This window comes from Leifsonia sp. PARNA 1/14, assembly GCF_055720965.1.
The window spans coordinates 301602-355437 of sequence record NZ_JBVQSP010000003.1 but is presented as its reverse complement, the minus strand read 5'-3'; the positions used below and the strand labels follow the sequence as shown (position 1 = coordinate 355437).

Sequence of the window (53836 nt, the reverse complement as noted above, 5' to 3'; positions counted from 1 at the left end):
ATGAGAACTCCGGAAGTGTTACGGGCCAGCACATCCGCCTTGTGGTCGCCGCTGAAGTCGTGTGCTCGCACCGGCGGAACATAATCCGCCCCTGCGACCGTCTGCGTATATTCCTGGGAGACGGAGGTTCCCTCTTGGTCGACGCAGGTGATCGTGTACGTGAACGTGCCGCGCACGGTCGGCACTCCCGAGAGGACTCCCGTGGTCGAGTTCAGCTGGAGCCCGGTCGGCAGCGTGCCCGAAGTGACCTTATACGTGGGCGAGAAGGTCGAATTCGCGGTCACCACGGTTGAGAACTGCTTCTCGGGAACGAGCGGCGAGGCCGGCGGATCGGAGACGAACGCCATCGGCGCATAAAGCCGAACCTTGTAGGTACCGTTGGAGGTGTCGGTGACGACCATGCCTCCGGTCGTGGGGTCGATAGCCGCCGCCCACGGATCAGTAGACGCAAAAAAGAACTGCGTCTCCGTGGGGTCGATGCCCTTCGCCATTATGACGCGGCCCAGGTCACCTGGCACGAAATAGGCGACGTCGTCTGTCGTCGGGTTTACCGCGATCAGATCGACACCGTTGTTCTCGGTGCCGGTGCCTGGAGTGATGGAGCTGGTCGTGTTGGTCGCCCCATCGAGAATCGTCACTTGCTCAAGGCCGGTCGGGATGTAGACGCGATTGGTCACCGGGTTCACAGCCACCTTCCGGTACCACTGAACAGGAACCCGCGCCGTGACGGTCCGCGACGCCGGATCCAAGGCGTCGACACGCAACGGCGAGTAGGTGGGCGAGCCCGTTTCGACGTAGACCATCCCTGTGGTCTCGTTGACGGCGACATACTCGGGTCCAGTATCGGTCGGTATCGAGCCCGTGATCGTGCCGCTCGACCCGTCGACGACGTCGACGGCCGACCCGTTGAAGTCTGTCAGGTAGATGACGTTGCGCTGGGTGTCGACCGCTAAGCCGCCAGGCTTGAAGGTGAGTTGCACAACTCGTGCGACGGAACCACTCACGTCATCGATGACGGACAGCGTGTTGTTCGTGGAGTCGCTGGCGTAGATCAGATGGCGGGTCGAATCCACCGCGATCTGAGTCACACCGTGGCTGACGGCGATCGAACCGACGATCGCTCGCTTCACCTCGTCGATGACGGTCAGCGTCACAGGATCAGATATGTGCACTGCCGGCCCGGTGAGGATGTAGGCGAGATGGCGCCCGGAGTCGATCGCCATATCGGTAGGAGCACCCGCGACTGGTAGATCAGCTACCGGGGTCAGGGAAGTCGGCGCCGTGACTGCCGCGGCGGAGCCTGTCGGATTGGGCATCGATACGAGCGTGAGTGCGAGTGTGATAGCGATCGCCCCAGCGACCGACTTGCCGTGTTTCAACTGTCTCCCTTGCGCGGCAACTCGTCGGATCCAGCTGCGCCGAATCGAATGTTAACACGGGGCAACTATTCGCTCGCCCCCCGGATCGGGGCACGTTCCCGTCCCGCGGGCTGCGACACCTCTCGTGACGGCAAGGGCATGCGGGCTGCCACACTGTCGGCCGGGTCGATCCAGCTACCCCTCGACAACGGTGTCGCCGTGCCGGTGGGCGACCATCCATCGGCCGTTCTCGCGCCGGTACACCTGCGTCGCCCGCAACGTGTAGGTGCGCGGTTCTCCGTCGATGGAGGTGGAGGTGTGCTCCAGTGCCGCGGTGTAGGCCAGGTCGCCGACGACATCGAACGCGATCAGGTCGACGGTCGACGACGTGCAGTCCGAGAAGCTGGAGGCGAGTGCCGCGAAGAGCTCGTCGATCTCGTGCTGACCCGTCGCGTTGCGCCAGGCGCCGAGGACGCTGACCGGCTCGTTCCGCGACCACAGGGCGCGTCGAGGACCCGGATCGCCATTGTGCAGCGCGAGCTCCGCCTCGAACAGCGGACCCCGGAACCACTCCAGAAAGTCGTCACGGGCTGTCATGCCCCCAGGCTCCTCCGCTCAGCCGCATGACGGCAAGGGCATGCGTGCTGCCACTCTCTACGGGCCGACCCGGCAGCCTGGGTGACGGAGGTGCGCGCCGCAGGGTTCGACGATCGAGGAGTCTTCCAGTGGTGAGGCGCGGCATTCTTCGCCGCTGCCCCTAAACTGCATGCATGAAGCGGGCCACCATCTACGACGTGGCACGGCGCGCCGGGGTCTCGCACCAGACGGTGACCCGTTACCTCAACGGGTTCGAGGGGATCCGGCCGGCCACGCGCGAGAAGGTGCAGGCCGCGCTGACGGAGCTGGACTACCGGCCGAACGGAGCGGCCCGCTGGCTGCGGACGCGGCAGTCCAACCGGATCGGCATCCTCGCGCACCGGATGGAGCTCTCGGGTCCTGGCCGGATCATCGCCGGTGCGACGACGGCCGCGCGGCGCCGCGGGTTCGTGCTCGACATCGCGTCGATGGACGGTGAGGACTCCGCTTCGGTCGACGAGGCGCTCGACGTCATCATGGAGCACCAGATCGCGGGGGTCTTCGCCACAGCGCAGACCGAGGTCGTGCGGGAGGCGGTGGCGAGCAGGGGGCTCGACGTGCCGGTGGCGATGGACTCGGGCGAGGGGCTCGCCTCGTTCGGCGCCAATCCGCGCGCGCATCCCGGCCGCCTCGCCGCCGGTCACCTCGCCGACCTCGGGCATCGCCGCGTCGCCCTCGTGAACGGTCCACGGGTGTGGATCGCCTCCGGGGAGCGCCGGAGCGGATTCCTCGAAGTCGCCGCCGAGCGCGGCCTGGAGGTGGTGTGGGAGGCCGAGGGCGACTGGTCGGCCGAGTCCGGCTACCGGGCGTCGGCGCAGCTGCCCGACGGGGTGACGGCCGTCGCGGTGACGAACGACAGCATGGCGATCGGCCTGATCTACGGGCTCGCCGAGCGCGGCATCCGCGTCCCGGAGGACGTCAGCGTGATCGGCATGGACGACGCTCCCGAGGCGCGGTTCCACCTGCCCCCGCTGTCGACCGTCCGGCTCGACTTCGAGGGGGAGGGCGCGTACCTGATGAACATGCTCATCGCCAAGATCGAGGGCGACGACCTCTCGACGGTTCCCGGCTACCGCCTCCCGGAGCTGGTGGCGCGCGGATCGACCGCCGCGGTCCGCCCGGCGGGGACTCTCAGGTAACCATCCGGTCACGGGGTCTTGTGACGGCGCGCGAGGCTGTGTAATCTAACGATCACCCCAAATGTTGTCGACAACATTTTCTTGTCACGCGACGAGATGTTGTCGACAACAGAGTGATGACGCGGAAGGTCGACGATGACGCTGAACCCCCAGTTCCCCGGTGTGCTCTTCGGAGCCGCCTATTACGCGGAGTACCAGGAGGAGGGGACGCTCGACCGCGATCTCGACCTGATGGTGGAGGCCGGCTTCACTGTCATCCGGGTGGGCGAGTCGGTGTGGTCGACGTGGGAGCCGCGCAACGGCGAGTTCGACCTCGACTGGCTGCAGCCGGTGCTCGACGGGGCGCACGCCCGGGGCATCGCGGTCATCCTGGGCACGCCGACGTACGCGATCCCGCCGTGGCTGCAGACCCTGCACCCGGAGATCGCCTCGGTGGACGGGCAGGGGCACGCGCTCGGCTGGGGCGCCCGGCAGGAGATGGACCAGTCGGTGCCGGTCTACCGCTGGTACGCCGAGCGCATCATCCGCAAGGTCGTCGCCCGGTACGCCGACCACCCGGCCGTGATCGGGTACCAAGTGGACAACGAGCCGGGCAACAACCTCCCGCACAACGAGAGCACCTTCCAGGCGTTCGTCTCGTGGCTGCGCGCCCGCTATGGCACGGTCGAGCGGCTGAACGCGGAGTGGGGCCTGGTCTACTGGTCGCACCGGATCGCCGAGTGGTCCGAGCTGTGGCGCCCGGGTGGCAACCTCATGCCGCAGTACCAGCTCGAGTGGCGGCGCTTCCAGGGTGAGCAGGCCACCGATCTGATCGCGTGGCAGGCCGAGATCGTCCGCGAGTACGCCCGCGACGACCAGTTCGTCACGACGTGCATCTCGTACTCGCGTCCGCAGATCTCGGACGACGAGCTGGCGGCCTCCCTCGACATCACGGCGGGCAACCCGTACTACCTGATGCAGGACGGACTCTCCGGCGACGTCGACCTGCCGCGGCGGGCCGACTGGTGGCACACCGGGCCGTGGGCGTTGTTCCAGTGGGGCGACCACGCCTTCTCGTCGCGGCAGGAGCGATTCCTCGTCACCGAGACCAACGCCCAGTCCATCGGCGGCCCGTGGCAGAACCAGCCGCCGTACCCGGGGCAGATCAAGCAGGCCGCGTTCGCCCTCGTGGCCCGCGGCTCCCGGATGGTCGAGTACTGGCACTGGCACACCCTCCACTTCGGCGTCGAGACGTACTGGGGCGGCGTGCTGCCGCACAGCCAGGTGCCCGGCCGCATCTATCGCGAGGTGGCCGCGCTCGGCGCGAGCCTGAAGCTCATCGGCGGCGCCCTCGACGGCTTCGAGCCGGACGCCGACGTGCTGATGCTCTACTCCACGGACACCAAGTGGTCGTTCGAGACCTACCCGCCGCTGGCGGCGGAGGACGGCGGGCCGGACGCCCGGTCGTACGCCCGGATCATCGACGCGTTCTACCGCGGCCTCAGCGAGGCGGGCGCACAGGTGCGCGTGCAGCACACCCGGCAGTTCGTGGAGCAGGCCGCCGCCGACCTCGTCGCGGCGTATCCGGTGCTGATCGCCGCGGGCGAGTACGTCGCCGACGATGCGGCGCTCGACGGTCTGCGCGCCTACGCCGAGGCCGGGGGCCACCTCGTGCTCGGCATCCGGACCGGCTACGGCGACGAGCTCGCCCGTGCTCGCCGCGGCGTGGCTCCCGACCGCCTGCACGATGCCGCCGGCGTCTGGTACGACGAGTACAGCAACCTCGCCGAACCGTTGGCGGTGACCTCCGAAGGGTTCGAACTCGAACCCGGCTCGGAGGCGACCGCCTGGGTGGACGTGCTCAACCTCGACGGCGCCGAGACGCTCGTCCGGTACGCGCCGACCGAGCTCGGGGCGGAGGCGTCCATCACGACCACGTCGTTCGGCGCCGGCCGTGTGACCTACGTGGGCACGGTGCCGAACGAACCGTTCGCCCGCAGCATCGCGCGGTGGCTCGTCCCGGAGACCGCGGCCGCCGCCTGGCGCGCGCAGAAGCCCGTCACCGTCAGCACGGGCCGCACCGACACGGGCTCCCTCGCGTTCGTGCACAACTGGTCGGCGGCCGAGCACGTCGTGACCGTGCCCGTCGACAGCGTCCATGTCGAGACCGGCGAGCGGTACGCCGCCGGCACCCCATACACCCTCGGAGCGCGCGACGTCGCCGTGTTCGAGGCCGCCGACTCACAGGCTTGAGACGGAACACCAAGAGAAAGAGAACGCTCATGAGGAAGAAAGCACCGAGGACAGCAGTGGCGCTGGGCACCGGCCTCCTGGCTGTCGCGCTCGCGCTCACCGGCTGCACGGGAGGCGGTGGCGGCTCGACCGACAACACCAAGGCCGTGTCGCAGTCCGAGATCGACAAGGCGATGAAGACGCCGACGAACCTCACCTTCTGGACCTGGGTCCCCGACATCAAGAACGAAGTGGCGCTCTTCGAGAAGAAGTACCCGGCTATCAAGGTCGACGTCGAGAACGTGGGCCAAGGCGCCGCGCACTACCAGAAGCTGCGCACCGCGCTGAAGGCGGGCAAGGGCGCCCCGGACGTGGCGCAGATGGAGTTCCAGTACATCTCGTCGTTCACCGTCACCGACAGCCTCCTGAACCTCGCCCCCTACGGAGCGTCGTCACTCGGCGACCAGTACGTGCCGTGGGTGTGGAACCAGGTGAAGCAGGGCGACGCGGTCTACGCCGTCCCGCAGGACTCCGGGCCGATGGGCAATCTCTATCGCGAAGACATCCTCGCGAAGGCCGGTATCACCACCGCGCCGAAGACCTGGGACGAGTACGCGGCCGACGCCGCGACGGTCAAGGAGAAGACCGGCGTCTACATGTCCAACCTCGCCTCCGGTCAGGCCGGCCAGATGCTCGGACTGCTGTGGCAGGCCGGCGTCAAGCCGTTCGGCTACGACGGGAAGAAGGGCGTGAAGGTCGACGTGAACAGCGCGGAGGCCAAGAAGGTCGCCGCCTACTGGCAGGACCTCGTGCAGAAGGGATACGTCTCGACCGACCCCGACTTCACCGACAGCTGGTACCAGGGCCTGGCCAACGGCAAGTACGCCGGCTGGCTCACCGCGGCCTGGGGGCCGGTCTTCCTGCAGGGCACCGCGGCCAAGACCTCGGGACTCTGGAGGGCGGCCGAGCTTCCCCAGACGCCGGGCGTCAAGGCCGCGTCGGGCAACTGGGGCGGGTCCTCCGACGTGGTGCTGAAGTCGACGAAGAACTCGATCGCCGCGTACGAGCTGGCCAAGTTCATCAACAACGACCCGGAGTCGACGCTGATGCTCGCGAACAAGCAGTTCCTGTTCCCGACGTCGAACGCGACGTTGAAGGATCCGCAGTTCGTCGACCAGCAGTCCGCGTTCTACGGCGGTCAGAAGGTCAACGAGCTGTTCGCGAACATCTCGACCACGGTCGACACCAAGTTCGACTGGCTGCCCTACATGGACTACGCCTATTCGAGCTACACCGAGACGGTGGGCAAGGCCCTGTCGTCCAAGGGCGACTTGTCTGCAGGCCTCGACGCCTGGCAGAAGGCGCTCGTGAGCTACGGGACGCAACAGGGCTTCTCGGTCAACAAGTGACATCCGCGGCCGGCGGCGGGACCGACCCCCGCCGCCGGCCCCGGCGCATCGGCACGAACGAAGGAGTTCATCATGACCCAGTCCGTCGCACCCGACCGGGTGCGCACGCGGGAGCACGCGGGGAGGGCGCGCCCGCGGCGCAGCGCCAACCAGCGCCGGCTCAACCGCGCCGCGTATCTGTTCGTGGCTCCCTTCATGGTCGTGTTCGTCGTGATGCTGCTCCTGCCGCTGTTCTACTCGGGCTATCTCAGCCTCTTCACGACGCAGCTGATCGGCGGCCAGAGTTTCGCGTGGTTCGCCAACTACATCCGGGCGTTCACCGATCCCGACTTCCTCGCCGGACTCGGGCGCATGGCCCTCTTCCTCGTGATCCAGGTGCCGATCATGCTGGCGCTCTCGCTGTTCTTCGCGCTCGCGCTCGACAGCGGACGAGTCCGGGGGTCCGTGGCTCTTCGGCTGCTGATCTTCCTGCCGTTCGCGGTCCCGGGTGTCGTGGCCACGCTGATGTGGGGATACCTCTACGGCAACGACTTCGGCCCCATCGCTCAGGTCTTCCGCGCGATCGGACTGGGAGCGCCCGACCTCCTGAGCGCGCAGAACATGCTCGGCTCGATGATGAACATCGTCACGTGGGGGTTCGTCGGCTACAACATGATCATCATGTACGCCGCTCTGCGGTCGATCCCCGCCGAACTGTTCGAGGCCGCCGAGATCGACGGCGCAAGCCAGTGGCGGGTCGCCTGGAGCATCAAGATCCCCGCCATCCGCCCGGCGATCATACTCACCGTCATCTTCTCGATCATCGGCACGTTCCAGCTCTTCAACGAGCCGAGCCTGCTGCACGCGATCGCGCCCAACGTCATCGATAACGGCTACACGCCGAACTACTACGCCTACAACCTCGCCTTCACCAACCAGGACGTCAATTACGCGGCCGCCATCGCCTTCCTGCTCGGGCTCGTGATCGCCGTCGTGTCCTACGTGGTGCAGCTCTCCACCCAGCGCAAGGAGGCCCGCAATGACTGAGACGGCGACCCGACGGGCACCGGCATCCACCTCGGACGCGGCCTCCCGGCGCTCGGCCGCTCGGCGCACCAGGGGCTATAGCCGCGAGCGACGGCGCAGCACCCTGCTGACGGTGCTGCTCTGGATCTGCGCGCTCTACTTCGTGCTGCCGATCGTCTGGCTGTTCATCGCCTCCACGAAGAACAACGGCGACCTCTTCAGCACCTTCGGCTTCGCGTTCGGGCACTCGTTCGACCTGTTCGCGAACATCGCGGCCGTGTTCACCGCGCAGAACGGCATCTACGTGCACTGGGCGATCAACACGCTCGTGTACGCGGTGGTGAGCGCCGTCGGTGCGTCGCTGCTGGCGACGATGGCCGGCTACGCGTTCGCCAAGTACCGGTTCCCGGGAGCGATCGTGATGTTCAGCGTCGTACTGGGTGCGATCATGATCCCGCTGACCGCTCTGGCGCTGCCGACTTACCTGATGTTCAGCCAGCTCGACATCACGAACACCCCGGCAGCTGTCATCGTGCCGTCGCTGGTCAGCCCCTTCGGGGTCTTTCTGATGCGCGTGTACGCGGCGGACGCCATCCCCGACTCGATGATCGAGGCCGGCCGGGTGGATGGCGCGGGCGAGTTCCGGATCTTCTGGCAGGTGGGCCTGCGCCTCCTCTCGCCCGGGATCGTCACCGTCTTCCTGTTCGCCCTGGTCGGGACGTGGAACAACTACTTCCTGCCGCTGATCATGCTGAACAGCTCGGAGCTCTACCCGCTCACGGTCGGGCTCGCGCAGCAGCAGGCGACCAGCGCTGCGGGAGGCGGGTCCCAGGCGCTGTTCTCCGTCGTGATCACCGGCTCGCTCGTGTCGATCATCCCGCTCGTCATCGCCTTCCTCTTCCTGCAGCGGTACTGGACGACCGGACTCGCGAGCGGGAGCGTGAAGGAGTGATCGTCGGGCGTTTGATTCGGCTTGTGCTTAATTAAGCGATCGCTGTAGTATGGTCTCATGACCGCAGCCCCCACGACCGCCTTCGCCGCGCTGGCCGACCCGACCCGCTCGGAGATCGTCGACCTCCTGGCGCGGCGGGGCGAGCTTGCCGCCGGCGACATCTCCGCCGGGTTCGCGAGCAGCGCCTCCGCCATCTCGCAGCACCTCAAAGTGCTGCGGGAGGCGGGGCTCGTCACCGTCGAGAAGCGGGCGCAGCAGCGGGTCTACCGGCTGGACGCCGGTGCGATCGGCGAGGTCGAGAGCTGGCTCTCCGACCGTGCGGGGTTGTGGAACGCGCGACTCGACAGCATGGCCGCGTACCTCGAGAAGACCAGAACAGAGGAGACGAAATGAGCGACGACACGACGGAGATCGTGGTGAACCGCATCCTGAACGCACCGGTCGAGACGGTGTGGCGACTGTGGACCGATCCCGAGCTGGTCACCGAGTGGTGGGGTCCGGAGGACTACACATCGCCCTCCGCGTCGATCGACCTGCGCGAGGGCGGCTCGTACGTCTTCAGCATGCAGGCCCCCGACTACCAGGGCGGCGCCGAGAGCTTCACCGGCGGCGTGTACACGAAGATCGTCCCCTTCGAGCGCCTCGACTTCACGCAGAGCATCACGGACGCGGACGGCGAGCCGTTGCCGGCCGACCAGCTCCCGGAGGGGTTCACGCAGGGCATCCGGACGTCGGTCGAGTTCGCCGCCGTCGGCGGCCTCACCGAGCTGACCATCACCGAGCGGGGCTGGAGCCGCAGCCTGATGTCCGTCTTCGCCTACGCGGGTATGCACCAGTCGCTCGACAAGCTCACGACGGACGTCCTCCGTCGCCTGAGCGCGCTCGCCGGCTGAGGAGGACGCTCATGGACATGAGGCTGGAACTCGTGCCGATCCCCGTCTCGGACGTGGACCGCGCCAAGGCCTTCTACGCCGACACGATCGGCTTCGCGCTCGACCACGACGTCGAACCCGGCAACGGGATGCGGATCGTCCAGCTCACGCCGCCAGGCTCGGCATGCTCCATCGCGTTCGGCACGGGAATGGGGACCGGTACCCCCGAGGAGGGCGCCGTGAAGGGTCTGCACCTGGTCGTCGACGACATCGATGCCGTGCGCGACGAACTCCTGTCGCGAGGTGCCGAGGTGGGCGGGATCCGCGATATGGGCGGTGTGCGGTTCGCGTACTTCAGCGACCCGGACGGGAACACCTGGGAGCTGCAGGATCTGAGCGCGATGCGCCCGCCGGGGATGTGACTCCGGCGACGATACGATCGGACCATGCCCGCAGCCCCGATCTCCGTCCAGTTGTGGAGCGTCCGCGAAGAAATCGAGCAGCTCGGCTGGGATGCCGTGATCGACACTCTGGCCGAGACCGGGTTCACCGCCGTCGAGCCCTTCGCGATCGCCGACACCCTGCCCCTCCTCGCCCCTGCGCTGGCGCGCACAGGGATCCGCACGCCGACCGTCCACGGCGATCTCACCGGCTCCCAGCTGCCGCGAACGCTGGAGGCCGCTGCGACCGCGGAGGCCACGCTCGTCATGCATCCCTCGTTCGAGGCGGCGCGCTGGCACGAGCCAGACGGGGTCGCGCGCATCGCGGATGATCTCGCAGCGGCGGAGGCCGCGGCGTCGGAGTACGGGATGCGGGTCGCGTTCCACAATCACGACGACGACCTCCGCGTGCGATCGAACGGCCGTCCGGCCCTCCTCGACCTCATGGACCGCGTGGGGCCGGGCGCGGGCGTCGAGTTCGACCCGTACTGGGCGACGATCGCCGGCGTCGACGTCATGGCGACGATCCGCGACCTGGGAGACAAGATCTTCGCGATCCACCTCAAGGATGGCCCGCTCGACGGCACGAACGAAGACCAGGTCGCGGTGGGCGACGGGGAGCTCGACTGGCCGGGCCTGCTGCGTGCCGTGCCCGCACAGGTTCCGCGCGTGATCGGGCTCGACATGTTCGCCGGACCCACTCTCGACGCCGTCATCCGCAGCTACCGGCGGCTCGTCGCGCTGACCGCTGAGCACGATGCCGAGACCGCGAACGAGAGCGAGGCCGGCCGATGACCGACCAGCCCTCGTTCCGCGTCCTGGCGCCGGGCCAGCGGGCACGGATCCGTGTCTGGGACCGCGACGAACGCTCTCTGCGCACGGTGCACGAGTCGACGGACCGTCTCTACGAGGCGCCGAACTGGACTCCCGACGGCCGGCTCGTGGTCAACGGCGACGGCAGGCTCTGGACGCTGCCGGTCGACGGAACGGGATCACCGAAGCCGGTGGAGGCCGCCGGCCTCCCCGAGGTGAACAACGACCACGTGCTCTCCCCGGGCGGCGACGAGATCTACGCGTCGGCGAACGACTGGCACATCTGGCGCGTCCCGTCGGCGGGCGGCGTCGCCGAGCGGATCACCCCGGACGACGGCGCCATGCACTTCCTGCACGGCGTCCGGCCGGACGGAGCGCGGCTCGCCTATGTGCAGTTGCGGCCCGAGGGCGACAACTGGTGGGCGTCGGCCACCATCCGCACCATCGCCGTCGACGGGACGGACGATCGCGCCGTGACGACCCACCCGGGACCGGCCGACGGCTCCGAGTGGACCCCGGACGGCGGATGGATCCTCTTCAACACCGAGCAGTTCTCACCTGGCCACGCGCAACTCGCCCGCATCAGGGAGGACGGGTCCGGGCTCGAGCAGTTCACGTTCGACGAGCGGGTCAACTGGTTCCCGCACCCCGCGCCGACCGGCGAGTACATCGTCTACCTCAGCTATCCGACGGGGACCACCGGACATCCGGCCGACCTCCCGGTCGAGCTGCGACTGGTGACGGGCGACGACTGGCAGGCCGCGGAGACGATCGTGGAGCTCTTCGGCGGCCAGGGCACCATCAACGTCCCGAGCTGGTCGCCGGACGGCACCGCGTTCGCGTTCGTCGACTACCCGGTAGGTGACTGAACGACTTCGCCGTCCGCGCCTCCCGCTCGCGCAGCGAACCCGTCCCGCACCGCGGCGACGAGGTGGCGCACCGCCGAGGAGGGGCGGCGGCTCCCGTCCTCCGCGGCCGTCGCCACGAGGATCGAGCGGACGAACGACGGGTCGTGGATCGGCCGCAACACGATGCCGGGGTGCGCGGCGGCCGTCGCGAGGCTCGGGATGACGCCGACCACCATCCGGGCGGCGGTCATGCCGAGCAGGACCTGGAAGTCGTCGGTCCGGATCGCGACGTCCAGCACGTGCCCCTCCGCCGCGAACGCGTCGGCGACGATGCGGTCCATGGCGTCCTCCGCGGAGGTGGCGAAGACCCAGCGCTCGCCACGGAGCGACAGCATGTCAGCCAGATCGATGGAGGGGCGCGACGCGAGCGGGTGGCCGGCGGGCAGAGCGAGCATCAGCGGATCGCGGTACACCTCCATCGTCTGCACGTTCGGGCGGAACGGCAGGTCGTAGCCCGGCACGGTGTAGACGAGCGCGGCGTCGAACGCACCGCGGTTGATCCCGTCGACGAGCGCGGGGACCTCCTCGAACGTCGTGTCGATCTCGATGCCGAGGTCGCCGACGCGGGCCGCGACGAAGGGGAGGATGCTCGCGGCTGCCGTCGCGAACGTCCCGAACCGCAGGCGCACCCGTCCCAGCTGGCCGAACTCGCGAGCGTCGCCGATCGCCCGCTCGCTGAGCGTGAGGATCTCCTGCGCCCGCTCGAGCAGGAGCATCCCGACCGGAGTCAGTCGGCTGCCGCGGGGTGAGCGCACGAGCACCGGCGAGCCGACCAGTCGCTCCAGGTTCTTCAGGTGGTAGTCGACGGTCGGCTGGCCCCAGCCCAGGCGGCGCGCGGCCGCCGTGACCGAGCCCTCGGCATGCACCGCTCGGAGCGCCTCGAACTGTCGCAGATCCGCCATCGGATCCCCTGTCTGGATATGGGTGTGGCCACTCGCGAGGGGTGACGAGTGACATACAGTCTATGTGGGTAGGGCGAACTTCGGGGGATTCTCGCCGAGGGACGCCGCCTCCACGATGGAGGAATGGCCCCCACCCGCTCCTCCGCCATCGACGGCTCGCGCCCTGTGCCCACTGCCGACCTCCGTCACTGGGAGACGCCGTACGCGGACGCGCTGGAGCGTCATGCGGCGCGCGGTCCGCTCCCGCTGATGGTTCCGGGGCACGGCGGCGACGAGCTCGGGCTGAGCGCGCGGCTCGCCGACTTCCTCGGGCAGCGGGCGCTGGAGCTCGACGTGCCGATGCTGCTCGACGACATCGACGTGGGCCAGGACTCGCCGCTGAGCCGCTCCCTCGACCTCGCGGCGGACGCGTGGGGCGCGCGCCGCACCTGGTTCCTGACCGGAGGCGCATCGCAGGCCAACCGGATCGCCGCGCTGGCCGTGCGGGGGCTCGGCGAGAACATCCTGTCGCAGCGGAGCGCGCATTCCAGCTTCAGCGACGGCGTGCTCTCGGCGGGGCTGGCGCCGTCGTTCGTGCTGCCCTCCCTCGACACCGCCAACGGCGTCGCGCACGGCGTCTCGCCGGCCTCCCTCGACGAGGCGCTGACCGCTGCCGAGCGCGCCGGGCGCCCCGCGGACTCCGTCTATGTCGTGTCGCCCAGCTATTTCGGCTCCGTCGCGGACGTCGCCGGCCTCGCGCGGGTCGCGCACGCGCACGGCGCGCCGCTCATCGTCGACGGCGCCTGGGGGCCGCACTTCGGCTTCCACCCGAGCCTCCCGGAGTCGCCCGCCCGGCTCGGGGCGGACCTGGTGGTCTCGAGCACCCACAAGCTGGGCGGCTCCCTCACCCAGTCCGCCATGCTGCACCTCGGCCACGGTCCGTTCGCCGACGCACTCGAGCCGCTCGTCGAGCGGGCCGTCTCGATCACCGCGTCGACCTCCACGTCGGCGTTGCTGCAGGCCTCGCTCGACATCGCTCGTCACTCGCTCGCCACGGGGGAGGAACTGATCGGCCGGTCCATCGTGGTCGCCGACGCGTTCCGGGAGGCGCTGCGGGGCGACCCGCGCTTCGGCGTGCTCAGCGACGGCTTCGGCGCGTTCGACGACATCGTCGCCGTCGACCCGCTGCGCGTCGCGATCGACGTCTCGGGCACCGGGGTCAGCGGGCACTGGCTGCGTCAGCGTCTCATCGACGCCGACGGGATCTTCTTCGAGATGTCGACGGCGACCACCTTGGTCGCGCTCATCGGCGCCGGCAAGACGCCGGATCTCGACCGGGCGCACCGGGCGCTCGCCGCGGCGGCGGACTCGGTGGAGGCACACGCCGAGCGATCGACCGGAGGCGCCGAGGAGTTCCCCGCGCTGCCCGCGTCCGGCGCGCTGCGGACGCTGCCGCGCGACGCGTTCTTCGCCGACACCGACCTCGTGCCCGCGGCGGAGGCCGTCGGACGCGTCTCGGCCGACACGCTCGCCGCCTACCCGCCCGGGATCCCGAATCTCATCCCCGGCGAGGAGATCACGGCCGAGACCGTGGCCTTCCTGCAGGCGGTCGCCGCCTCCCCGTCCGGCTATGTGCGCGGCGCCGTCGACCCGGAGGTCCAGCGCTTCCGGGTGACCGCCCGCGACTGAGCTCGCACTCGAACCACATCGGATCTCGCAGAACCCCCACCATTCAAAGGAGACTGGTATATGCCCACAATCGCTCAGCAGCTGCTGCGCAGAAAGCCCACGACGCCTCCCGGCGCCGGGGAAGCGCACCTGAAACGCAGCATCGGCCTCTTCTCGCTGACCATGATCGGCGTCGGCGGGACGCTCGGCACGGGAATCTTCTTCATCCTGTCCCAGGCGGTTCCGGTCGCCGGCCCCGCGGTGATCTGGTCGTTCGTCATCGGCGGCGTCGTCGCCGGCCTCACCGCGCTCTGTTACGCCGAGATGGCGGGCGCGGTCCCGGCCTCCGGCTCGACCTACTCCTACGCGTACGCGACACTCGGCGAAGGCACCGCGATGGCGGTCGGAGCCTGTCTGCTGCTGGAGTACGGCGTCTCGACAGCGGCTGTCGCCGTCGGCTGGTCGCAGTACGTCAACCAGCTGCTGCAGAACCTGTTCGGCTGGCAGCTCCCGGTGCAGCTCTCCCAGGCCCCGGAGCAGGGCGGCATCGTCAACATCCCCGCCGTGATCGTCATCGTGCTCTGCTCGCTGCTGCTGCTGCGCGGAGCGCGCGAGTCCACGACGATCAACAGCATCATGGTGGTCATCAAGATCGCGGTCGTCGTGTTCTTCTGCGCCGTCGCGTTCACGGGGTGGAACGCCGACCACTTCCACAACTTCGCACCGGCCGGATTCGCGGGCATCGTCGGAGGCGCCGGAATCATCTTCTTCTCGTTCGTCGGCCTCGACGCGGTGTCGACGGCCGGTGAGGAGGCGAAGAACCCGAAGCGCAACCTGCCGCTCGCGATCATCTTCGCGCTGGTGATCATCATTTTGCTGTACGTCGCCACGAGTCTCGCGGCCCTCGGCGCTCAGGCTCCGGAGAAGTTCGCGAACCAGGACGCGGGACTCGCCGCGATCCTGCAGAACATCATCGGCTCCTCCTGGCCAGGTACCATCGTGGCGATCGGCGCGATCATCTCGATCTTCTCGGTCACCCTCGTCGTGCTCTACGGGCAGACGCGCATCCTGTTCGCGATGTCGCGCGACGGGATGATCCCGCCGGTGTTCGCGAAGGTCAACCCGCGGTCGATGACCCCGGTGCGCAACACCGTCATCGTCATGATCGCCACCAGCATCCTCGCGGCGGTCGTCCCGATCGACTTCCTCGCCGAGATGACGAGCATCGGCACGCTGGTCGCCTTCCTCGTCGTGTCGCTCGGCGTCATCATCCTGCGCGTGCGGGAGCCGGAGCTGGAGCGCGGCTTCCGCCTCCCGCTCGGCTGGACCATCCCGATCCTGTCGATCGCGGGTTGCATCGCGATCATCACGCAGCTGCGCCTCATCACGATCATCGTGTTCCTGATCTGGACGGCCGTCTTCCTCGTCTTCTACTGGTTCTACGGCCGCAAGCACTCCACGCTGCAGACCGGCGCTCCGGTCGCCGACCCCGAGATCCCCTACACGAGCAACTTCGCGCAGCCGAGCAAGAGCGAGATCCGTGCGGCCGCCGAGCGCAGGAAGGCGAACCGCAAATGAGCATCGTCGTCGGAGTGGATCCCGCGCACCGGTCCGCATCCGCGCTGAACCTGGCGGCGATGCTCGCCCGGTCGGCCGGCACCGGGCTCATCGTGGCCGCCGTCGTCCCACCTGCCTGGCCGTCGACCGCGGGAGGCGCGGACGCGGAGTGGCGCGGCTACACCCGCGAGAACGCGGACAGCGCCCTCGACCACGCCGCCGCTGTGCTGGGCGGCTCGGTCGCGGCGGAGTATCTCCTGCACGAGGCGCCGTCGGCCCGGCGCGGCCTCGTGGAGCTCGCCGAGCAGCGCGAGGCGTCGCTGATCGTCGTCGGCTCGGCCGGGCACGGCGAGCCGGGGAGGATCGCGCTCGGGTCGGCGAGCGACACCCTGCTGCACGCGTCGCCGGTCCCCGTGGCGATCGCGCCCCGCGGCTACCGCACCGAGGAGGACGCGCGCGTCAGCCGGGTGACCGCCGCCTACCGGGGAACGGGCGCGTCCGCCGACCTCGTGTTCGGCGCCGCAGGAGTCGCCGCGTCGGTCGACGCGGACCTCCGGGTCGCCTCCTTCGCCGTCGTGCCACGCGACTCCGGCACGTCGGGCGCCGGGCTCGACGCCGAGGTGGCCATCGCGGACACCTGGGCGGCGGACATCGAGAAGCACGCGGCGTCGGTGGTCCGTCAGGTGTCCGAGCTGCCCGACGCTCCGGAGGTCGACGACGTCGCCGTGGGGAGGGGCGAGACCTGGGAGTCGGCCATGGCCGACATCGGCTGGGAGTCCGGCGAGGTGCTCGTCGTCGGCTCGAGCACGCTCGGCCCGATCGCCCGCGTGTTCCTCGGCTCCCACGCCGCGAAGATCCTCCGCCACTCGCCGGTGCCGGTCGTCGTCGTCCCGCACGGACTCGCCGGCCGCGAACGGGACTGAGCCTCCTCCGCACCGCACCATCAGAACCAGACCGAAAGACTCAGCGATGACCCATCCCCTCCTCGACCTCTTCCCGGCCGGAGCCGCCGTCGACCCCGACGGCACGCTCGTGGTCGGCGGCTGCCGCGTCGACGATCTCGCGCGCGAGTTCGGGACTCCGGCGATCGTCGTCGACGAGGCCTCCCTCCGGGCCAGAGCGCGCGAGTACCGCACCGCGCTCACTTCGCGCCGACCGAACGCGCGCGTCGTCTTCGCGTCGAAGGCGTTTCCGGCGACCGCCGTGCAGCGGGTCATGGTGGAGGAGGGGCTCGGCCTGGACGTCGCGGGCGGCGGCGAGATCCTCAGTGCCCTGCGGGCGGGAGTGGATCCGGCGCTCATCGTCATGCACGGCAACGCCAAGACGACGGAGGAGCTGCGGATCGCGGTGGAGGCCGGGGTCGGGTTGGTCGTCGTGGACAACGCGGACGACGTCGATCGACTCGAGCAGCTGGTCGCGCCGGGGAGCGCGCAGGGCGTCCTCGTGCGCGTCGTCCCCGACGTCGTATCGTCCACCCACCCCGCCGTTCAGACGGGCCAGGTGGGCTCCAAGTTCGGGTTGACCGCCGCGGCCGCGCGCGTCCTCATCGCCCGGATCGAGGCGAGCCCGCTGCTCGAGTTGCGCGGGGTGCACGCCCACGTCGGCTCGCAGATCATGGATCCGGCGGAGCTCGCCGCGGCCGTCGCGCCGCTCGCGGCCCTCGGCACCTTCCCGGTCTACGACCTGGGTGGCGGGCTCGGCGCCCGCTATACGACGGAGGACCGGCCGGCGTCGGTCGACGAGTACGTCGAAGCGCTGCTCGCGGCGGCCGACGAGCACCTCCCGGGCGACGCCGAGATCATCATCGAGCCCGGCCGCAGCATGGTTAACGCGTCGGCCTTCACCCTCTACACCGTCACCACGGTCAAGCGCGACGCACGCAATTTCGTCGCGGTCGACGGCGGTATGGGCGACAACCTGGAGGTCGCGCTCTTCCAGCAGCGCTTCGAGGCGGTGCTCGCCGGCCGCCTGCACGACGAGGACGCCGAGGAGGTCGTGGTGGTCGGCCGGCACTGCGAGTCGGGGGACGTGCTCATCGACCCGCTGCGGTTGCCGGTGGCGCGGGTCGGCGACCTCCTCGCGGTGCCCGCAACGGGCGCGTACACGCACACGATGGCGAACAATTACAACGGCTACCGGCGGCCGCCGGTGGTGTTCGTGCGCGACGGGGAGGCACGAGCCGTCATCCGGCGGGAGACCTGGGAGGATCTCTTCGACCGCGATCTGTGAGCGGCGGCTACTCCGCGCGTTCGAGCTGCTGCACGTCCCAGTACACGCACGCGACGAGCGAGTGCGCCGGGCAGGTGGCCGCGCCCGAGTCGTCCCGGGTGGCGATGCGGTCGAACTCGCCGCGCGCCTTGCTCAGGAGGGCAGCGAACTCCGTCTCGGTCACGACGCACTGATCGACGGTCAGCCACTCTCGCAGCAGCGCCTCCACGTCTTGGTGGTACAAGCGGGAGTCGGACCACACGCGTTGCACGATGCCCGCGATCTGGTCCTCCCGAGGAGCGGGCTCGGCGCCGTCCATGACGGGGAAGTGCGGCGGGGTCCTCGGCTTCTTCGGATTCATGGTCCTGTCACTTCCCGGGGAGCTCGCGGTCGACGAGGTCAGCGTAGTCCGGGTTGCGCTGGATGAAGGTGCGCACGATCGGACACAGGACGGTCACCGTCTTGTGCTGACGGCGCACGTCGTCGAGGACCCGCCTGATCAGTTCGGAGGCGACGCCCTGGTTGCGGTACTCGGGCAGCACGGCTGTCGACAGCAGCACCAGGCGCGTCGCGCTCGCCACGGTGTAGGGCATGCCGGCGATCGCGGTGTCGCCGACGATGGCGGTGTATGCGGCCGCCTTCTCGTCGTTCACGACGGCGAAGTCGAAGTCGGGGGTATGGGTGTCGTCCTTCACCTCGTCGATGAGCACGATCTGGTCCTGGGTGAGGGTGCCGACGCCATCCGGATAGCCGGCCTCGTCGGGGTATTCGAATGCCATTCGGATGTTCCTTACTCTCCGTCGCTCAGCCGAGCCGTGGGCTCGACGGGCGGATCTCGATGACGGTCTTCCCCTTGCGCCGTTCGGCGGGGTTCAGGGCGTCGAGGGCGTCGTCGAGGCCCGTGACGTCGCCGATGTTGGTGCGCAGCCGGCCGTCGCGCACGCGCTGCACGACCTCCACCAGCTGGGCCGGGATCGACTCGACGACGAAGTCGACCGCCAGGCCGTCCTTCGGTCGTTCGTCGGCCAGGCCGGTGACGGTGATCAGGGTGCCGCCGGGGCGGATCAGCCGCGTCGACCGTTCCTGGATCTCACCGCCGATGACGTCGAACACCAGGTCGACCTCACCGACGTCTTCGAGGGTGTCGCTGCCGAGGTCGACGAACTCGTGGGCGCCGAAGTCGAGCGCCTTCTGGCGGTCCGCGGCGCGCCCGGTGCCGATGACGTAGGCCCCGGCCTCGTGGGCGAGCTGGGTGACCATCGTCCCGACCGCTCCCGCCGCACCGTGCGCGAGGACGGTCTGGCCCGAGCGGAGCCGGCCGTGGTCGAACAGTCCCTGCCACGCGGTGAGCCCCGAGATCGGGAGGCTGGCGCCGACCGTGAAGTCGACGTCGCCGGGCAGCGGGGCGAGGTTGCGGGACTCGACGGCGACGTACTCGGCGAGGGTGCCGTTGCGGTGCCAGTCCGAGATCCCGAACACCCGCTGGCCGAGCGTGAGCCCGGTGGTGCCATAGCCGAGGGCGATGACGACTCCGGCGAGTTCGTGCCCGAGCACGGAGGGCGAACGGTCTCGACCCGCGCGATCGGTCCACGTCGATGGCCAGTCCACCTCGGTCGGCACGTAACCGGAGGCGTGCACCTCGACGATCACGTCGTTGATCGCCGCCGACGGTTCTGGCAGGTCCGCCAGCTGCATCCCGGCCGAACCCTCGGCCTTGTCCTTCACCACGATCGCCTTCATGAGCCCGCCTTCCGTTCAGGATGTCGAACCATCCTAAGCATGAATTGGACGAATTCGTCCACTTTTGTGGAGGATGGCCTCGTCAGCGCGTCGAGAGCGACTCGATGTGCGCGATCGCCATGTCGAGCGATGTCGCCATCGGCGTCACGTCGCGCGCGTTCTGGGCCAGGATGTAGCCGCCCTGCAGTGCGCCGAGCAGGCCGGTCGCCAACTGCTCGACGGGCGCGTCCGGCGGGAGGGCCCCATCGTCCTGGAGGCGCTGCAGGGCCGCCGCCAGGAGACTCTGCCACTCGGCGAACAGCGCCACGAGCGCGCGGCGAGCGACGTCGTCGTGGTCGGAGACCTCCGACGCCAGTGATCCCAGGGCGCAGCCGTAAGCACCGTGCCGCAGAGCGTTGCTCTCCACCAGCGCGTCACGCCAGCGCTTCAGGCCGGCGATCGTCGAGACCCGGCCGAGGGCGTCGCGCTCGCGGAGGATCACCCGCTCGCCCATCAGGTCGACCACGGCACGCACGACGTCGTGCTTGCCGCCGAAGTGCTGGTAGAGCTGCGACTTGCTCACGCCGCCGGCCGCGACGATGTCTTCGAGGGTCGTGGCTCCGACGCCGCGTGTGAACATCAGGTCCGCCGCCGCGTCGACGATCCGCGCCCTCGTCTTGGCGCCGCGCGGCGTCAGGCGCCTGCCGGTGGAGGCGGTGCCGGCGGTGCCGGCGGCCGGATCGGCGACGGTGGACATGCTCCCATGCTAGTGAGGGCGGCTGTACGAGAAGCCCTTGCCCGCTCAGGCCGACGCCGTCCGGATCCGGACCTCCCGCTCCATACGCTTCTCGTGCCGCTCCCTGCCCTTGAGGGCTTCGAGCTCCCGGCTCTTCGGAGGCGCGTTGGTGACCAGCTGATCCAGCATCCGGCGCGTGGCCTCGGCGATCTCGTCGATCGCCTGCTCGAACGCCGCGGTGTTCGCGCGCGACGGTCGCGCCGACCCGCTGACCTTGCGGACGAACTGGAGGGCGGCCTCCCTCACCTCGTCATTCGTCGTGGGCGGCTCGAAGTTGTGGAGGCAGCGGATGTTCCGGCACATGCCGTGACGATACCTCGATCGCGCCGCGCGCTGTGCGACTTCTCAGGAAGGATGGCGCAGGATGTCTTGGTTACCCGCAGTACGAAAAGGAACCACCCCATGAGCTCGCTCCGCGACCACATCGAGCGCACCCTCCGCGACACCGACCACAGCATCGCCGTCGAGACCGTCCCCGTCAGCACGGGGTCGATAACTCTTCCGCCGACGCAGTAGGCCGCGTCGGTCACTCACCGACTCGGCAGAAGACGTCGCCTCGCCCCCGTCGGACGGCGTGTTCTGCCAACTCGATCGCTAGGCGCCGCGCAACGACCGCACCATGCTCTGGAGGCTGTGGAAGGCGGCGGACTGCTCGGCCTCCGTCATGCCGGCCAGCATGCGGAGCTCGACGGAGCGGACCGCGGCGGTCGCCTTCTCGAGGCTCGCGCGGCCGCGGGCGGTGAGCTGCGTCGGGAGCGCTTTGCCCACCGGCGCTTCGGTCGCCCGGGTGACGAAACCGTCGCGCTCCAGCGTCTGCAGAAGCACGTTCATGGTCTGCCGGGTCACGAACGCGCCGCGCGCGAGCTCGGAGTTGGAGAGTCCGGGGCGCTGGGCGAGCAGCTCGAGGCAGGAGTAGTGGGTCACGCTCATGCCGAGCGGCCGCAGCACCTCCTCCATCGCGGCGCGGAGGGCGCTCGACGCCTCCTTGAGCAGGTAGCCCAGCGAGCTGTCCAGCTCGATGCCCACAACGTCTCGACTCATGTCAGTAGTCTGACATAGGCTGAGTCATGTCAGAAAACTGACACATCGAGAAGGAGTTCCATCATGCCCGCAACCGGCCCCGATTTCCTGTCCCTGCAGGTCCGCGACCTCGACGCCTCCCAGGCGTTCTACGAGAAGTACCTCGGCCTCGTCCGCTCGCCGGCCGGCCCTCCGCACGCCGTCGTCTTCGAGACGACACCGATCGCTTTCGCGCTCCGCGACCTCCTCCCCGGCACGGACCTCGACTCCATCACCCGGCCCGGTGTCGGCGTCGCGATCTGGCTGCACGCGACCGGCGTCCAGGCGATCCACGATGCGCTCGCCGCCGACGGCCACATCATCACCGCGGCGCCGATCGACGGGCCGTTCGGGCGGACCTTCACGTTCGCCGACCCGGACGGGTACCAGATCACGCTGCACGACCGCGGCTGACCGGCCGGCCCGCGGGCCGGCGCCGTCGCGGTCGAAGTGTGTCGATGCTCAGGCCGCCGACGGCTCCTGAGGTCGCGATGCGAGCACATACGACGGGACCGCCACCGCGATCGTCGCGACGTGCATCGCCATCAGGCCGAGCACGGCCGTGGCGGTCGTGCCGGGGATGAACCCCGTCGTCAGGAGGACGACGTCGGGGATGAACGAGAGCACGCCGACCACCGGGACCAGCACTGCGAAGGTGCGCCGGGGGTTCCGTGCGCGTGCGCGGATCGCCCTCCACCCGAACCAGCCGACGACGACTCCGACGACCGTCATGCTCGCGTACGCGGGTGGGAGTAGTGGCCCGTACTGCGCGGGCGCGCCCGCAGCGACGGCCGCCATCGCGATGAGCGCGTTGAGTGCGACCGCCACGATGATCGCGGCGATCAGGATGAGTGCGGTGCGGCCGACGCCGGAGTGGGTGGCCGTGCGCGTCGCTGTCGACATGATGTCTCCCTCTATTTCGGGACCGATCGGTCCCGTTATCGGATAACGGTACCGCTGAGTCCCGGAATATACAATGCCCCTATGGATGACGACTCGTCGCCGCGATCCGCCGGACGCCCGCGCGACCCCGCGGTCGACGAGCGGATCCTGACCGCGGTGCAGGAACAGCTCGTGACGAGCGGCTACGCCGGAACGACGATCGAGGCGGTGGCTCGGGCAGCCGGCACCGGCAAGTCCGCGGTCTACCGACGCTGGCCCGGCAAGATCGAGCTCGTCGTCGCCGCCGTGCTCGCGCTCAACGAGCCCGTCGAGACGCCGGACACCGGCTCGCTGCGCGAGGACCTCGTCCAGTGCGCGATGCACTACGCCGGAGGGGACGAGCGCTCCGCGCAGGTGCTGGCCAGCCTGCTGGGGGAGCTGCGAAACGACCCCGAGCTGTTCCGGGCGGCCAACACCGCGATCGGCCGCCCGCCCGTGACGGCGCTCGTGGAGGTGATCCGGCGCTGGATCGGCCGCGGTGTCATCTCCGAGGATGTGCGCGTCGAGCTGATCGCGGGCCTCATCCCGACCGCAGCGTTCGGCAGTGTGACGCTGCGGCGACGGGCGCTCGATGCAGAGGCCGTGGCCGAGCTGGTCGACTACGTACTGCTCCCGGCGCTCGGCGCGCGGGGCGGCGAGGGCGCTTAGCCCGGGGATTCGCCGCCGAACAGGGGACCGGTGACGGTCTGGCCCGGTGGCCCGCGGAGTCCTACGATAACGACGTCAATGCTGTCGACGTCAGTGCTGTCGACGTCAGTGCTGTCGACGTCGGCGCTGCGGGGGAGGGACGTTCCTGAACTGGTTCTACGACACGCCCGAATACATCACGCTGCCCGTCTTCGTGGTGCTGTTCGTGGCGGCGTCGTGCGGCATCGTCCTCCTGCTTCGGCCGTTCGTGCGCCGCAACGCCGTCGAGGGCGCGCAGTGGGATCGGGTGCTCGGCTACATCGTCGGCACCTTCGGTGTGTTCTTCGGCATCCTCCTCGGCCTGGTGGCGGTCTCGGTCTACAACGACTACACCGACGCTCACTCCGCGGCGCTCGAGGAGACGTCACGGCTCAGCAGCCTCTATCGCTCCGCGGCCGGGCTGCCCGAGCCGCTGAGTACCGAACTCCGGAGCGAGTTGAAGTCGTATGCGCGCTCGGTGATCGACGGCGATTGGCCGCAGCAGGAGCAGGATCAGCTGCCCACCGCGAGCCTCCCGGCCGTGGATCGCATCCAGCACACCATCGACTCGTTCGACCCGCACACCCTCAAGCAGCAGGCGCAGTACGCGCAGATCCTCGCCACGTTCGACTCCTTCGTGGAGGCCCGGCGAGCCCGCACCGACGCCACGACCGTGGAGCTACCGGGGCTGTTCTGGATGGTGATCTGGGCGGGTGCGATCATCAACGCGGTGCTGATCGGCTGCATCGAGGTGAAGAACGTGCGGCAGCACCTCCTGATGGCGGGCCTCCTCGCGCTGTTCATCTCGCTGGTCATGTTCGTGACCGCGGACATGGACCACCCGTACGCCGGCTCGATCTCGGTCGACCCCGGCGACTTCGTGCGGCTGCTGCAGCAGTGGGAGGGGAGCCGCTGACGGCCAGGTCGTCGTCAACTCGTCTCCGGCCTGAAATCGCGCCGAAACCCCCGGCTCGTAGATTCGGTGCATGACGGCGCCTTTCATCCTCATGTCGTGCGCGTACTGCGGGCAGGACCGACCGGTCGCGGCCGGCGGCAGGCTGCCCATCCACTTCCTCGGCAACGGCGAACCGTGCGCCGGATCCGACCTCGACTCGGTCGACTTCGACGCCGATCCCGTGCGTTCTGCCGCGATCGCCTACGTGATGCGGGCGGCGGCGCGCAGACTCACCCCGTTCCGCGGGGGAGGGGCCGCGAAGGGCACGTAGATGCCCCTAAACCGCGGTTTTAGAGGCATCTACGTGCCCTTCGGCCGAGGTGTCCTTGACCTCAAGCGCTTGAGGTCTGTTCTGATGGAGCCATGACAAGGTTCACCATCCAGGACGTGTCCCGGCAGAGCGGGCTCAGCGAGCCGACGCTGCGGTACTACGAGGAGGTCGGCCTCCTCGGCCCGATCGCCCGAGACGACAGCAGCGGACACCGCAGGTACAACGACGGCGACCTCGACGCTGCGCAGGTGCTCGCCTGCCTGCGGGCGATGGGCGTCGGCATAGAGGACATGCGCACCTACCAGGCCAACCGGCGCCGCGGTCAGGAGGCCGCGGCCGAGCAGCGGGACATCCTGCTGCGCCACGCCGACCGGGTGGAGGACCAGATCGCGACGCTCCGCACCCATCTCGACTACCTCCGCGCGAAGGCCGTGCTGTGGGACGCCCGCGACCGCGCGGACGCCGCGGCCGAGGCCGAGGCGCAGGTCGAGCTGCAGGCCATCCTCCCGCGACTCGAGGCGACGTTCCGATGAGTGGCGCGAAGGTTCTCGTCACCGGCGGCACCGGCTACCTGGCCACGCGGCTGATCGCCGACCTCCTCGCCTCGGGCGTCGACGTGCGCACGACGGTCCGGAGCCTCGACCGTGCCGACGAGGTGCGGGAGGCCGTGCGGCGCGGTGGTGCCGACGACGCCGGGCTGTCGTTCGCGGCCGCGTCGCTCACCGAGGACGACGGCTGGTCCACTGCCGTGCAAGGGATCGAGGAGGTGTACCACGTCGCGTCGCCGATGATCCAGACGACCGCCCCCGAGGAGGTCGTCGTGCCGGCGCGCGACGGGGCGCTGCGTGCGCTGCGGGCTGCCCGCGACGCCGGCGCTCGCCGCGTCGTACTGACGTCATCGTTCGCGGCCGTCGGCTACTCGCCGAAACCGGTGCGCGACTACGACGAATCCGACTGGACCGACCCTTCGACGCCGGGATTGCCCGTGTACCCGTTGTCGAAGGCCGTCGCCGAGCGCGCCGCGTGGGACTTCGTCGAACGCGAGGGCGGTGACACTAAGCTGGTGGTCGTCAACCCGACCTGGGTGGCGGGGCCGACCCTGACCGGCTCGGCGCGATCGTCGCTGCAGTTCTTCACCGGGATGCTCGACGGCGTGATGACGGCGGTCCCGAGGCAGCGTTTCGGGATCGCGGATGTGCGGGACGTCGCCACGACGCACATCGCCGCGATGGCGACTCCCGGCGCGGCGGGTAAGCGTTACCTGCTGCTCGCCGACGGGCCGACCATGACGTTCCTCGACGTCGCGAACGTGCTGCGGGCCGAGCTCGGCGAGCTGGCGCGGCGCGTGCCGACGCAGGAGGTACCGGGCGTGGAGCCCACGCCGCTCGTCATCCACAACGAGCGGGCCAAGGCCGAGCTGGGCTTCCGGCCGCGGCCGGCGGTGGAGACGATCGTCGAGACGGCGACCAGCTTGCGGGATCTGGGCATGCTCGCTGCCAACCCTGCCTAATTGAGGTATCCTCAGATTTAGAGACGAGGGCGAGTCGCGCCTGGCGCCAACGGCCGGCGACTCGCCCTCGACGCGCCATCGAGACGTGAGTAATCGCTGGTTTCGGCCCTCCGGAACCCGCGATTACTCACGTCTCGACGTTGGAGGGGCCCACGCGTGCACCGCTCGCAGCGCCAGCCACGCGGCGGCTCGGTCGTCCGCGTCGGCGAACGACAACCCGACCAGGCCTTCGATGCGCTGCATGCGCGTCGCCAGGGTCTGCCGGTGGATGCCGAGCCTGTCGGCGGCGGCGCCCCAGGCGCCGTTCTCGGCGAGGAAGACGCGCAGCGTCTCGAGCAGGTCGCCGTGCGCGCCCGCCGGGTCACGCAGCGGGTCGAGCAGGCGGGCGAGGCGGCGGTTGTCCGCGTCAGGCAGCCGGTCGAGCACGAAGGCGATGGTCGGGATGGAGGAGTAGTGCACGACGCGGCGGCCCTCGGCGCGGGCGGCCTCCAACGCCTGCGCGGCCTCGCTCGCGCTCGACGCGAGGGCGTCCGTGGGCGCTGAGACACCGACTCCCAGGAACAGCGCCGACGAGTAGGCCTCCACCCGCGCGCCGATCTCGTCGACGTGGTCGTCGCGGAGGAAGCCGGTCACCACGCCCTGCGCCTGCGTGAGGATGTGCGCGGCGCCGAGTTCGTTGAGCCATAGCGAGATGAGACGCTCCACGTCGACCGACGCCGAGCGCGCGGTGAGGGCGAACGCGGTCAGCGTCGTCTCGTGCACGCCCCACCGGCGCAGCAGGGAGGCCGCGGGCTCGCCTCCCGTGAGGAGGACCTCCAGCAGCACCCCGCGGCCGAGGCGCTCGGTGCGGGTGGGATCGTCGGTGCGCAGCACGAGGTCGAGCAGGGCCGCGGTCTGCGAGCCGAGCTCGCGCGCACGGCTCGACGACTCGGTGCGCGGGCTGACGATGAGCTGCGCGGAGAGGTCCTCGCCGGGGCCGACGGCGTGCACCTGGAGGGCGCGATGGCGCACCCGCACCGGCCGGCCCAGCGCGACCGCGATGGCGTCCTGCACGTGGAGGCCTCCCGCCCCCGCGGTCGTGATCACCTGGCCGTGCCGGTCGAGCAGTACGGCCCAGCCGTCGATGCGGTGTGCCAGCTCGGCCACAACGCCCGACACGCCACCACGCCGCGCCGCCAACGTGAGCACCTTCATCGCGCTGGTGACCGCGCGGTCCTCCGCGGCCTGGTCGACCGCGAGCAGCGCGGTGAGCTGGGGGAGCAGCACCTCCTCGGGTTCGGTGGCTCCGACGACGGCTGTCACGCCGCCCTCCTCGAGCGCCCGCACGATGGCGCCATCGTCGGCCCGCGTCACGACCACCGCGCTGCGCAGTGCCTCCGCGCGCGGGTCACCACCTCCGAACACAGCCTCGATCTCCGGCGCGGAGGCCACCACGAGCGTCGCGAACGACGGCCGCCCGACCAGGGAGAACTCGCTCAACCGCGCCACGCCGTCGACGGGCGTGCCGGTGTCGACGCCGCCGACGAGCAGTCGCCCACTGAGCGATCGGGCGATGGAGGCGATATCGCGGGACACGAGACGATTGTACGAGATGTCGAATCCCGCACCGATCTTCACACTTTCGGTGAATGACACCCCGCGAGGCGGCCTCCTAGCATCGAGCGAGTACCGCACACGAAGGAGTACCGATGCAGGCCGTCATCTTCACCGAACCGTCCGCTCCCATCGAGGTCGCCGACGTCGACCTCGCGGAGCCCGGCGCCGGCGAGGTCCGCGTCCGCATCGCGGCGGCGGGTGTCTGCCACTCCGACCTCCACGTCAAGCGCGGTGAGTGGGACGCCCCGGCTCCGCTGGTCATGGGCCACGAGGGCTCCGGCGTCGTGACCGCGCTCGGTGCGGGCGTCAGCTCGCTGGCGATCGGCGACCACGTCGTGCTCAGCTGGGTGCCGCCGTGCGGCGAATGCCGCTACTGCCGCTCGGGCCACGAGGCGCGCTGCCAGAAGGTCGCGACAGTCGTCGCGCCCAAGGGTGTGCTGTTCGACGGCACCTCCCGGCTCTCGCGCGACGGCGAGACCCTCCACCATTACCTCGGGGTCTCCTCCTTCGCTGAGGAGGTCGTCGTCCCGGCCTCCGGTGCGGTGAAGGTGCGCGACGACGCACCCCTCGATGTCATCGCCGTGGTCGGCTGCGCGGTCGCCACCGGGGTCGGCGCGGTACTCAACACCGCCGCTGTCGAGCCGGGCTCGACCGTCGCCGTGATCGGCTGCGGCGGCGTCGGCCTCAACGTCGTGCAGGGCGCCCGCCTCGCCGGCGCGGAGCGCATCGTCGCCATCGACGTGCTCGCCGATAAGACCCAGATGGCGCTGCAGTTCGGCGCCACCGACCGCATCGACGCGTCGCAGGCCGACGCCGTCGAGCAGCTCTTCGACCTCATCCCGGACGGCGTCGACTACGCGTTCGACGCGATCGGCCGCACCTCTACCACCGAGCAGGCCATCCGGATGCTCGGCCTCGGCGGCGCGGCCGTCATCGTCGGCCTGCCGCCGACAGGCGCCAAGGCCTCCTTCGAACCGCTCGTGCTCGCGGAGGCCGACCAGCGCATCCTGGGCTCCAACTACGGCTCGGTGCGCCCCTCCATCGACATCCCCGCCCTGGTCGACCGCTACATGGACGGCCAGCTCAAGCTCGACCCGCTGATCTCGGGCCGGCGGCCCCTGGCGGAGGCGGCCCAGGCCTTCGACGACCTCGAGTCCGGGTCCGTGCTGCGCACACTCCTCATCCCCTAGCCCCTCACCCGAACGAACACGACTCACAGGAGAGCCATGTCAACCACCCAGAGCAAGGCGGCCCCGGCCGCCGACGCCGGCCTCCGGCACGGCGTCATGAGCGGCCCCGAGCTGGCCGCCCAGGCGATCGCCAACATCGCGCCCAGCGCCGTCATCGCCTTCACCGCCGCCGCGATCTTCATCGGCGCGGGCAACGGCACCATCTACTCGTTCCTGCTGGCGACCATCGTGATCCTGTGCGTGGGCTACTGCGTCGTGGTCTTCGCCCGCAAGCATGCATCGGCAGGGTCGCTCTACACGTACGTCGCCAAGGGCCTCGGGCCGACCGGCGCGTACCTGGCCGGCGTCACGCTGGTCATCGGCTGCTGGGGCATCGCCGCCGGCTCGCTGGGTGGCGCCGTGTCGTACTTCAACCAGTTCCTGGTGCTGCTCGGGGTGCCGGCGGGCGGCGTCGGCTGGTACATCGGGCTCGCGATCGTGCTCGGCGGCCTGGCGACGCTCTTCACCATCCGCGGCATCCGGCTCTCGGCACGTGTGTCGCTGGTGCTGGAGCTGGTGTCTGTCACGATCATCACCATCCTCCTCATCGCCGCGCTGGTCTGGGCCGGCCCGAGCGCCTGGGATCCTGCGCAGGTGATCGCGCAGGGCTCGTCGTTCCAGGGCGTCGCCGCCGGAATGGTCCTCGGCATCCTCGGCTTCGTCGGCTTCTCGTCGGCCGACGCGCTCGGCCGCGAGGCCAAGAACCCGTACACGGCCATCCCGCGCGCCATCATGTGGAGCGCCGTCGTCGTCGGCGTGCTCTACGTGTTCGCCGCCTACACCCAGATCGCCGTGCTCCACGAGCACCTCGCGACCAGCGCCAGCCCGTTGGAGGACATCGCCAAACTGATCGGGATGCCGTCGTGGTTCGCGCCCATCCTGACCTTCGGCGTCGGCGCCTCGTTCTTCGCCGTCGTCGTCGCGCCCCTCAATGTGGTCGGCCGGGTCATGTACGTGATGGGCAAGGAGGGCGTCCTCCCCGAGCGCTTCGGCCGAACCCACGAGCGCCACCTCACGCCGCACCGCGTCCTCCTGGTCGCCGGCCCTGCCGCGATCCTGCTCGACGTGATCCTGCTGGCCGTCGGCTCCAACCCGATGGATATCACGGTCTGGGTGGACACCTACGGCACCTACGGCTACATGGTCGCCTACGCGCTCGTCGCGATCGCCTGCATCGCCTACACGCGCCGCGCGGGCATCCCGAACACGCTGGTGTGGGTGTGCGCGGTCGTCGTCGTCGCCGCGATGGCCTACGTGTTCTTCGCGAACGTCTGGCCGGTTCCCGCCTTCCCGCTGAACGTCATCCCGTATCTCTTCCTGCTGACCCTGGTCGCGGCCGTGCTCTGGTTCGTCTACCTCAAGCGCCGCCGCCCGGAGGTCATCCAGAACATCGGCAACACCGAGACGGACGCGCTGGAGGGAGTCGGGTAACTCCGCCGGCGACCTCATTCGCCATCGAGATGTGAGTAATCGCGGGTTCCGGAGGGACGGATCCCGCGATTACTCACGTCTGGGCGTCAGGCGCGGGGGAGGAGGGGTGTCAGCATCTCTACGATCAGTTGGGCGGAGGTGCTGAAACGGTCGGTGGGGTCGTGCTCCAGTTCGCTGATCTGGAGGCCGACGACGCGCTCGCCCGCCAGGGTGCGGGCCGTCTCGACGACCGTGTCGATGGTCAGGCCGTCGGCGACCTGGAAGTCGGTGGGGACGATGCCGGGCCGCAGCACGTCGGCGGAGAAGTGCACGAACACCTCGCGGCCGGCGATGGTCGCCGCGAGTTCCTCCTGCGTCCGCGGACCGGCGGCGATGTTGCGGATGGGGGAGTTGGCGATCACGTGCTTCTCGGCCCTGTCGAGGTCGCGCGCGCCGAGCAGGACGACGTTCGCCAGCGCGAGGTCGTCCCCGTGACCGGAGGTCCACAGGCCGCTCGCCCCGGCGAGGGCCATCCCGCTCAGGTCGCCCGTGCGGGTGGTGCCGGGGGTGTGGAGGCAGGGGTGGGCGCCCATCCAGACCACCGCCGCGTTCGGGAAGGCCCGCGCGACGGCAGGGAGGGTGGCGATGGAGGCCGCGTTGCGGGTCACGCAGAAGGCGCTGAACACGCTGCTCTCGAGTGACCGCGTCGCCCGCTCGCTCAGAGCCTCCAGCTCAGGACGCGACTGCTGGAGGGCGGCTCGCCAGCCGAGGCTGCGCCCCTCCGACGCGGATCCCTCGCCCACCACTGCGGCCGGTGCGTCCAGGCGCCGGCCGAGCTCGCGGGCGAGCGCGAGCGTCGCCTGCCGGGCGCGATCGTTGTGACCCGAGACGCCGTCCACGAATGCGGTGACCGTGGCGGCAGAGAGGCCGGCGGCACCCACTGCCCGCGGGCGCGCAGCGGCCTGTGCCGGGGAGAGGTCGACGACGGGGTTCATTTCAACCGGCGCCTTTCGGGTCAGCGCATGGGAACGATGAGCCCAGAATAGTTGCAGCCGCGCACGCGCCGTCCCACCCAAAAGTGGTGCCGCCCGGCTGGGGCACTGCACCCGTCGCCTCTGCCTTGTGGCCGCCTCCGCAGGCTTCTATCGTGTCGTGTGTTACGGCACGGTGGTCTGAGGCGACCTGCCTCTCTCGTGTCGGCGGGAGGTGGGTGCGCGTGATGGACGAGACCAACCGGATGATGTCCATGATGAGCGAGTCGGCCCAGGGGCCGATGGCGGGCATGGACATGGCGATGGTGCAGCGATGTATCGAGGCGTGCTCGGCCTGCGAGCAGGCGTGCACGATGTGCGCGGGCTCGATGATGTCGATGGAGGGCATGTCGGGTTCGGCGATGTGCATGAGCTGTGCCGAGATGTGCAACACGATGATGCGCATGATGCTGCGCCCGATGCCGATGAACGAGCGCGACATGGCCGCGATGATGTCGATGCTGCAGGCGACGTCGATGATGTGCCGCGCGTGCGCGGACGACTGCTCGGCGATGGACGACAGCATGTCGGCGAAGATGTGCGCTCAGGTCTGCATGAACTGCGCGGACGCCTGCGACGCGATGATGGCGTCGATGAAGCCGATGATGACCGCCTGAGGTCGCCGCAGGGATCGCCGAGGGGATGCGGAGGGGCGTTTACGTGCCCCTCGGCGGTGCGGCGGCTTACGCAGCGAGCGCGACGTTGAGGAGCTCGTCGCCGACGGCGAGCACCCCGTAGAGCGCGTGCACGGCGACGGGCGATCCCGCCGTGAGCACCTCCCGCAGGTCGTCGAAGTGCCAGCAGCGGAGGGCCTCCCCGGTCAGCTCGGCGAGCTCGATCCGACCATCTTCGTGCGCCGCGACGACGAAAGCGTCGACCCAGTGCGAGGGCGTGGCGATCGCCGCCTGCCGTGCGATGGGGTGGAGGGCGTAACCGTCGTCGAACATCTCCGCGCCCTGCCCGGAGGCGGCCCGGAGCAGGGCGTCCTTCGCGGTGGGGCTGGGCTGACGGGTCACGATGTCCTTCTCACGGGTCGGCGGGTGCGATGTGTCGAGGATAGACAGCTCGCCCGCCCCCGTCACTTCGGCCGTCACACGGTGAAACATCCGTGCCGTGCGGTGTTCGCACGTCGTTTCACACGTTCGACCGAATTGCGAGGCGCCTCTCACGCATGGCCAGGAACAACGGCAGCGCGAAAGCGAGGGCGACGAGCGGGATCAGTACGATGTACACCCACACGAAGCGCATGCCGATGCGGCGCGACTCGATCACCATGAAGACGACGGAGGCGATCGCGGGGACCAGCACGTCGATCGTCAGCGACAGCACGGCCGGGCCGCTGCCGATCCAGTCGCCCACGTAGTCGCGGTGGGTCGCGATGGCGATCACGTTGAAGGTCCATGTCCCGATCAGGCCGAGGACAGCGAGGACGAGGTAGGCGGTCACGCGGCCGTTCCATCGGGCGGTCATCGGCCGGCCCCGACCGGGTCGGGCGCGAGTTCGGGCGCGGCCTCGGGCTGCGGGCGCGGCCTCCGCCCGATGAGGACCACCAGCGCGGCGGCGACGACTCCGCCGATCGCCAGCGCCCAGCCTCCCCAGAGGAACACTCCGCCCGGCCGCACGATCGACTGCCCGGCGAGCGCCTGGAACGTGACGAGCGCGACCGTGCCGGCGTAGACGACCGTCGCGACGATCACGAGGCGCAGCCGCACCCGGTCGTCGGCGAGCGCGCGCCAGTGCCTGCCCGCCCAGTCGAGCACGATCGCGAAGAGCGGCAGCAGCTGGAGGGCGTGCATCCCGACGAAGTGGGGGATGCGCAGGTCGCCGGCGACCGTGCTCCAGCCGAGCAGCGGGAGGCCCGGCCCGCCGTCGGGGATGCCGACGGTGTGCGCCCCCGCGATGCCCTGGAAGTCGTCGAGCTGCTGCGAGGTCGGGCTGGTCATGAGGTAGGCGAGGCCCATGCCGACGAGCGCGATCACCGCGCCGGCACGCACGGCGAACGTCGTGGAGGCGGTCGGCAGGCGCAGGAAGAAGACCGCGATCGTGGTCAGGAAGGTGCAGACGTAGAGCACGGTGATCGACACCGCCATCGTGCTCCAGATGGCGGAGGCGAGCGGGGTGGAGACGTTGAAGTGGCTGGTGGTCCCGGCCGCCGCGGCGCCGAGGATGAGGGCCTGCTCCACGATCAGGGCGACGGCGACGATGGTCCCGGCGATGTGCGCGGTGCGTCGCCATCGCGGCAGGTGCGCGATGAGCCAGGCCCAGGTCACGCTGTAGAGCAGGATCGAGATGGAGAACTTCAGAGGCTTGGCCCAGACGTCCAGGCCGGTGACCTGGCGGGGATCGACCAGGAGGCCGACGAGGCAGACGATGGTGCTCACGAGCATCAGCGCGGCGACCGTCATGAGCGGACGGTGCCACGCGAAGACGGACTTCATGGCATTCTTCTCTCATTCGTGACGACGGCCTGCGCCATCCGGCGCAGACCGAGAGCGAGGGTGTCCCCGAGCACGGTGCCGACCACGACGAGTTCGGTCATGCGCGCGGGGTCGGGGAGGGTGCCGACGGTGTCGAGGTCGGCTTCGGCCTGCAGCCGCGCGGCGGCCGCGTAGCTGTCGAGGTAGGAATCGGGCAGCGCGAAGCCGGCGTTGTCGAACGCGTCGATCACCTGGGCGGCGATGCCGCGGCCGATGTTGTCGTCGCAGTCGTGCCAGCCGGCGCGTGCGATGAGCGCGTCCACCCGGTCGAGCGCGGGAGCGGTCGGCGGGGCGACGTCGGGGACCGCAGACCGGGAGACCGCCTGCTGGGCGACGTCGAACGCGTGGACCACGGGTGCGCCGGGCTCGTCGAGCGCATCGAGGATGGTGCGCACGGCGGCGATCGAGAGCTTGCCGACCTCCAGCATCGCCCGGATCAGCTTGAGTCGGCGCTCGTGCTCGTCGGTGTACTCGGTGCGGTTGCCGCCCACACGATCGCCCGCGGGCAGCAGGTTCTCGCGCACGTAGTACTTGATGGTGGCGGCCGGGGTACCGGTTCGTTCGGAGAGTTCGGAGATGAGCACGAGGTGATAGTAACACTACCGGTAGCGATGCTACCAGTAGTGATCCACCATCGACATTCTGCACCGCGGTGGTATATTTGTACCGTGGTAACAGTAGAACGTGTCCAGACCGGCCTCCGCATCGAGAAGAGCACGCTGAAGGTGCTCAAGGGCCTGGCGGAGTACCTCGACATGCCCCTCGGCGAACTGGTCGAGGGGATCGTGCTGCACGCGTTCGAGGGCGAGGCCCCCTTCGGCACCGAGACGCTCGCCAAGATCGAGCAGCTCAAGGCCGTCTACGACGTGCGCCTCACCGCCGAGGACGCCCACACTCTCACGGAGACGGCATGACGACGCTCGTCGGGAGGCTGCGGGTGCCGCTCGCACCGGCCGACGCCTTCGTGCTGTTCACCCCGCTCGGCGAGCGGGCATGGGTGCACGGCTGGGAGCCGCGCTTCCCGCGCCCGGTCGACGACGACACCGAACCGGGCACGGTCTTCGTGACCGAGGCCCACGGCAGCAGCACGACCTGGGTCGTGACCGCGCGGGACCGTCCGCAGGCGATCTCGTACGCGCGTCTCTCCCCGGGAGACCGCGCCGGGACGGTGAGGGTGCGGCTGCAGGCCGACGGCGAGGCCTCCCTCGTGGAGGTCGCCTACGACCTGACGGCGCTCGCACCGGAGAGCGAAGCCGACCTCCAGCGGTTCGCAGACGGCTACGCCGCCTACCTGGAGTCGTGGGAGCGGGACATCGCGGCGCACCTGTCGGGGGTGCGGCACCCCTAGCGGCCGGAGGTGGCGCAGCGTACGCTCGCGCGACCGACGACCAGAGGAGAGACCGATGGAACAAGACGACGCAGCACGGCCCGATCCCGACGACGTGCCGGACGGCTCCGGCACCGATCCTGAGCACCCGGATGACGGCGAAGACACGGCGTCGGGAGGTGGAGCCGATGATCGCTGACGCGCGACCGGGCGACCAGCCGGACCCCGACGAGGTCGACCCCGAGCACGGGACGGATCCCGAGGGGACGCCTGTGGAGAACCCGGGCGGGTAGAGCTCAGCCGAGGCGGTCCGGCGGCACCCAGGCGGGCGTCGCCGGATCGATCGCGGTCGCGATCCGGCTGCAGATCGCGGCGAGCTGCCGCACCTGTGCCTCGGTGAGCGGCTCGAAGACGAGCTGCTCGACCAGTGCGTGATGTGCGGGGTTGGCCCGCACCACCTGCTCGTGCCCCTCCTTGGTGAGGACCGCCAGCGTGAAGCGGCCGTCGGTCGGGTCGACCTCCCGGCGCACCCAGCCTTTCTTCTCCAGCCGCGAGATCGCCCGCGACAGTCGCGAGAGCGTACTGCTCGCGTAGCCGGCGAGCGTGCTCATCCGCAGCGTGCGGTCGGGGGCGGTGGCGAGCGCGTACAGCAGCCCGTGCTCGTAGTGGGTCACGCCGCTGTCGCGTTGCAGCTGGGCGTCGAGCGCCGCCGGTAGACGTTCGAGCAGGGTGGCCACCGAGGCCCAGGCCTCGAGGTGGGCCGGGCTCAGCCCGGGGAGCTCGCTCGACGATGTCATGTCTCGAGCCTAGCTGACTTGCCTAGGCAAGTGATAACCCGTACAGTCACTTTCCTGAGCAAGTGACTCGAAGGAGACGAGATGGATTTGCAGCTGCGCGGGAAGACCGCCTTCGTGAGTGGATCGACGCAGGGGATCGGGTACGCCGTGGCCTCGGCGCTCGCCGCGGAAGGCGCGCGCGTCATCGTGAACGGCCGCCGCGACGACGCAGTCGCCGCAGCGGCCGCGAAACTCCGACGTGCGCACCCCGGCGCCAAGCATTCCGGTCTGGCTGCCGACTTCGGGGACGCGGAGCAGGTGGGGCGGCTGCTCGACGAGCTGGGGGAGGTCGACATCCTCGTCAACAACGTCGGACTGTTCGGGCTCGAAGCGTTCGCGACGATCGACGACGACGAGTGGGCGCGCTACCTGGAGGTCAACCTGATGAGCGGCGTCCGGCTGGCGCGGCGCCTGCTCCCGGGGATGATCGAGCGCGGCTCGGGCCGCATCGTGTTCGTCAGCAGCGAGTCGGGGGTGAACGTGCCGGCCGACATGATCCATTACGGCGTCACGAAGGCGGGGATGATCGCCCTCGGCAACGGGCTCGCCAAGCTCACCCGCGGTACGGCGGTGACAGTGAACACTGTGCTCGGCGGCCCCACGTACTCGGACGGCGTCGCAGCGACGGTCGAGTCGATCGCGGCCGCGCAGTCCACACCGGTCGACGCGGTGAAAGCGGCGATCATCGGGCAGAACCGCACCACTCTTCTCGAACGGTTCCTCGAGCCGGCGGAGCTCGCGACGCTGGTCGCCTACCTGGCCAGCCCGCTGGCCTCCGCGACGAACGGCGCAGCGATCCGCGCCGACGGCGGCGTGCTCACCGGGATGCTGTAGCGACCGCCTCGACGATCAGCTCTCGGCCGACCCGAGGATCTCGACGCGCTCGCCGATCTCGACATCCTGCACATCGTCGCGGCCGGCCTCGGCCAGCCGCTGCCGCGGTTCGCGCATGTGCCGCGCGAAGAACTCGCTCAGCTCGGCGCGGGCGCTCAGCGGCAGGACCGCGGCGACGTACTGGTCGGGGCGCACGACGACGATGGCGCCGGCACGGCCGATGCCGCGGTCGCGGTGGATGTCGCGGCCGTGGCCTGCCGAGAAGATCTGGTTGAGGTCGTGGAGGCCGTAGGGCACCTTGGCCGGCTTGAACCCACCGGGGACGGAGGCCGGCTCCACCTCGGTGTAGTCCTGCTGGTAGATCACCTTGGTGTCGAACACGGCGTCGTCGTCGCCGCCCGCGGGTGTGTAGCGCACGCGGGGCGAGGTCGGGTCGGTGGTCCACCACTCCGCGAAGTCGGCGGTCGGCGTGCCGGTGAGCGCAGGTTCGGCGTCATCGGCGAAGACGTACACGCGCCAGCGGCCGTCTGCCTCATGGAAATGGCCGAGGTGCCGCCACCGGTTGTCGGCCCGGCGGATGACCTCCGCCGACTTGAAGCGCTTGCCGATCGGGAACCCGGGCGCGAGCTCCTGGTGCTCGGCGCCGAGGGTGATCAGCGACTCCTCGTACTGGGTCATGAACCCGGCGGGGAACTCCATCGTCTTCACGTACCAGTGCTCGAGCTCGGAGGGGTCCTCCCAGTCGTCCACCGGCTTGGCCATCATCCCCGACCACTCCTTGTCGAAGTCGATCAGGTTCTGGGCGATCACCTTGCGCTCGGCGGCGTAGGTGTCCAGCAGCGCCTCGGGGGCCCGGCCCTCCAGCACGGCCGCGAGCTTCCAGCCCAGGTTGAAGCCGTCCTGGATGGAGACGTTCATGCCCTGCCCGGCCTTCGCCGAGTGGGTGTGGCAGGCGTCACCCATGATGAACGCGTGCGGGTGCCGCTCGCCGGTCAGCTCGACCGGCACATCGTCGAACCCGTCGGTGATGCGGTGCGCCACCTCGTAGACCGACCACCAGGTCACCGCCTTCACGTCGAGCGTGTAGGGGTGCAGGATGCGGTTCGCCTTGGCGATCATGTCTTCGATCGGGGTCGCGCGCACCGCGCCGGGGTTCGCCTCGTCGACCTCCCCGAGGTCGACGTACATGCGCGCCAGGTAGCCGCCCTCGCGCGGGATGAGCAGGATGTTGCCGGCGTCGTGCGACTGGATCGAGCACTTGACCTGGATGTCGGGAAAGTCGGTGTTCGCAAGGATGTCCATGACCCCCCAGGCGTGCATCGACGCGTCGCCGTGGAGCCGGTGACCGAGCGAGTTGCGCACGCTGCTGCGGGCGCCGTCGCCGCCGACCAGATACTTGGCGCGCACAGTGCGCTCCTCGCCCGTGCGCGGGCCGTGGCAGTAACGGATGCGCGCGCTGACCGGGTAGTCGGCGTCGGGATCGATCGCGCAGTCGACGAACTCGATGCCGTAGTCGGGGACGATGCGTCCGGGGGCGCGCTCGGCGTCGCGGAGGAAGTAGTCGAGGATGCGCGACTGATTGACGTAGATGTGCGGGAACTCGCTGATCCCGGTCGCGTCGTCCGGAGCGCGGGAGGCCCGGACAATGCGCGACGGATCAGCGGGGTCCGGCTTCCAGAAGCACATCTCGACGTTGCGGTAGGCCTCCTCGATGACCTCGCCGGCGAAGCCGAACGCCTGGAAGGTCTCGACCGAACGGGCCTGGATGCCGTCGGCCTGGCCGACCTCCAGCCGTCCCGGGCGCTTCTCGATGGCCCGGGCGTCGACGGAGGGGAAGCGAGAGAGCTGCGCGGCGACGACCGCGGCGGCCGGCCCGGTTCCGACGATGAGCACGTCCATCTCGTCCGGCAGCTCGCGCGGGCGCTCCACGCCGTGCCCGGCGGCCGGCTTGACGCGGGGATCACCGGACTCGTAGCCGCGGTAGTGGATCTGCACGCTCATTCCTCCTCGAATGACGACCGTTGTGTCCCGAGAGCAGTGTCTCTATAGTTGAAACGTCGATCTAATAATCGCTACAAGGCTAACCCGTCGCCTGTAGCACGGCAACAGGGAGGTCGGTATGGCCCACACGAACGGCGGCGGCGTGGTCTCCGTGGCCGGCACCGACGGAGGCTCGCAGACCCTGGCGCGCGGCCTGACCGTCCTCGCCCTGATCGGCGAGTCGCCGACGCCGCTCACCGTCGCGGACCTGTCGGCCCGGCTGGGCCTCCACCGCTCGATGGTCTATCGGCTGGTCCGTACGCTCGAATCCCACGGCTTCGTGATCCGCACGCCCTCCGGCGAGCTGGAGCTCGGGGTTCGGCTGGTGGCGCTCGCCCGCAACGTGGAGCGCGCCCTCCACATCGCGGCGGCGCCCGTGCTCGCCGAACTGGCGGACGGCCTCGGCATGACGGCGTTCGTGGTCGCGTTCGACGGGGAGGCCGCGGTGACGCTCTCCACCGCGGAGCCGCGCGGCGTCGACGCGACAGTGGCGCAGCGACCGGGCAGCCGGCACTCGATCGACCGGGGGGCGCCAGGCCGTGCCATCCGTTCGCAGCTCGACCCGGTGGCGCACCCGCCGCGGGCGTACGAGGTCAGCAGCGACGAGATCATCCCGGGGCTGTCGTCGGTCGCCGTGCCCCTGCGGGCGCTGGACGGCACGCCGTCATCGCTCGCCGTGGTGTACATCACACACGAGTACGAGGTCGGTGCGATCGCGGCGACGCTGACCGCTGCCGCCGAACGCATCGTGCGCGCGCTGCGCTGACCGCCGAGGCGCGTCGTCACGCCGTCGTGCCGAGAGCCTCCTGGATGCGCCGGATCGCCTTCCCGAGCATCCCGGAGGCGAGCATGCCCGGCCCCAGCGGACCGGAGCGATCTTCGCCCAGGCGCGGCAGGCGGCGGAGGGCGGTGCGGACATCATCGGTCATCCGGCCGAGCTGCCAGCGCACCTCGTCGTCGAGCGCCTGCGGATCGTCGGGGGAGGCCAGCGCCGCGGCCCGCGCGGCGTAGGCGGCCGCCCCCAGCGCATGGGAGCCGACGTGTGCGACAGCCGCCGCCTGCGCCGCGGCGCGAGCGGCCGACACGCCGGTCTGCGTCGTCGCCGCGGAGGCTGCCCGGCCCGCGACGAACCGTCGCTTTATCTCGCCGCCCGCGTCGAGCTCGCCACGGGAGTAGGCACGGGCCCGCTCGATCGCCTCGCGTGGCCGGAGGTCGCCGGGCGCCTCCGCCTCGAACAGGCCGAGGACGTGCTCGGCGCAGTCGGCCGCCCACCCCGCGACCGCGCGCCGATCGGTGTCATCGAGCGTCTGCGGCGAGGTCATGTCGCCCATCGTGCCACGGCGCTCAGCGCTCCCTAATGGCAGTGAACCGCGCTCGATGGTGGGCAGGATGCTCGATCTCGTCGACGATCGCGACGGCCAGGTCGGCGGCCGAGATCGTCGACTCGCCCTCCTCGTCGCGCAGCAGCACGTCGCCGCCGAGGCGGTACCGGCCGTTCGTCGGCACGGGCGCCCAGGCGCCGAACCGCTCCGGAGGGCTGACGAAGAACCAGTCGACCGACTCGGGCGTCGCCCGCAGGTCGTCGAGGATGTGCATCCCGGTCTGGATCTCGGGCTTCACCTCGGCCGGAAGCTTGTCGACGGTCACGTCCCACAGGGTGGGGCCGCCCGGCTCGACCAGGAGCGAGGAGGCGCCGCCCACGTGCGCGATGCGCGTCGGGGTGCCGTCGACGCGGCGGGCGAGCTCCTGGAGGACGCCCTCCACCTCGCCGGCCATGTCGCCGCGCGGTGAGAGCGCGCTGATGACCACGTCTGCGCCGGGGACGACCCGGTCGAGGATCGCGGGGTCGAGCACCGAGCCGATCACGTAGTCGACACCCTCCACTTCGGTCGCCGCGGCCGCGCGGCTCACGGACGTGACTTGATGCCCCCTCCGTGCCGCCTCCGCGACGATCGCCCCTCCGGCGTAGCCGGTGCCTCCGAGAACCGTGATGCGTGCCATCCGCACTCCTTTCCGCCTCTCACGATAGGCCGCACGTCGCCGCACGCCAGCGGGACTGTTCCGCTGTGGTCAACCGCCGTGCACCGGCGGGCAAGCGCAGGGGGCTCGCGCGCGATTGGATCGTGTTCAATCGCGCATCCCGTGAGCGCGTCCCATCGAGGAGAACCCCCGTGACCTCAACCTCTGACACCGCTGTCAGCGCCGTTCCCCAGCCCGCCGCCCACCGCCGGCTCGGCGTGCCCGCCGTCACGTTCATGATCGTGGCGGCGTCCGCGCCCCTGACGGTTCTGGCCGGCGGCGTCACGACGACGTTCGCCGTCACCGGCGTGCTCGGCGTGCCGCTGTCGTTCCTCCTGCTGGGCGCCGTGCTCGCGATCTTCGCGGTCGGCTACGCCGCGATGAGCCGCTACGTCACGAATGCCGGCGCGTTCTACTCCTACGTGTCGCAGGGCATCGGCCGCCCGCTCGGCGTAGGCGTCTCGATCGTCGCGCTCGTGTCGTACAACGCGATGCAGATCGGCGTGTACGGACTGTTCGGCTATCAGGTGGCCTCCCTCCTGAACACCAAGTTCGGCTGGGATCTGCCGTGGTGGCTGCCCATCATCGTCTGCATCGCGATCGTCGGCGTCCTCGGCGTGAACCGCGTCGACCTCTCGGCGAAAGTGCTCGGTGTGCTGGTCGCGCTGGAGTTCCTGGTGGTCATCGTCTACGACGTCTCGGCGTTCGTCGTCGCACCGGAGGGAGTCAGCGCCCAGGCGCTCAGCCCCTCCGCCCTCTTCGTGCCCGGCATCGGCGCGGTGTTCGCGTTCGGCATCGCGGCCTTCATGGGCTTCGAGGGCGCCGCGATCTACGGCGAGGAGGCCAAGGACCCGAAGCGAACGGTCGCGCGCGCCACCTACACGGCCGTCGGCGTCATCGCCCTCTTCTACGCGCTGTCGTCCTGGGCGATGACGGTCGCCTCCGGCCCGGGCAACGTGATCAAGGACTCCACCGAGCAGGGCCCGAACCTGATCTTCTCGTTCCTCGAGTCGAACGTCGGCGTGCTCATCAGCGACATCGCGCAGGTGCTCTTCATCACGAGCCTGTTCGCGTCGCTGGTCAGCTTCCACAACGCCGTCGCCCGCTACTTCTTCTCGCTCGGGCGGGAGGGCGTGCTCCCGTCGTGGCTGGCGCGCGTGCGCAAGCACAGTCGGGCCCCGTGGGCCGGCTCGCTGACCCAGACGATCCTCGCGCTGATCGTGATCGCGGCGTTCGCTCTGGCCAGCGTCGGCTGGGTGCCGCCGAAGGGCGCCCCGGCGATCCTGTTCCCCGTGCTCACGCTGTTCTCGTGGCTGACGAACACTGGCGCGCTCGGCCTGGTGCTGCTGATGGCGATCGTCTCGTTCGCGGTCATCGGCTTCTTCCGCCGCTCGCAGCACGGTCTCGGCGTCTGGCAGCGGATCGTCGCTCCGGTGGTCTCGGGCGTCGGGCTGCTGACGGTCTTCATCCTGATCGTCGTGTATTTCAACACGCTGCTGACCAGCGACCCGACCGCGCCGCCGTCGGCGACCACGTTCCTCCTCCCGGCTATCGTGATCCTCTCCGGCGTGATCGGGATCGTGTGGGGCTACGTGCTCAAGGCCCGCAACCCGAAGGTCTACGCGCAGATCGGCCACGGCACCGAGGAGCAGAACGCGCCTGAGCTGTAGCGCGGTCCTGCACGTCCTCCCGGTGGCTGTGGGGGCCGCCGAAGGGCACGTAAACGCCCCTAAACCGCCGCATTAGGGGCGTTTACGTGCCCTTCGATCGGTCCGGCTGGGCCTACTGGGTGTCAGCCGTCGCCGTCAGCCGTCGAGGCGGCGGCGGAGTTCGGCGTTCTCGGCCCGCAGCTCGAGCACGCGGCCGATGCCGGCGAGATTGATGCCGTCCCCTTGGAGCGCCGCCACTTCACGGACGGCGGCGATGTCGTCGTCGCTGTAGCGCCGCGTGCCTCCGTGCGTGCGCGCGGGTGTGACCAGACCCTTCTCCTCGTACAGGCGCAGCGTCGCCGCCGGCAGGTCTGCGAGTTCCGCAGCGACCGCGATGCTGTAGAGGGGCACATCCCCTGGCCTGTCCGTCATCCTTAGAGTTTCCTGTTAATGGGAAATATTGTCAAGCTGCGGGTGTATTAAATCTATATCAAACGCTGTAGGTAATCTCCTTCGGATAGCGGAACGGGAGGCTCCGAGATGCAGGCGGCGACCGAGACGACGACGGCAGGGTTCGCAGACCTGATCTGTTCCGACGCGGAGCTGCTGGAGGCCGAGTTCGCCGCTCTGGTCGCGCGCATCGGCTTGGAGACTCCCACGCGCACCGGATACTCGGGGCCGGGAACGGCGTTGCCCGACGACCTGTCCGAGACGCTCACCCCGGCGGTGCAGAGAGGGCCCGACGCGCGGATCCGTGCGGTGGCCCGTTATCCGCCCGGCGCCGACGCGCTCACAGCGATATGCGGTGCGCCCGCACCGCACACAACCCACGATGCCGCAGCCATTCCAAACCGTGAAGGGAGATCACACCCATGGCCATGTCGTTCGATCCTTTCAGCCAGCTGGACAGGATCGCGCAGAGCGTCTTCGACACCAGCCGCCAGCCGCGCATGATGCCGGTGGACCTGTCGCGTGAGGGCGACAAGTACCTGCTCAACGCGGACCTTCCGGGCATCGACCCGGGATCCATCGACATCGACCTCGACGGACACCTGTTGAGCATCCGCGCCCAACGGTCGGCGGGGGACCACTCGAACAGCCGCTGGCTCCTCCAGGAGCGACCGTTCGGCAGTTACCTCCGGCAATTCACGATCGGCGACGACGTCGACACCGACGCGATCAGCGCGAGCTACGACAACGGCGTGCTCAGCGTCCTCATCCCCATCGCCGAGCGCGCGAAGCCGCGCAAGGTCGACGTCGAGTCGGCGGGCAGCGGACGCAAGGCCGTCACCGCCTGAGCCGTCGCCCGTCTCGGCGCAGCGACGCCGAGGGGCACGTAGACGCCCCTAAAACGCGGAAATAGGGGCGTTTACGTGCCCCTCGGCGTCGGCAAGCGCGTCGGCGAACGCGGCGAGCAGGAGGTCGACCTCGGGAGCGTCGATCGCCAGGGGCGGGCGCATCTTGAGGACGCTGTCGTGGCGGCCGATGCGGCTGATCAGCACCTGGCGGGCGCGCATGGCCTCCACGACGGCCTTGGTGCGTGCCGGGTCGGGCAGCGCGTCCGCCGACGCGGCCGGGCGGTCGTAGACCTCCACGCCGAAGAAGAGCCCGTCGCCCTTGGGCACGCCGATCCACGGGTGCTCGGACCCGAGCGCGGCCAGCGCCTCCCGGATCACGTGCCCGTTGGCCTGTGCGCGTTCGACCAGCCCCTCATCGCGCAGCACGTCGAGCACCGCCAGCCCGGCTGCCGCCGAGACGGGATTGCCGCCGAAGGTGTTGAAGTACATGTTCCGCGGGCCGAACTCGTCGAGCAGCGCGGCCGGGAGTGCGACGCCGCCGAGCGGATGACCGTTGCCCATCGGCTTGCCCATCGTCACCAGGTCGGGCACGATTCCATGGTTGCGGTGGCCCCAGAAGCTGCGGCCGGTGCGCCCGAAGCCGGACTGCACTTCGTCGGCGATCACCAGACCGCCGGCCCGGCGCACTCGGGCGGCGAGCCCGCTGACATAGCCGGACGGCACCCGGTTGAGGCCCTCGGTCGAGAACAGCGAGTCGAACAGCACGGCGGCGACGTCGAACCCGTCCGCCTGCAGGGAGGCGATCGCCTCGTCGACCTCCCGGAGCGCGGCCTCCAGCGCGGCGTCCGCGGAGAGTCCGCGATCCTGGCCGTCGAGGTCGGGGATGCGCAGCGTGCGCACGTGCGGTCCGAGACCCTCGTGGGCGCGCAGGCCGGTCGTCACGCGGGCGAGCGCCTGCGTGTGACCGTGATAGCTGAAGTCGGAGATCAGGATGCCTGACGCCCCCGAGTGCTGCGTCGCGATCCGGAACGCCAGGTCGTTGGACTCCGAGCCGCTGTTCGTGAAGACGATGCGGTCGATGGCGTCGTCGAACGTCGCCAGCAGCCGCTCGGCGTAATCCACGACGCGGTTGTTCAGATAGCGGGTGTGGATGTTGAGCGTCGCCGCTTGCTCCGCGATCGCGGCCACGACCCGCGGATGCGCGTGGCCCACGTGCGGGACGTTGTTGTAGCTGTCCAGGTAGCGGTCGCCGTTCACGTCGGTGAGCCACACGCCCTCGGCGTGCACGAACTCGAGGGGACGGTCGTAGAACAGCGGGCTGTAAGGGCCGAGGGTGTCGTAACGGCGGGTCAGGAGGTCGGTCATGAAGCTGCTTCCAGACGGTCGGAATCGGGTCGGGGTTCGGGGAGGTCGTCAGCCGGCGACGAGTTCGGGCCACCCGGTGCGACCGGTGGCGAGGTAGAGGGAGGAGGCGCGGAGGATGTGGGGGAGGAGGTGCTCGAGGTGGAAGCGCGTGGCCTCCTCGTCGGGTCGCTCGACCGACCACGCGAGGTACGAGAGGGCCCGAGCGAGCAGGAGCGATACCCACGCCTCCGCGTCGCGCCGGGCAAGCGGACGTTGCGAGCGGTAGCCGTCGAGCACCGCGGCCACGAGTTCATCGCCGTGCGGGTGCCCGGTGAGGAAGAAGCACGCCGTCGCCAGGTCGAACAGGTACCATCCCTCCCCGCAGTCGTCGAAGTCGATCACGACGATCCGGCCTTCCGAGACGAGGACGTTCTCGAGCGTGAGGTCGGCGTGGATGGGGCCGTAGCTCGCGGCCGTGCGGTCGAGGGCGGCCAGGTCGTGCGCGAGTGCGGCCTCCACCCGCGCCAGCGTCTCGCGCTGGTCGGCCGAGAGCGCAGGGAGGTCGTGGGCGCGTCCCCAGAGTGCGTCGGGTCCGCAGAGACCGGCGGCGTCCCACGCGTGCCGGTCGTAACCGGCGGGCGCGCCCGAGCGCTCGGCGCAGTCGTGCAGGAGCGCGATCGTGCGGCCCAGCTCGCGGAGGTCGCCGTGCGCCGGGCGAGCGCACCCGGTGAACGTGCCGGGCGACGAGCCGAGCGGCGTCGCGGCGGGCAGCCACTCCTGCATCGACACCTGGAGGGTCGCGCCGGTCAGGTCCGCCACGTGGGCGACGTGCGTGCCGTCGCCGCGCCGCAGCGGTCGCGCGACGCCCACTCCGGCGCCGGCCAGCGACTGGAGGAAGGCCGACTCCGACTCGATCTCGCTGTCGGTGTGGTAGCCGGGGCGATGCACTTTCAGCGCCCAGTCGCCCGCGTCGGTGGTGACGCGGAAGACCACGTTCTCGCGGCGGTCGACGAAGTGGAGGCCGGCCTCCCGCGGGAGCCCGAAGTCGCTCAGCGCTCGACGCGCGACGTCCTCGGCGTGGTCGGCGGTCGTCGGCTGGGGGCGCACGTCGGCCTCAACCGTTGATGACGCGGTGCACCGAGACCGCCTTGAGGCCTTCGACACCGAACTCGACGCCGTAGCCGGAGCCCTTGACGCCGCCGAACGGGATCATCGGGTGCACTCCGCCGTGGGAGTTGATCCAGACGGTGCCCGACTGAATGCGGTTGGCCACCGCGAGGGCCTCGGCTCGGTCCGGTCCCCAGACCGAGCCGCCCAGCCCGACGTCGAGGCGGTTCGCGCTGGCGATCGCGTCCTCCACGTCGGTGTAGCGGATGATCGGGAGGGCGGGGCCGAACTGCTCCTCGTCGACGAGCGCGAGGCCGTCGGACACGTCGGCGACCAGGGTGATCGGGTAGAACAGGTCGCCCAGCTCGGTGGCGGGGGAGCCGCCAGTGACGATCCGGCCGCCGTGCGCCTTGGCGTCCTCCACCAGGCGGTTCACGATGTCGAACTGCTGCTTGTTCTGCAGCGGCCCGAGAACGTTGTCCTCGTCGAGGCCGTTGCCCATCGGGGTGGAGCGGGCGACCTCGGCCAGGGCCTCCACGACCTCGTCGTACACCGAGTCGTGCACGTAGAGGCGCTTGAGTGCGGCGCAGGTCTGACCGGTGTTGATGAACGCGCCCCAGAACAGATCCTGCGCGATCGCCTTCGCGTCGGTGCCGGGCAGGATGATGCCGGCGTCGTTGCCGCCGAGCTCGAGGGTGAGGCGGGCGAGATTGCCCGCCGAGCTCTCGATGATCTTCTTGCCGGTCGCGGTCGATCCGGTGAACATCACCTTGTCGATGTCGGGGTGGGAGGCCAGCCGGGCGCCGACATCGCGGCCGCCGGAGACGCCGATCAGCACATCGGAGGGCAGCGCCTCGTTCAGCACGTCGATGAGGGCGAGCACGCTCAGCGGGGTGTACTCGGACGGCTTGACGACCACCGTGTTGCCCATCCGCAGGGCGGGCGCGAGCTGCCAGACCGCGATCATGAGGGGCCAGTTCCACGGGCCGATCGCGCCGACCACGCCGGCGGCGCGGTAGGTCAGCTCTGCGTGCGTCTCGCCGTCGTCGATCAGGACCTCCGACTCCAGCTGCAGTGCGGCGTTGGTGCGCAGCCATGCCGCGCAGGCGCCGATCTCGAAGCGCGCGTTCGGACCGTTCAGCGGCTTGCCCTGCTCGCGGGACAGCAGCCGCGCGAGCTCCTCGGCCCGCGCGTCGACGGCGTCAGCCGCTGCGTTGAGGGCGGCCGACCGCGCCTCGTGCCCGAGGGCCTCCCATGCGGGCTGCGCCGCGCGCGCCCGGGCGATGGCCGCATCGAGCTCGTCGACGGCCGCCTCCGGAGCGTTGCCGATGACCTCACCGGTCGCCGGGTCATGGATGGGGCGTCCCTCGCCCTCCGGCAAGCTGACGCGGTCGAGCAGGTCACGGACATCGGTCATGATGGGTCTCCTCCGATGGGGATGGTCCGATGGGGATGGTGGTCCGTTCAGTCTCGCTCGGCTGGGTGCGGGGAGGTTGTCCGTAGGTGCAGGGCGGATGACGGAGGGTGCACGGACGGTGCTACCATCCTCATCACGGATCGTATACAAAGTCGTCCCGGTCCAGATTGAGGTCGATCGTGCTTCCCGAGCTTCTGCGGCCGAGCGAGTCCGCTCCCGTGCTGGACTTCAGCGCCTTCCGCACCGCCGTGTCCGAGTCGTTCGTGCCCCTGCAGGTGACCAGCGACCGGCCGGAGCCGTTCTTCGGGCGGATCCGCTCTGCGGAGGCCGACGCGATCCACGTGTCGGAGGTGAGCGCGTCCCAGCACGTCGTCGAGCGCACGCCCGAGCTCATCGCGCGCGCCGACCGCGACTACTTCAAGCTCAGCCTCATGCTGTCGGGCACCGGCATCCTCATCCAGGAGGGGCGGGAGGCCGTGCTGCGGCCCGGCGACCTCGCCGTCTACGACACCCACCGGCCGTACACGCTCGTGTTCGACGACGACTTCCGCACCATGGTGGTCATGTTCCCGAAGCACCTGATCGGGCTGCCTCCCGAGTTGGTGTCGCAGCTCACCGCCGTGCGGTTCGACGGGAGCGCCGGGGTGGGCGGCATCGTCGTCCCGTTCCTGGGGCAGCTCGTCGCGAACCTCGACCAGCTCTCCGGCGGGACCGGCGCCCGGCTCGCCCACAGCGCGCTCGACCTGACGACGACGCTGTTCGCCGACCAGCTCGGCACGGCCACCGAGCTCGCCGACCCGCATCACGCGCTGATGCAGCGCATCCGCGAGTACATCGAGGTCAACCTCTCGTCGGTGGATCTCGGGCCGACCCGGATCGCCGCCGAGCACTTCATCTCCACGCGCCACCTGCAGGGGCTGTTCCAGGAGCAGGGCACCACCGTGTCGGCGTGGATCCGGTCGCGGCGCCTGGAGCGCTGCCGCCGCGAGCTGATGGACCCGATCGCGGCCACCCGCTCGGTCGCCACCATCGCGACGCGCTGGGGCTTCGTCGACGCTGCCCACTTCAGCCGCGTCTTCAAGGCCACGTACGGCGAGTCCCCGTCGGAGGCGCGCGCCGCGGCGCTCGGCTGAGCGCTGCCCGCGATCACGACATTCGTGACGAATCGCGACATTCGTGACGAATCTCCGCGCTGGGGTGTGCCGACGGCGCACGGCGCTTGACTGGATCGGTACGGTCGGCCCCCAGCCGCCGAACCGGGCATCGACTCGTCGGATACTGGTCGCATGTCCGCCCACGCCCACACCTCCACGACCACCAGCCCGGTCGCCGTCACCCACCCGCTCGACGCGCTCACGGCCGACGAGATCACCGCGGGGCGCGCGATCCTGCAGGCCGCGGGCCTGCTCACGGCGACGACACGGTTCCCCAACGTGCTGCCGGTCGAGCCCGATCGGGAGGTCGTCGCCGGCTTCCGGGAGGGCGACCGCATCGAGCGCCGCCTCCTGTTCGTGATGCTCGACACCGCGACCGGCCGGTCGGCGGAAGCGATCGTCTCCGTGTCGACGAACGAGGTCGTCGACCACCGCGAGCTGAACACCGCGGAGGCGCCGTACGGGCAGCCGCAGTACCTGTTCGAGGAGTACGCCCGTGCGGAGGAGATCGCGAAGGCGTCGCCCGAGTGGCAGGCTGCGATGCGGCGGCGCGGGCTCGAAGACCGCATCGGGCTCGCGTTCTGCGCGCCGCTCGCGCCCGGCCACTTCAACCGCGCGGACGAGGTCGGCCGGCGCGCGATCCGCAGTCTGACCTTCCTGCGCAGCAGCGAGGACGACTCGCCCTGGTCGCACCCGGTCGAGGGGCTCATCGTCCACATCGACCTGACCCGCGGCGAGGTCATCCGGGTCGAGGACGACGGCGACGTGCCGGTTCCCGACCTCGATGGCAACTACGGGGCTGCCGCGATCGGGCCGGCCCGCACCTCCCTCAAGCCCATCGAGATCACCCAGCCGGAGGGCCCGAGCTTCCGCGTCGACGGCCAGGCTGTCGAGTGGGAGAACTGGAAGTTCCGGGTCGGCTTCAACGCGCGCGAGGGGCTAGTGCTGAACCAGGTCACGTTCCGCGACGGTGATGAGGACCGCTCGGTGCTCTACCGCGCGTCGGTGCCCGAGATGGTCGTGCCGTACGGCGACACCACCTCCACCCGGTTCTGGATCAGCTACTTCGACGCCGGCGAGTACCTGCTCGGCAAGAACGCCAACACACTGGCGCTCGGCTGCGACTGCCTCGGCGTCATCCACTACTTCGACGGCGTCGTCGCCGACGACCACGGCAACCCGGTCACCATCCCGCAGGTCGTCTGCATGCACGAGGAGGACTACGGCGTGCTCTGGAAGCACACCGACCTCGCCGGCAACGCCGAGGTGCGACGGTCGCGGCGCCTGGTGGTCTCGTACTTCTCGACGATCGGCAACTACGACTACGGCTTCTTCTGGTACTTCTCCCTCGACGGCACGATCCAGGTGGAGGCCAAGGCGACCGGCATCGTCTTCGCCGGCGCCGGCATCCCGGGCAGCAGCGACCCGCACGCGACCGAGATCGCGCCGGGCCTGTTCGCACCGGTGCACCAGCACCTGTTCTGCGCGCGGCTCGACGTCGCGATCGACGGCGACCGCAACTCGCTGTCCGAGGTCGATGTCGTCGGCATCCCGACCGGGCCGGACAACCCGTACGGCAACGCGTTCACCTGGACGACGACCCCGATCGAGCGCGAGTCGGAGGCCGGGCGGCTGGCGAATCCGGCGGCCTCCCGGGTGTGGGAGGTCACGAGCTCGTCACGCAGGAACGCGGTGGGCAAGCCGACGGCGTTCCATCTGATCCCGCAGGCCGGTGCGACCTTGATGGCTCAGCCGGACTCGAGTGTGTTCGGGCGCGCGACGTTCGCGACCAGGCACCTGTGGGCGACGCGGTTCGACCCGGCGGAGCGCTTCCCGGCCGGCGACTACCCGAACGCCCATGCGGGAGGGGCCGGGCTGCCGGCCTGGACCGCCGCCGACCGCTCGCTCGTCGACGAGAACATCGTGCTCTGGCACGTCTTCGGCCCGACGCACATCCCACGCCCGGAGGACTGGCCGGTCATGCCCGTCGACTACTCGGGCTTCGCGCTCAAGCCGTACGGGTTCCTCGACCGCAACCCGGCGCTCGACCTGCCCGACGGCGCCGCTGGAACCGCCGGCGCGGCGTGCTGCGGCGGCGGGGCGGCGTGCGCCTGCGAGCACTGACGCGGACCCCGCCGCGCGAACGGGGACGCCGTCGTCCGCGTGAGCGTTCCATCGCGTCACCCGCCGCTCTGAACCAGCACGCCCATCGGCGTCCCGTTCTGGTCGCACGCGGCGACGGCCTGAAGCATGTCGGCGTGGAACGGATCGGCGTGCGGATCGAAGGTCGCGCCGGCGACGGCGGGAGGTGTCACGGAGGTGTCTGTCAGCAGCGCTCCGACCTGCGACTCGAGCCCGTGGCTGACGAGCATCTTCAGCGCCTTCAGGGAGGTCGGCGTGGTATTCACGATCGCTGCGAACTGTGCGTCGGTGAGCGACCCCTGCTGGCGCTCGATGAACGCGTTCTCGAGGGAGGTGTTCACTGTCGCGAGCACCGCGCAGCTCTCGCCGATGCGATCGCGCGGGTCCGCGAACACCTGCGCAGCGCTCGGCGCCTCGGGAGGAGCCGACGTGGGTGAGGCCGTATGTACGAGGAGCGGCGTGTGCGGGGTCGCCGCGCATCCGGTCGCCACGAGAAGAAGTGCGGCGGCGGCTGCCACCGTCGCGAGCCTGCGCGTCATCGTCCGCCTTCGACGTCGAACCTTCGACCGCGTGACGCCGGACGCGCCGATCGGCCGCCTCGCCCCTGCGAAAGCGGCCGATCGAGCGGTCAAGGTCTCAGCCGTTGACGTTCGACAGCGCCGCGCCGAGGGCGACGCCGTAGATGATCGAGACGATGATGCCGAGCGCGACGAGGATGGCGCCCACGATGATCCCGGCCTTCGCGATGCCGTTCGAGTAGCCGGCCTTCTTCGACTGGCTGGAGGCCACGATGCTGATGATCAGGCCGATCAGCGGGAGGATGATGGCCAGGATCAGGCCCACGATGCCGAGGGTCTTGCCCGGGTAGTCGCCGGATGGCGAGGAGGACTGCTGGTACGGGGTGGTGTCGCTCATCGGATTCCTTTCAACGGGTACAGGACGCTGGGCCAGCGGTGACACCGTGCCGAGCGCACACAGTCTGACGGCACAGCGACGTCACCGCAACCACCCAGGACGGGGAATGGAGAAATCCTCGAAAAGTGCATGCCTCGCGAGACGGCGGAGAATGCGCCGTCTCGCGAGATCGTCGGGCTAGCCACGATGTACGGGATGATATACGATCCTCACGGGGGCGATCGGCTCCTGCCCTTACGACGTCGAAGGGAGCCATCGGTGCTCGACAGCCGGACCATCCAGGCCATCGCAGACGAGCTCGCGACCGCCGAGCGGGACCGCACGACCGTCCCGCTGCTGACCGCCCGCCACCCCGGCATGACGGTGGAGGACTCCTACGCCGTGCAGCGCGTCTGGGTCGAACGCGGCCTCGCAGCCGGCCGCCGGCTCGTCGGTCGCAAGATCGGCCTGACCTCCAAGGTCATGCAGCAGGCGACCGGCATCACCGAGCCCGACTACGGCGCGATCTTCGCCGACATGGTCTACGAGACCGGCTCGGTCATCCCCTTCGATCAGTACTCGAACGTCCGCATCGAGGTCGAGCTGGCGTTCGTGCTCGCGCGGCCGCTCGCTGGCCCCGACGTGACCCTGTTCGACGTGCTAGACGCCACGAAATACGTGGTGCCAGCGCTCGAGATCCTGTCGTCGCGGATCGAGCTGCAGGGCCGCACCATCGTCGACACCATCTCCGATAACGCGGCGATGGGCGGCATGGTCGTCGGCGGTCGCCCGGTCGCGGTCGACGCGGTCGACCTGCGCTGGGTCGGCGCCCTGCTCTACCGCAACGAGACCATCGAGGAGTCCGGCGTAGCAGCGGCCGTGCTCGACCATCCTGCCGCCGGCGTCGCCTGGCTCGCGAACAAGCTCGCGCAGCACGGCACCCGGCTGGAGGCCGGCGACATCGTGCTCGCCGGCTCCTTCACGCGCCCGATGTGGGTCGAGCGCGGCGACACCATCCACGCCGACTATGGAACGCTGGGAGCTGTGACATGCCGATTCGACTAGAGCCGACGCCCACGTTCGCCGACCGCCTCCGGGAGGCCGACCGCACGCTCTACGGGATGTGGTCGTGCGGCGGCAGCCCGCTCGTGGCCGAGATCTGCGCGGGCAGCGGCCTGGACGTCCTGCTCGTCGACGGCGAGCACTCGCCGGTCGGGCTGGAGTCGATCCTCGCCCAGCTGCAGGCGGTCGCCGCCTACCCGGTGACGCCGATCGTGCGGGCGCCCATCGGCGACGCCGTCGTTCTCAAGCAGCTGCTCGACCTCGGGGCGCAGAACGTCCTCGTGCCGATGGTCGACAGCGTCGAGCAGGCGGAGGCGATGGTGCGCGCCGTGCGCTATCCACCGCTCGGCGTGCGCGGCGTCGGCAGCGCGCTGGCCCGGTCGTCGCGCTGGAGCCGCATCCCGGACTACCTGGCCCGGGCTCACGAGCTGGTGTCGCTGACCGTGCAGATCGAGACGGCGGAGGCGCTCGCCGTGGCGGGCGAGATCGCCGCGGTGGAGGGTGTCGACGCGCTGCTGGTCGGCCCGGCCGACCTGGCGGCCTCCCTGGGTCTGCTCGGGCAGCAGAACCACCCGGATGTCGTTGCGGCCGTGGAGAGTGTTATCCGGGCGGGGCGCGATGTGGGCACACCGGTCGGCGTCAACGCGTTCGACCCGGCGACCGCCGACCGCTATGCGGAGGCGGGTGCGGCCTACCTGCTGGTGGGCTCCGACGTGACCTTGTTGGCGCGCGCCTCGGAGGCCCTGGCCGATCGGTTCATCGGGACGACGGCCGGCCCGGAGGCCGCGAGCTACTGATGCGGGCTGCGCGCAACTCCGGAGCCGCGGCCGCGGCCGTGGCGTGGCGCCCCGTAACTCCGGAAGTTCGCGCGCGTCGCGCCGCATCCTCCGGACTTGCGGACGGCCACGGCGGCCTCGCCGCATCCTCCGGACTTGCGGACGGCCACGGCGGCCTCGCCGCATCCTCCGGACTTGCGGACGGCCACGGCGGCCTCG

The 53836-nt window shown here is 70.0% G+C and carries 61 protein-coding genes (1 of these 61 running past the window's edge); 34 read left to right on the top strand and 27 right to left on the bottom strand.

The window, feature by feature from the left end:
* Both AC0HS0_RS11200 and AC0HS0_RS11195 read right to left on the bottom strand, forming a co-directional pair.
* Positions 1-1379, bottom strand: the 5' portion of a protein-coding gene (locus tag AC0HS0_RS11200) for an FG-GAP-like repeat-containing protein (protein WP_472964066.1). 688 nt of this gene lie to the left of the window's left edge; only the first 1379 of its 2067 coding nucleotides appear in the window; its start codon is at positions 1377-1379; its stop codon lies off the left edge, out of view.
* Between the two features lie 174 nt (positions 1380-1553).
* Positions 1554-1955, bottom strand: coding sequence for a nuclear transport factor 2 family protein (locus AC0HS0_RS11195; RefSeq protein WP_472964065.1), 402 nt, complete (start codon positions 1953-1955; stop codon positions 1554-1556).
* 173 nt (positions 1956-2128) lie between these two features.
* Between AC0HS0_RS11195 and AC0HS0_RS11190 the strand changes: the two genes are divergently transcribed.
* From AC0HS0_RS11190 to AC0HS0_RS11145, 10 genes are all read left to right on the top strand, one after another.
* Positions 2129-3133, top strand: a complete 1005-nt coding sequence (locus AC0HS0_RS11190; protein ID WP_472964063.1) for a LacI family DNA-binding transcriptional regulator — start codon at positions 2129-2131, stop codon at positions 3131-3133.
* 135 nt (positions 3134-3268) lie between these two features.
* The gene (locus AC0HS0_RS11185; RefSeq protein WP_472964062.1) at positions 3269-5365 is read left to right on the top strand and encodes a beta-galactosidase; all 2097 of its coding nucleotides are present in this window, start codon (positions 3269-3271) and stop codon (positions 5363-5365) included.
* Positions 5366-5394: 29 nt separating this feature from the next.
* On the top strand, positions 5395-6753 hold the full coding sequence (locus AC0HS0_RS11180) for an ABC transporter substrate-binding protein (protein ID WP_472964061.1): 1359 nt from the start codon (positions 5395-5397) through the stop codon (positions 6751-6753).
* A 72-nt stretch (positions 6754-6825) separates the two neighbouring features.
* Positions 6826-7779, top strand: a complete 954-nt coding sequence (locus AC0HS0_RS11175) for a carbohydrate ABC transporter permease (protein WP_472964059.1) — start codon at positions 6826-6828, stop codon at positions 7777-7779.
* Complete coding sequence (locus tag AC0HS0_RS11170) at positions 7772-8710, top strand: carbohydrate ABC transporter permease (protein ID WP_472964058.1); 939 nt, start codon at positions 7772-7774, stop codon at positions 8708-8710. Before AC0HS0_RS11175 ends, AC0HS0_RS11170 begins: the two co-directional genes overlap by 8 nt.
* A gap of 57 nt (positions 8711-8767) precedes the next feature.
* A complete protein-coding gene (locus AC0HS0_RS11165; RefSeq protein ID WP_472964057.1) occupies positions 8768-9103 on the top strand; it encodes an ArsR/SmtB family transcription factor in 336 nt (111 codons plus the stop codon).
* On the top strand, positions 9100-9603 hold the full coding sequence (locus AC0HS0_RS11160; RefSeq protein WP_472964056.1) for an SRPBCC family protein: 504 nt from the start codon (positions 9100-9102) through the stop codon (positions 9601-9603). The genes AC0HS0_RS11165 and AC0HS0_RS11160 overlap by 4 nt, the downstream gene beginning before the upstream one ends.
* Positions 9604-9614: 11 nt before the next feature.
* Complete coding sequence (locus tag AC0HS0_RS11155; protein ID WP_472964054.1) at positions 9615-10004, top strand: VOC family protein; 390 nt, start codon at positions 9615-9617, stop codon at positions 10002-10004.
* A 24-nt stretch (positions 10005-10028) separates the two neighbouring features.
* A complete protein-coding gene (locus AC0HS0_RS11150; RefSeq protein ID WP_472964052.1) occupies positions 10029-10817 on the top strand; it encodes a sugar phosphate isomerase/epimerase family protein in 789 nt (262 codons plus the stop codon).
* Entirely contained in the window at positions 10814-11704 is an 891-nt protein-coding gene (locus AC0HS0_RS11145; protein ID WP_472964050.1) for a TolB family protein, read from the top strand. Before AC0HS0_RS11150 ends, AC0HS0_RS11145 begins: the two co-directional genes overlap by 4 nt.
* Here the strand turns inward: AC0HS0_RS11145 and AC0HS0_RS11140 are convergent.
* Entirely contained in the window at positions 11686-12645 is a 960-nt protein-coding gene (locus AC0HS0_RS11140) for a LysR family transcriptional regulator (RefSeq protein WP_472964049.1), read from the bottom strand. The two genes, AC0HS0_RS11145 and AC0HS0_RS11140, sit on opposite strands and share 19 nt — an antisense overlap.
* A gap of 123 nt (positions 12646-12768) precedes the next feature.
* Between AC0HS0_RS11140 and AC0HS0_RS11135 the strand changes: the two genes are divergently transcribed.
* The 4 genes from AC0HS0_RS11135 to lysA are packed head-to-tail and all read left to right on the top strand — an operon-like array spanning position 12769 to position 18078.
* A complete protein-coding gene (locus tag AC0HS0_RS11135) occupies positions 12769-14313 on the top strand; it encodes an aminotransferase class I/II-fold pyridoxal phosphate-dependent enzyme (RefSeq protein WP_472964047.1) in 1545 nt (514 codons plus the stop codon).
* Between the two features lie 60 nt (positions 14314-14373).
* Positions 14374-15870 carry an amino acid permease gene (locus tag AC0HS0_RS11130; protein ID WP_472964045.1) on the top strand — a complete coding sequence of 499 codons (1497 nt, stop codon included), beginning with the start codon at positions 14374-14376 and terminating at the stop codon, positions 15868-15870.
* Positions 15867-16772: a universal stress protein gene (locus AC0HS0_RS11125; protein ID WP_472964043.1), complete on the top strand. Its 906-nt coding sequence runs from the start codon at positions 15867-15869 to the stop codon at positions 16770-16772. The genes AC0HS0_RS11130 and AC0HS0_RS11125 overlap by 4 nt, the downstream gene beginning before the upstream one ends.
* A 46-nt stretch (positions 16773-16818) precedes the next feature.
* On the top strand, positions 16819-18078 hold the full coding sequence (lysA, locus tag AC0HS0_RS11120; RefSeq protein WP_472964041.1) for a diaminopimelate decarboxylase: 1260 nt from the start codon (positions 16819-16821) through the stop codon (positions 18076-18078).
* 7 nt (positions 18079-18085) lie between these two features.
* On the opposite strand, the gene AC0HS0_RS11115 is transcribed toward lysA, so the two are convergent.
* The 6 genes from AC0HS0_RS11115 to AC0HS0_RS11090 all read right to left on the bottom strand — a co-directional run bounded on the left by AC0HS0_RS11115 (position 18086) and on the right by AC0HS0_RS11090 (position 21613).
* Positions 18086-18418 (bottom strand): hypothetical protein, encoded by a 333-nt coding sequence (locus tag AC0HS0_RS11115; RefSeq protein ID WP_472964040.1) that lies wholly within the window; start codon positions 18416-18418, stop codon positions 18086-18088.
* A 7-nt stretch (positions 18419-18425) separates the two neighbouring features.
* A complete protein-coding gene (locus tag AC0HS0_RS11110) occupies positions 18426-18836 on the bottom strand; it encodes a GNAT family N-acetyltransferase (protein WP_472964039.1) in 411 nt (136 codons plus the stop codon).
* Between the two features lie 25 nt (positions 18837-18861).
* Positions 18862-19797: an NADP-dependent oxidoreductase gene (locus AC0HS0_RS11105; protein WP_472964037.1), complete on the bottom strand. Its 936-nt coding sequence runs from the start codon at positions 19795-19797 to the stop codon at positions 18862-18864.
* An 82-nt stretch (positions 19798-19879) separates the two neighbouring features.
* The gene (locus AC0HS0_RS11100) at positions 19880-20533 is read right to left on the bottom strand and encodes a TetR/AcrR family transcriptional regulator (RefSeq protein ID WP_472964035.1); all 654 of its coding nucleotides are present in this window, start codon (positions 20531-20533) and stop codon (positions 19880-19882) included.
* A 45-nt stretch (positions 20534-20578) separates the two neighbouring features.
* Positions 20579-20875 (bottom strand): DUF2277 domain-containing protein, encoded by a 297-nt coding sequence (locus tag AC0HS0_RS11095; protein ID WP_472964034.1) that lies wholly within the window; start codon positions 20873-20875, stop codon positions 20579-20581.
* A 291-nt stretch (positions 20876-21166) separates the two neighbouring features.
* A complete protein-coding gene (locus AC0HS0_RS11090; RefSeq protein ID WP_472964033.1) occupies positions 21167-21613 on the bottom strand; it encodes a MarR family winged helix-turn-helix transcriptional regulator in 447 nt (148 codons plus the stop codon).
* Between the two features lie 63 nt (positions 21614-21676).
* Here AC0HS0_RS11090 and AC0HS0_RS11085 point away from each other — a divergent pair, with 63 nt between their 5' ends.
* Positions 21677-22045, top strand: a complete 369-nt coding sequence (locus AC0HS0_RS11085) for a VOC family protein (protein ID WP_472964032.1) — start codon at positions 21677-21679, stop codon at positions 22043-22045.
* A gap of 48 nt (positions 22046-22093) precedes the next feature.
* Here AC0HS0_RS11085 and AC0HS0_RS11080 read toward each other — a convergent pair whose 3' ends face one another.
* Entirely contained in the window at positions 22094-22534 is a 441-nt protein-coding gene (locus AC0HS0_RS11080; protein ID WP_472964030.1) for a DUF6069 family protein, read from the bottom strand.
* Between the two features lie 81 nt (positions 22535-22615).
* On the opposite strand from AC0HS0_RS11080, the gene AC0HS0_RS11075 reads away from it, so the two are divergent.
* From AC0HS0_RS11075 to AC0HS0_RS11055, 5 genes are all read left to right on the top strand, one after another.
* The gene (locus AC0HS0_RS11075) at positions 22616-23221 is read left to right on the top strand and encodes a TetR/AcrR family transcriptional regulator (RefSeq protein ID WP_472964029.1); all 606 of its coding nucleotides are present in this window, start codon (positions 22616-22618) and stop codon (positions 23219-23221) included.
* 193 nt (positions 23222-23414) lie between these two features.
* Positions 23415-24155: a bestrophin-like domain gene (locus AC0HS0_RS11070; RefSeq protein ID WP_472964028.1), complete on the top strand. Its 741-nt coding sequence runs from the start codon at positions 23415-23417 to the stop codon at positions 24153-24155.
* A 70-nt stretch (positions 24156-24225) separates the two neighbouring features.
* Entirely contained in the window at positions 24226-24465 is a 240-nt protein-coding gene (locus AC0HS0_RS11065; protein WP_472964027.1) for a hypothetical protein, read from the top strand.
* Between the two features lie 92 nt (positions 24466-24557).
* Positions 24558-24998, top strand: coding sequence for a MerR family transcriptional regulator (locus tag AC0HS0_RS11060; RefSeq protein WP_472964025.1), 441 nt, complete (start codon positions 24558-24560; stop codon positions 24996-24998).
* Entirely contained in the window at positions 24995-25975 is a 981-nt protein-coding gene (locus AC0HS0_RS11055; protein ID WP_472964023.1) for an NAD-dependent epimerase/dehydratase family protein, read from the top strand. Before AC0HS0_RS11060 ends, AC0HS0_RS11055 begins: the two co-directional genes overlap by 4 nt.
* A gap of 123 nt (positions 25976-26098) precedes the next feature.
* Here AC0HS0_RS11055 and AC0HS0_RS11050 read toward each other — a convergent pair whose 3' ends face one another.
* Positions 26099-27550, bottom strand: a complete 1452-nt coding sequence (locus AC0HS0_RS11050) for a helix-turn-helix domain-containing protein (RefSeq protein ID WP_472964022.1) — start codon at positions 27548-27550, stop codon at positions 26099-26101.
* A gap of 113 nt (positions 27551-27663) precedes the next feature.
* Between AC0HS0_RS11050 and AC0HS0_RS11045 the strand changes: the two genes are divergently transcribed.
* Positions 27664-28761, top strand: a complete 1098-nt coding sequence (locus tag AC0HS0_RS11045; RefSeq protein ID WP_472964021.1) for an alcohol dehydrogenase catalytic domain-containing protein — start codon at positions 27664-27666, stop codon at positions 28759-28761.
* A 36-nt stretch (positions 28762-28797) separates the two neighbouring features.
* Positions 28798-30231 carry an APC family permease gene (locus tag AC0HS0_RS11040; RefSeq protein ID WP_472964019.1) on the top strand — a complete coding sequence of 478 codons (1434 nt, stop codon included), beginning with the start codon at positions 28798-28800 and terminating at the stop codon, positions 30229-30231.
* A gap of 86 nt (positions 30232-30317) precedes the next feature.
* Here the strand turns inward: AC0HS0_RS11040 and AC0HS0_RS11035 are convergent, their stop codons facing one another.
* Positions 30318-31205, bottom strand: coding sequence for an arginase family protein (locus AC0HS0_RS11035; RefSeq protein WP_472964017.1), 888 nt, complete (start codon positions 31203-31205; stop codon positions 30318-30320).
* A 224-nt stretch (positions 31206-31429) separates the two neighbouring features.
* Here AC0HS0_RS11035 and AC0HS0_RS11030 point away from each other — a divergent pair, with 224 nt between their 5' ends.
* Positions 31430-31858, top strand: coding sequence for a four-helix bundle copper-binding protein (locus tag AC0HS0_RS11030; RefSeq protein ID WP_472964184.1), 429 nt, complete (start codon positions 31430-31432; stop codon positions 31856-31858).
* A 66-nt stretch (positions 31859-31924) separates the two neighbouring features.
* Here AC0HS0_RS11030 and AC0HS0_RS11025 read toward each other — a convergent pair whose 3' ends face one another.
* From AC0HS0_RS11025 to AC0HS0_RS11010, 4 genes are all read right to left on the bottom strand, one after another.
* Positions 31925-32257: a hypothetical protein gene (locus AC0HS0_RS11025; protein ID WP_472964015.1), complete on the bottom strand. Its 333-nt coding sequence runs from the start codon at positions 32255-32257 to the stop codon at positions 31925-31927.
* Between the two features lie 118 nt (positions 32258-32375).
* On the bottom strand, positions 32376-32711 hold the full coding sequence (locus tag AC0HS0_RS11020; RefSeq protein WP_472964014.1) for a DUF2834 domain-containing protein: 336 nt from the start codon (positions 32709-32711) through the stop codon (positions 32376-32378).
* Positions 32708-33679 (bottom strand): hypothetical protein, encoded by a 972-nt coding sequence (locus AC0HS0_RS11015; protein WP_472964012.1) that lies wholly within the window; start codon positions 33677-33679, stop codon positions 32708-32710. Before AC0HS0_RS11015 ends, AC0HS0_RS11020 begins: the two co-directional genes overlap by 4 nt.
* Positions 33676-34302: a MerR family transcriptional regulator gene (locus AC0HS0_RS11010; RefSeq protein WP_472964011.1), complete on the bottom strand. Its 627-nt coding sequence runs from the start codon at positions 34300-34302 to the stop codon at positions 33676-33678. The genes AC0HS0_RS11015 and AC0HS0_RS11010 overlap by 4 nt, the downstream gene beginning before the upstream one ends.
* Before the next feature lie 84 nt (positions 34303-34386).
* Here AC0HS0_RS11010 and AC0HS0_RS11005 point away from each other — a divergent pair, with 84 nt between their 5' ends.
* From AC0HS0_RS11005 to AC0HS0_RS10995, 3 genes are read left to right on the top strand one after another with little or no spacing between them, the layout of a single operon-like run.
* Entirely contained in the window at positions 34387-34632 is a 246-nt protein-coding gene (locus AC0HS0_RS11005; protein ID WP_472964010.1) for a hypothetical protein, read from the top strand.
* Positions 34629-35066, top strand: a complete 438-nt coding sequence (locus AC0HS0_RS11000; RefSeq protein WP_472964008.1) for a hypothetical protein — start codon at positions 34629-34631, stop codon at positions 35064-35066. The genes AC0HS0_RS11005 and AC0HS0_RS11000 overlap by 4 nt, the downstream gene beginning before the upstream one ends.
* A 55-nt stretch (positions 35067-35121) precedes the next feature.
* The gene (locus AC0HS0_RS10995; RefSeq protein WP_472964007.1) at positions 35122-35244 is read left to right on the top strand and encodes a hypothetical protein; all 123 of its coding nucleotides are present in this window, start codon (positions 35122-35124) and stop codon (positions 35242-35244) included.
* Between the two features lie 97 nt (positions 35245-35341).
* Here AC0HS0_RS10995 and AC0HS0_RS10990 read toward each other — a convergent pair whose 3' ends face one another.
* The gene (locus AC0HS0_RS10990) at positions 35342-35842 is read right to left on the bottom strand and encodes a MarR family winged helix-turn-helix transcriptional regulator (protein ID WP_472964005.1); all 501 of its coding nucleotides are present in this window, start codon (positions 35840-35842) and stop codon (positions 35342-35344) included.
* 81 nt (positions 35843-35923) lie between these two features.
* Here AC0HS0_RS10990 and AC0HS0_RS10985 point away from each other — a divergent pair, with 81 nt between their 5' ends.
* Positions 35924-36715, top strand: coding sequence for an SDR family NAD(P)-dependent oxidoreductase (locus AC0HS0_RS10985; protein ID WP_472964003.1), 792 nt, complete (start codon positions 35924-35926; stop codon positions 36713-36715).
* 15 nt (positions 36716-36730) lie between these two features.
* On the opposite strand, the gene AC0HS0_RS10980 is transcribed toward AC0HS0_RS10985, so the two are convergent.
* A complete protein-coding gene (locus AC0HS0_RS10980) occupies positions 36731-38710 on the bottom strand; it encodes an FAD-dependent monooxygenase (RefSeq protein ID WP_472964183.1) in 1980 nt (659 codons plus the stop codon).
* 124 nt (positions 38711-38834) lie between these two features.
* Here AC0HS0_RS10980 and AC0HS0_RS10975 point away from each other — a divergent pair, with 124 nt between their 5' ends.
* Positions 38835-39521 (top strand): IclR family transcriptional regulator, encoded by a 687-nt coding sequence (locus AC0HS0_RS10975; RefSeq protein ID WP_472964001.1) that lies wholly within the window; start codon positions 38835-38837, stop codon positions 39519-39521.
* Between the two features lie 16 nt (positions 39522-39537).
* Here AC0HS0_RS10975 and AC0HS0_RS10970 read toward each other — a convergent pair whose 3' ends face one another.
* Positions 39538-40077 (bottom strand): putative immunity protein, encoded by a 540-nt coding sequence (locus AC0HS0_RS10970; protein WP_472964000.1) that lies wholly within the window; start codon positions 40075-40077, stop codon positions 39538-39540.
* Between the two features lie 22 nt (positions 40078-40099).
* Positions 40100-40756 carry an NAD(P)-dependent oxidoreductase gene (locus tag AC0HS0_RS10965; protein ID WP_472963999.1) on the bottom strand — a complete coding sequence of 219 codons (657 nt, stop codon included), beginning with the start codon at positions 40754-40756 and terminating at the stop codon, positions 40100-40102.
* A 254-nt stretch (positions 40757-41010) separates the two neighbouring features.
* Between AC0HS0_RS10965 and AC0HS0_RS10960 the strand changes: the two genes are divergently transcribed.
* The gene (locus tag AC0HS0_RS10960) at positions 41011-42444 is read left to right on the top strand and encodes an APC family permease (protein WP_472964182.1); all 1434 of its coding nucleotides are present in this window, start codon (positions 41011-41013) and stop codon (positions 42442-42444) included.
* Positions 42445-42579: 135 nt separating this feature from the next.
* On the opposite strand, the gene AC0HS0_RS10955 is transcribed toward AC0HS0_RS10960, so the two are convergent.
* Positions 42580-42855 carry a MerR family transcriptional regulator gene (locus AC0HS0_RS10955; protein WP_472963997.1) on the bottom strand — a complete coding sequence of 92 codons (276 nt, stop codon included), beginning with the start codon at positions 42853-42855 and terminating at the stop codon, positions 42580-42582.
* A 440-nt stretch (positions 42856-43295) separates the two neighbouring features.
* On the opposite strand from AC0HS0_RS10955, the gene AC0HS0_RS10950 reads away from it, so the two are divergent.
* Positions 43296-43721: an Hsp20/alpha crystallin family protein gene (locus AC0HS0_RS10950; RefSeq protein ID WP_472963995.1), complete on the top strand. Its 426-nt coding sequence runs from the start codon at positions 43296-43298 to the stop codon at positions 43719-43721.
* A gap of 48 nt (positions 43722-43769) precedes the next feature.
* Here AC0HS0_RS10950 and AC0HS0_RS10945 read toward each other — a convergent pair whose 3' ends face one another.
* From AC0HS0_RS10945 to AC0HS0_RS10935, 3 genes are read right to left on the bottom strand one after another with little or no spacing between them, the layout of a single operon-like run.
* Entirely contained in the window at positions 43770-45086 is a 1317-nt protein-coding gene (locus tag AC0HS0_RS10945; protein ID WP_472963993.1) for an aspartate aminotransferase family protein, read from the bottom strand.
* A 48-nt stretch (positions 45087-45134) separates the two neighbouring features.
* The gene (locus AC0HS0_RS10940; protein ID WP_472963991.1) at positions 45135-46172 is read right to left on the bottom strand and encodes a phosphotransferase enzyme family protein; all 1038 of its coding nucleotides are present in this window, start codon (positions 46170-46172) and stop codon (positions 45135-45137) included.
* A gap of 7 nt (positions 46173-46179) precedes the next feature.
* Complete coding sequence (locus AC0HS0_RS10935) at positions 46180-47589, bottom strand: aldehyde dehydrogenase family protein (RefSeq protein ID WP_472963990.1); 1410 nt, start codon at positions 47587-47589, stop codon at positions 46180-46182.
* A gap of 179 nt (positions 47590-47768) precedes the next feature.
* Here AC0HS0_RS10935 and AC0HS0_RS10930 point away from each other — a divergent pair, with 179 nt between their 5' ends.
* Positions 47769-48722, top strand: coding sequence for an AraC-like ligand-binding domain-containing protein (locus tag AC0HS0_RS10930; protein WP_472963989.1), 954 nt, complete (start codon positions 47769-47771; stop codon positions 48720-48722).
* Between the two features lie 153 nt (positions 48723-48875).
* On the top strand, positions 48876-50867 hold the full coding sequence (locus AC0HS0_RS10925) for a primary-amine oxidase (protein ID WP_472963988.1): 1992 nt from the start codon (positions 48876-48878) through the stop codon (positions 50865-50867).
* Positions 50868-50923: 56 nt separating this feature from the next.
* Here AC0HS0_RS10925 and AC0HS0_RS10920 read toward each other — a convergent pair whose 3' ends face one another.
* On the bottom strand, positions 50924-51424 hold the full coding sequence (locus AC0HS0_RS10920) for a hypothetical protein (protein WP_472963987.1): 501 nt from the start codon (positions 51422-51424) through the stop codon (positions 50924-50926).
* A gap of 97 nt (positions 51425-51521) precedes the next feature.
* A complete protein-coding gene (locus AC0HS0_RS10915) occupies positions 51522-51800 on the bottom strand; it encodes a hypothetical protein (RefSeq protein ID WP_472963985.1) in 279 nt (92 codons plus the stop codon).
* Between the two features lie 258 nt (positions 51801-52058).
* Between AC0HS0_RS10915 and hpaH the strand changes: the two genes are divergently transcribed.
* Both hpaH and AC0HS0_RS10905 read left to right on the top strand, forming a co-directional pair.
* Positions 52059-52844, top strand: a complete 786-nt coding sequence (gene hpaH / locus AC0HS0_RS10910) for a 2-oxo-hept-4-ene-1,7-dioate hydratase (RefSeq protein WP_472963984.1) — start codon at positions 52059-52061, stop codon at positions 52842-52844.
* Positions 52829-53638, top strand: a complete 810-nt coding sequence (locus tag AC0HS0_RS10905) for an HpcH/HpaI aldolase family protein (protein WP_472963983.1) — start codon at positions 52829-52831, stop codon at positions 53636-53638. The genes hpaH and AC0HS0_RS10905 overlap by 16 nt, the downstream gene beginning before the upstream one ends.
* Here the strand turns inward: AC0HS0_RS10905 and AC0HS0_RS10900 are convergent.
* Positions 53632-53836 (bottom strand): hypothetical protein (locus AC0HS0_RS10900; protein ID WP_472963982.1); only part of this gene is annotated, 205 nt, incomplete at its 5' end. The two genes, AC0HS0_RS10905 and AC0HS0_RS10900, sit on opposite strands and share 7 nt — an antisense overlap.

Coding starts and splice junctions, on each gene's coding strand:
- AC0HS0_RS11195 (WP_472964065.1), bottom strand. CDS start 1,955: ATGACAGCCCGTGACGACTTTCTGGAGTGGTTCCGGGGTCCGCTGTTC.
- AC0HS0_RS11190 (WP_472964063.1), top strand. CDS start 2,129: ATGAAGCGGGCCACCATCTACGACGTGGCACGGCGCGCCGGGGTCTCG.
- AC0HS0_RS11185 (WP_472964062.1), top strand. CDS start 3,269: ATGACGCTGAACCCCCAGTTCCCCGGTGTGCTCTTCGGAGCCGCCTAT.
- AC0HS0_RS11180 (WP_472964061.1), top strand. CDS start 5,395: ATGAGGAAGAAAGCACCGAGGACAGCAGTGGCGCTGGGCACCGGCCTC.
- AC0HS0_RS11175 (WP_472964059.1), top strand. CDS start 6,826: ATGACCCAGTCCGTCGCACCCGACCGGGTGCGCACGCGGGAGCACGCG.
- AC0HS0_RS11170 (WP_472964058.1), top strand. CDS start 7,772: ATGACTGAGACGGCGACCCGACGGGCACCGGCATCCACCTCGGACGCG.
- AC0HS0_RS11165 (WP_472964057.1), top strand. CDS start 8,768: ATGACCGCAGCCCCCACGACCGCCTTCGCCGCGCTGGCCGACCCGACC.
- AC0HS0_RS11160 (WP_472964056.1), top strand. CDS start 9,100: ATGAGCGACGACACGACGGAGATCGTGGTGAACCGCATCCTGAACGCA.
- AC0HS0_RS11155 (WP_472964054.1), top strand. CDS start 9,615: ATGGACATGAGGCTGGAACTCGTGCCGATCCCCGTCTCGGACGTGGAC.
- AC0HS0_RS11150 (WP_472964052.1), top strand. CDS start 10,029: ATGCCCGCAGCCCCGATCTCCGTCCAGTTGTGGAGCGTCCGCGAAGAA.
- AC0HS0_RS11145 (WP_472964050.1), top strand. CDS start 10,814: ATGACCGACCAGCCCTCGTTCCGCGTCCTGGCGCCGGGCCAGCGGGCA.
- AC0HS0_RS11140 (WP_472964049.1), bottom strand. CDS start 12,645: ATGGCGGATCTGCGACAGTTCGAGGCGCTCCGAGCGGTGCATGCCGAG.
- AC0HS0_RS11135 (WP_472964047.1), top strand. CDS start 12,769: ATGGCCCCCACCCGCTCCTCCGCCATCGACGGCTCGCGCCCTGTGCCC.
- AC0HS0_RS11130 (WP_472964045.1), top strand. CDS start 14,374: ATGCCCACAATCGCTCAGCAGCTGCTGCGCAGAAAGCCCACGACGCCT.
- AC0HS0_RS11125 (WP_472964043.1), top strand. CDS start 15,867: ATGAGCATCGTCGTCGGAGTGGATCCCGCGCACCGGTCCGCATCCGCG.
- lysA (WP_472964041.1), top strand. CDS start 16,819: ATGACCCATCCCCTCCTCGACCTCTTCCCGGCCGGAGCCGCCGTCGAC.
- AC0HS0_RS11115 (WP_472964040.1), bottom strand. CDS start 18,418: ATGAATCCGAAGAAGCCGAGGACCCCGCCGCACTTCCCCGTCATGGAC.
- AC0HS0_RS11110 (WP_472964039.1), bottom strand. CDS start 18,836: ATGGCATTCGAATACCCCGACGAGGCCGGCTATCCGGATGGCGTCGGC.
- AC0HS0_RS11105 (WP_472964037.1), bottom strand. CDS start 19,797: ATGAAGGCGATCGTGGTGAAGGACAAGGCCGAGGGTTCGGCCGGGATG.
- AC0HS0_RS11100 (WP_472964035.1), bottom strand. CDS start 20,533: ATGTCCACCGTCGCCGATCCGGCCGCCGGCACCGCCGGCACCGCCTCC.
- AC0HS0_RS11095 (WP_472964034.1), bottom strand. CDS start 20,875: ATGTGCCGGAACATCCGCTGCCTCCACAACTTCGAGCCGCCCACGACG.
- AC0HS0_RS11090 (WP_472964033.1), bottom strand. CDS start 21,613: ATGAGTCGAGACGTTGTGGGCATCGAGCTGGACAGCTCGCTGGGCTAC.
- AC0HS0_RS11085 (WP_472964032.1), top strand. CDS start 21,677: ATGCCCGCAACCGGCCCCGATTTCCTGTCCCTGCAGGTCCGCGACCTC.
- AC0HS0_RS11080 (WP_472964030.1), bottom strand. CDS start 22,534: ATGTCGACAGCGACGCGCACGGCCACCCACTCCGGCGTCGGCCGCACC.
- AC0HS0_RS11075 (WP_472964029.1), top strand. CDS start 22,616: ATGGATGACGACTCGTCGCCGCGATCCGCCGGACGCCCGCGCGACCCC.
- AC0HS0_RS11065 (WP_472964027.1), top strand. CDS start 24,226: ATGACGGCGCCTTTCATCCTCATGTCGTGCGCGTACTGCGGGCAGGAC.
- AC0HS0_RS11060 (WP_472964025.1), top strand. CDS start 24,558: ATGACAAGGTTCACCATCCAGGACGTGTCCCGGCAGAGCGGGCTCAGC.
- AC0HS0_RS11055 (WP_472964023.1), top strand. CDS start 24,995: ATGAGTGGCGCGAAGGTTCTCGTCACCGGCGGCACCGGCTACCTGGCC.
- AC0HS0_RS11045 (WP_472964021.1), top strand. CDS start 27,664: ATGCAGGCCGTCATCTTCACCGAACCGTCCGCTCCCATCGAGGTCGCC.
- AC0HS0_RS11040 (WP_472964019.1), top strand. CDS start 28,798: ATGTCAACCACCCAGAGCAAGGCGGCCCCGGCCGCCGACGCCGGCCTC.
- AC0HS0_RS11035 (WP_472964017.1), bottom strand. CDS start 31,205: ATGAACCCCGTCGTCGACCTCTCCCCGGCACAGGCCGCTGCGCGCCCG.
- AC0HS0_RS11030 (WP_472964184.1), top strand. CDS start 31,430: ATGGACGAGACCAACCGGATGATGTCCATGATGAGCGAGTCGGCCCAG.
- AC0HS0_RS11020 (WP_472964014.1), bottom strand. CDS start 32,711: ATGACCGCCCGATGGAACGGCCGCGTGACCGCCTACCTCGTCCTCGCT.
- AC0HS0_RS11015 (WP_472964012.1), bottom strand. CDS start 33,679: ATGAAGTCCGTCTTCGCGTGGCACCGTCCGCTCATGACGGTCGCCGCG.
- AC0HS0_RS11000 (WP_472964008.1), top strand. CDS start 34,629: ATGACGACGCTCGTCGGGAGGCTGCGGGTGCCGCTCGCACCGGCCGAC.
- AC0HS0_RS10995 (WP_472964007.1), top strand. CDS start 35,122: ATGGAACAAGACGACGCAGCACGGCCCGATCCCGACGACGTGCCGGAC.
- AC0HS0_RS10990 (WP_472964005.1), bottom strand. CDS start 35,842: ATGACATCGTCGAGCGAGCTCCCCGGGCTGAGCCCGGCCCACCTCGAG.
- AC0HS0_RS10985 (WP_472964003.1), top strand. CDS start 35,924: ATGGATTTGCAGCTGCGCGGGAAGACCGCCTTCGTGAGTGGATCGACG.
- AC0HS0_RS10975 (WP_472964001.1), top strand. CDS start 38,835: ATGGCCCACACGAACGGCGGCGGCGTGGTCTCCGTGGCCGGCACCGAC.
- AC0HS0_RS10970 (WP_472964000.1), bottom strand. CDS start 40,077: ATGACCTCGCCGCAGACGCTCGATGACACCGATCGGCGCGCGGTCGCG.
- AC0HS0_RS10965 (WP_472963999.1), bottom strand. CDS start 40,756: ATGGCACGCATCACGGTTCTCGGAGGCACCGGCTACGCCGGAGGGGCG.
- AC0HS0_RS10960 (WP_472964182.1), top strand. CDS start 41,011: ATGATCGTGGCGGCGTCCGCGCCCCTGACGGTTCTGGCCGGCGGCGTC.
- AC0HS0_RS10955 (WP_472963997.1), bottom strand. CDS start 42,855: ATGACGGACAGGCCAGGGGATGTGCCCCTCTACAGCATCGCGGTCGCT.
- AC0HS0_RS10950 (WP_472963995.1), top strand. CDS start 43,296: ATGGCCATGTCGTTCGATCCTTTCAGCCAGCTGGACAGGATCGCGCAG.
- AC0HS0_RS10945 (WP_472963993.1), bottom strand. CDS start 45,086: ATGACCGACCTCCTGACCCGCCGTTACGACACCCTCGGCCCTTACAGC.
- AC0HS0_RS10935 (WP_472963990.1), bottom strand. CDS start 47,589: ATGACCGATGTCCGTGACCTGCTCGACCGCGTCAGCTTGCCGGAGGGC.
- AC0HS0_RS10925 (WP_472963988.1), top strand. CDS start 48,876: ATGTCCGCCCACGCCCACACCTCCACGACCACCAGCCCGGTCGCCGTC.
- AC0HS0_RS10920 (WP_472963987.1), bottom strand. CDS start 51,424: ATGACGCGCAGGCTCGCGACGGTGGCAGCCGCCGCCGCACTTCTTCTC.
- AC0HS0_RS10915 (WP_472963985.1), bottom strand. CDS start 51,800: ATGAGCGACACCACCCCGTACCAGCAGTCCTCCTCGCCATCCGGCGAC.
- AC0HS0_RS10905 (WP_472963983.1), top strand. CDS start 52,829: ATGCCGATTCGACTAGAGCCGACGCCCACGTTCGCCGACCGCCTCCGG.